Raw genomic sequence first — 57,671 nt, 5'->3', positions numbered from 1 at the left:
TACAGTGACGACGTTGTGGGGTGTTTGCACTACCTTTTCAAAGAACTCGGGCACGTCTCTGTTGGCAGCGCTGTCGGGCAGCACTCGCCCGATAAATCGATCTCCAAGCGCTTCTTCATATGCAGCGAATCTCTGGGACTTACAAAAGCGATCGCCTTCGAAGCGATACGCCATAACTGTGAGATCTTCTTTTTCAAGTCGTGCCTTGACTACTTTCAGCTCTTCTGGAGCTATCTCCAGTCCGGCGTCGTCGTCAAGTGGCAGCGCGGGTTGCGAGAGCACTGGTGCGAGCATCGCCGGTTCGAGCATCATCGACAAAGCAAAGTTTCCCGAAAAGCACATTCCGATTGCGCCGACACCTGGACCACCGCATTCTTCGTGGGCAAGCTTGGCCAAAGCCCTCAACCACTTTGTAACTGGACTAGAACCGCCAGCACCGAATGCACGGAATTCCGCGCTCACGCATAGGCGCTTGAATATCGCCTGTCCGACTTCGAGGTCGATAGGTTCGCCATCCCTGCCGTATAGAGAGGGCATGTAGACCGTGAAGCCTGCATCTCGAACCCACCGGGCAAATCGCGCAACATGTGGGCTGATACCCGGAACTTCAGGGATCACGATCACTGCGGGGCCCTTGCCAGAAATATGGACAAGTTTGGTGATGTCGTCCAGTAGCGTGATTTTTCGCGGCTGGAAGTCCTTTAAAGGATCGTATTCGTTAAGATTTCTCGGTTGCATGGCTGATTCCTCTTGAGTGTGGGAACGACAAGGTAGGCGCACGACCCTCGTCGCATACCTCTCGTTTCCCGCTAGTAAGGGTTGTATTTGACTGCCAGAAACCGCAAACTAGCAGTGTCCGTTCAGACACTTATCAGGCGGTATCAGCCATGTTTGATTTCTCGGTCATAGTTCTGCGCGGAGCGTCCGCGTCAAGCGTCGCGATGACCCTTGATATCCTTTCGACCGCGGCGGCTTGCGCAAAGAAGGTTGGGTGTGCTGTACCGCAGTGGCGGATATATTCCACCCGGAAACTCGTCAGATTGAGCAATGGTGTGAGCGTGGGCGCAACGCCGCTGCCTAAGAAGTTAAGTCACGACGGTTCGGTGTGGATTATTCCCGGTTTGGACTTGCAGACAGTCGCGGAAGTCACGACTCGATTTGATGAACCGGATGCCAAGCGAACGATTAATGCATTGCAAGAGCACGTAAGAGCAGGTGGCGAGGTCGCGGCGTCGTGTTCGGCGGTTTTTTTATTACGTGCGGCAGGCTTACTCGATCACCGGCGGGTGACCACCACATGGTGGTTCGCTGGTCTGCTTCAACAAATGGCGCCAACGTGTACGGTCGACGGTGACAGGTTGCTGGTCGTAGATAAAAATATTGTAACGGGCGGGGCTGCATTTGCGCAGATCGACGTCATGCTTTATCTTTTGCGTACCAGATTTAATCCGACGCTCGCAGAAGCGGTATCCCGAAATCTGCTGATTGATGGTCGCGGGTCTCAGGCGCAATTTATTGTTCCGGCCGCATTGGCAAATGGCAATGAATTGGTTGGAAAGCTAGTATCGCTATATGAGGCGCGACTACGAAATCCCCCAAGCATCGAAAGGCTCGCGACTGAATTGTGCATGTCGAGTCGAACTCTCTCTCGACATGTAAAGGTTGCGACCGGTCGAAGTACTTCAGCGCTGCTTCAACATGTCCGCATTAGTAGAGCACGCATGTTGCTTGAAGCGGGCAATCTTACGATCGAACAGATTGCTGAAGAGATAGGGTACGGAGACACCACTGCACTCCGTCGTCTGATGCGTAAGTTGACCGGGTCGACACCACGTCAATTCCGACCCTCCGTATTGCCAAAATGATCGTCTCAAGAATAATTTTCTCATCAGATCGTCTCGCCCATTTGGGTGACAAATCGAGCGCGGTCTCCGCAACTCGAGCAAAGTTCGGCGACAGACTGCGTCTCGCTCGTGGACTAGGAGGAACATCGCCCACGTCGCGCTCGTGACTTCGTTGTCATGCCTGGTTCGATTGGGCCGACATGAACCTTCTGGTGTCCTTCGGCAGCTTTGCTTCCTGAACTCGGTAGGCACTCGTTGTCCATACAGCAAACCTATGAGAATGGATTGCGAAGCTTCGTTGCGACGTTGACCGCATTACTCCCAGACGCAGATTTGAAAGCGGCGGGTCGTCGGGCAACCGCATCTTTGCTCTCATGGTGGGCACCCTTCAGCTGGCGTGCGCTGTGCCAGACGCTGCCCGCGCGGAGGAAATCACGGAAGGCGGCGTCGAGGCAGCGGTCGTCCTTGCACGCGAGTCACAAGAATGAACTTTGCTTGGCGGCGGCCCGGCCTCCTCAGCTGAGCCAGTGCAATGTATGAGGTCCACGGAGACCTGCAGATTGACGACCGGCCACCGACCGGCGTGAAGCGCCGTTCCAGCATCCGCCCCGTGACACGATCGAATGCCAGAAACTGGCCGACACCAGAAGCTCGAGTCTCATCGGATACGATAGTGAACTCACCATCTTGCGTGGGGACAAGAGTTGCGTAACGGTTGCACGGGCTTAATTTTCCTCGAAAAATCCCTGCGTCGATTGGACGTGGGCATTCGATCAGTCGAGAAGCAACTGCCCTATGTGGTCGTGGTCTTCCAGACAGGCGGTCGCTCACGCCACCGCCCTGCCTAGCTCCCCATCACGCGGCGACAGCCAGCATCGACCGACGGCACCTGGCAGACGCACAAGCACATGCATACTGAGCGCGAGCCTCTTCGTCTTCGGCATCGTCGATTGCCAGCAGATAGTCGATGAAGAGCTCTTCGCCTGCGTCGACTGGCCGGAGCGCGTAGATGAAAATCCGCCCTTGATCCTCGACGGTCTCGCAGTTCGGCGCGCAGGCGTGATTCAGCCACCGCGCACTGTTACCGCCGCGACTGCCGTCGATGACCCGGCCATCCGACAGACCGAACAGGAAGGTGTGTCCCGTGACGCCTTCACGCCGGTGTCGACGTAACGCGTCCCGCCACGCTGTGATTTCGCCCTTATATTCGAGCACGCGCTCGCCCGCTGCGAGCGGACGCATCGCAAATACACCTTTGCCGTGAACCAGCGATCTCCGAACGATGACGCGTCGCATTCTATTGCCCTGACGGTGGTCTTTGCGCAAGTATGAAGCGGCCAATTTCCGCGTCTACTGATGGAAGAAAAATTTGTTGCCGCAACCGCCAGCTCCTGGCGCGCGGCACTCTATCCAGGGGCGTGGGCAGGGTTCGAGTCGCGACAGCGAAGGTTGATCGTCAGATTCCCCGCGATTCAGGCAAGATTCAGAATAGTTGGGCGCCAAGTTCGCGCAGGCTGGCCCACTTCACCGTACTCACGAATGTCCGGCCCGCCGTGTCGAGCGATTCGATCATCGCGCGCTGCCCACGCGCTTCCGCGATGACGCGCACGATGCGGGTCCGGTAGCGTAGCAACGCACCGATAGTCGGGCACGAGGTCTGCCGCCGTGTCCGGGAATGTTTCTTTTCCATGCGAGTATCGATATAGATAGGCAGCAAAAGCGAGGGGCCGAGATACAACGCACTAACCCGCAGCAAATGCGACAGGGCCAGCCGCCCTGAGTCCAGACCGGCAGCCTGAGCACGGTGTTCCGACGCGACTGTCGCCGTACAGGTCGCGGCGATCCGACCAGGAGGCCGTTCGCAGCCGCGTCCGATGGCTTGGCTGTGGTTTCAGGCGCCGTTCACCGCGTCCTTGAACGCCTTGCCCGCGGTGAACTTGACTGTCTTGGCGGCAGCGATCTGGATCTCGGCACCGGTCGCCGGATTGCGTCCGACCCGTGCGGCACGCGCACCGGTCGAAAGCGAACCAAAGCCGATCAGTTGCACCGTCTTTCCTTTCGTCAGCTCACCGGTAATGGTCGCGATCACCGCGTCGATCGCCTCACCGGTCGCGGCCTTGCTGTCTCCAGTCTTCGCGGCAACTGCATCCACCAGTTCCTGCTTGTTCATGGTTTTATCCCTGTTCTGGTTGTGAAGATGTCGCCCACCCTACCCGATCGCCGGGGCATTAGGCAATATCTGCCAGTCCCGGCTTCGCATCACCCGACTGGCCGCGCGTCGCCGGCCGCTTATCTGAGTCGTGTCCCGATGCCCGACGGTTAGTATCGGCTGGGCGAAATATCGTGCGTCGAGCGTAGTGGGAACGGGCGAACGGTCAACGACCGCAATGCCTGTACCTGCTGTACCGCCCAAGGTTCAAGCCGTCGCCCGGCGCGCTCCCAGGCGGCAAGGATCCGCGGCCAATTTGTTGAACGGCTCCATCTTTCATGATCGCCTTCGTGATGAACGAGTCGATTGTCAGCCGCACCGCTACCTGCTCGTCACCTTGCCGCTGCGACGGCCTCCGCTCCCCGCTTGTCACTGCTCATGCAACGTTGGCCCTCCCCTACCCGGCTGCCACCGTGCATCGACACACTTACGCTAGATCCCGCTGAATCCGCCCTGCCGATTAAGTCACGTCGTCCGCGCTGGCCATAAACGCCGGATACATGGCACGGCGTGAACGATTCTTGGGAGACCCGCGCAGTTTTGATAACTGCCAACTATCAGAACTGCATTTAATGGCTTAAATCCGTGGTTATCCGATCAGACCTCAAGCTCCGCGGTCCGAACGGCGCAAGCCGCAGCGGAACCCAGTCAGCCGAGCTCCGTGTGTTCCGCGTCTTCTGTTAGGCATACCGGGCGTGCCGCGTGACGTCCCGCCCCATCACACCGGTTCGGTCGCCAGTACGGATTCTTCGGCGCCAGAGATCGGCCGTGACCGCTATGCGCCGTCCAGTTTGATGGAGCGGGTGGTGCCGGAGGGAAGGAGTAAAAAAGCGCGTAAAAACCGCAGTGTCCGTGTCCGCAGACGCCGTTAAAGCACCAATAATTACGCATCCGTTGCGGCCCCTGCTCACCGGTCACGAATCGAATTGTCGAACAGATCAAAGGTTGTGCCATGCTGCTGTGCGGGTAGATTCCCGCTGCGGACCTGCGCAACCACTTCCCGCGGCAGCCAGGCGTCTTCCATCGCGTGGATGCCCTTCTCGATCAACTGCTTGAGAAAAAACGACTCGCTGCGCCCTGTGGTTTCCGCCAGCAGTCTCAATCGCTGTTCGATTGTCGGCTCGACGCGTAGCGCGATGACCTGTGACCCGTTCCCTGACTTCCTTCTCAACCTCTACTCCCGAATGGACTCATGCGTAGCCGACGGCGCATTCGCGCGCTGTTTTATCACAGTCGGACGGGTGACGCGGGGTAAAAAAGATCGCGATCGGGCGGGCCATTACGTCGACGGAGATAGGGTCGCCCACCCCATTTCGATCCCGGCGTCGGGCGGAGTAAGCGAGTTACGTCGGTGTGCCGGAGCGGATTCGCCCGCCCCTCTCTAACGTGCGCGCCGGCGATTTGTAAAGATACGTCTGCCGGAAACGCACCTCAAAACAGTGCTATTGAGATAATCCTTCTTATCACAATAGGTCCGTTTATGTCCTAAACTCACACTCATGAAAACGCGTCACACCCCGAGGCGCCGCACGCCCTCCTCCAGAAACATCGCACCCACATCGTCATTGCCCGACGCCGATGCGCTCGCCGCACTGCGCGGCTGGTACGCGGGCCTGTCCTCGCGCGACACGGTCGAACGCTACCTGCCGCACGCGCTACTTGTCCCTGGAGCAAGCGCGCGCGGTATTCTCGGCCGGATCCGCCAGCGACTCGCCGCCTTTGCGCATGAGCGTCACAGGCCCGACCTCGTCGCATTATTCAGCCACCCGGCCAGCGAACGTACCGAACGAAGCACCGCCGTGCTGCACGCGATCACCCTGCTGCCCGGTCTCGCCGATGCGCAACCGCAGATCACCGACGACATTGGTCAGTGGCTGCGTCCGCGGGCCGTGCGCGTACTGCGCGCCCACGGCATCGTGACGCTCGCCGATCTCACCGTGCGTGTGCCGCGTCGCCGTCAATGGTGGCATGCCGTCGAGGGGCTCGGTGCGGCCACCGCAAGGCAGATCGAAGCATTCTTCGCCGCCTATCCCAAACTCACGGAGCGGGCCCGTGCGCTGGTCGCCAGTCAGCGGACCGCCGTGTACGCGCGATATGTCGCGCCCCACAATGTCCTCGCACCGTGGGAGTCCATTCACGTTCCGCCCAGGGTCGACGGTACCGACGGCACGTTCCGTGCGCCGAGCAACGCCTGCACACTCGACGCAAACAACGATTACGAGGCGGTGCAGGCCTGGCTCTCGCTGCACGAGGCGCCGACCACGCAACGCGCCTACCGCAAGGAGGCCGAGCGGCTGATTCTCTGGGTAATCGTCGAACGTCACCGGGCGCTCTCGTCGCTGACTACTGAAGACGCGATCGCCTACCGTGCGTTTATCCTCGCGCCCTCGCCACGCAACCGCTGGGTCGGACCACCCCGCCCGCGTCACGCGCCTGACTGGCGCCCGTTTGCCCGTAGTCTCTCGGCGCGCTCGGCGGCCTACGCGCTGTCGGTGCTCGGCGCCCTGTTCCGCTGGCTGATCGAACAACGTTACGTGCTGGCCAATCCCTTTGCCGGCGTGAAGGTTCGTGGACGCACGCGGGTGGCACCCCTCGACACGTCGCGCGGCTTCACGGATGGTGAATGGCAGATTGTGCGCTCGCTCGCCGATGGACTCGAATGGTCGTATGGCTGGGAAGCCACCGCTGCGCAGCGCTTACGCTTCGTGCTTGATTTCGCGTACGCGACCGGGTTGCGCGCGGGCGAACTGGTCAGCGCAACGCTGGGCGACGTGCTGACCGATGCGAATGGCGATCACTGGCTGCGGCTGATTGGCAAAGGCAGCCGGCCGGGCAAGGTTGCGCTGCCGCCACTCGCGCGGCACGCGCTTGAACAGTCGCTGCTGCAACGCGGCCTGCCAGTGACGCCTGCGCGCTGGCAGCCGAAGGTTCCGCTGCTGGCCCGACTGGGCGACGAAACAGACAGTGCCAGCATTACCCCTGCGCGGCTGTGGTACGTGATGCGCAGGTTTTTTATGCAGGCGGCCGGACTGATGGAAGCCGACCACCCGCCGCTTGCAGAGAAGCTGCGGCGGGCCAGTCCACACTGGATGCGGCATACGCATGCGACGCACGCGCTCGCCCGCGGTGCGGAGCTGACGACCGTGCGCGACAACCTGCGTCATGCATCGATCGCCACGACCTCGATCTATCTGCAGGGCGACGAAGTGAAGCGGGCACGACAGCTCGATGCGGCTTTTGGACGGCGTACGTGAGGGATGTACCGCACCAGTTGGATCCGAACGGTGAGGATTTTCGGGAGCACATAATCGAGGCGACCTGCCCGGGGCGCGTGGTGAACGTCATACCGTCGTCGCCAGGGTATCAGAGCGTAACGGCAATGCGCGCAGTCCATGAATGCGCGGCCGCCCTAGCATGCTCATCGAACAGCGCGTCTGGAAAATGCCCCCGTCCCCATGCAAAGCATGCAGTTGATTGGCAAGGGTGACACGCCGTGAATTGACGGTTAGTTGCGTTATTGAAATAGGTTAACAACAACGTTGATCGTTAGCGCAGGTGTTGCATCAAGCGATCGTGATTAGCGCAGCCGCAGGTCACGGCCTACATATCGCACGAGTCACCGGCTAGTCGCGGAATGGATGTTCATCCAAACGGCGACCGATTTAGCGGGGTTAGCACGCTTCGGACCTACCCGCGACATTTGTCGAAGGTCAATGGTCCCTCATCGGCCGGAGCCGCCATTGGGACAGGCTGGGTTCTTCGTCGGCAATGTGGCGGATTGCTGACGTTGGCGGCCTAGATCAATCCAGCGGCAGCTTTCCTTATCGACGGACTCACACTCTCGACCCATTTCAGCCGTTCGTCCCGGTGTTACTTGAACGGCAGCTTCCAAGATACAACGGTCGTTGAAGTCGGCATCTGAAGCAGCGGCTGTCTCATGGCGACGACGTCAGCCGATACGCGCTTCTGCTCGCTGCCGGAAGCCTATACCGTTCGTGGACGTGTCGTCACCGGAACCCGAACTGAGGGCCGAACAACGCCTCGTCGTGCGCGGAGGCACAGGGAGCCTGGGACAGGCGGCCATCGACATCGGTGGGCAACTTGTTGCCGGTTGCGTCCACCCGTCGATCGAGCAGTGAGAGCTTGCTGCATTCGCCTGGCGCGGCACACATCGTGGCTACGACCGTCGGATCCACCGGATAGCGGCCCCCTGCTGGGGCAAAAAATCGAAAAACCCGGCCAAGTTCCACGTCAACTCACCCCCTCATGCGACATCCACCACGATTTTCCCACGTGCTGTGCCGTTCGTGAGGGCATCATAGGCAAGTTCGGCAGACCCTAGATCGAACCGGCGAGGGTCGAGATTCGACGTGAGCTTGCCGGCTTCCGCCAGTCGTGTGGCTTCGCGCAGCATCTCCGCGTGGTGCGCGCGATCTTGGCCTGTCAGGAGCGGATAAAGGGTGAACACCCCTGAATACGTTGCTTCACGAAACGACAGCGGAGCCAGTGAGTGCGTACCCCAACCCAACGCGCTGACCACATTGCCAAAATGCTTGACTGCGGCGAACGAAGCATCGAGCGTCGGGCCGCCGACAGTGTCTACCACCAGGTCAAAGCCGACGCCCTGCGTGATTGATTCGACGTACTGCTCGACAGACTGAGCCCGGTAATCGATCGGCGTAGCGCCTAGACGCATAACGAGATCATGGTCGCGGGAACTAGTCGTCGCATAGACCTGTGCGCCGAGTGCGCGTGCCAATTGTACCGAGACATGTCCGACCCCGCCTGCTCCTCCTTGTACCAGCACGGTTTGCCCCGCCTGCAAATGCGCGCGATCAACGATGCCGGAATACGACGTGATAAACGCGAGCGGCAGTGCCGCAGCTTCGCGCATTGAGAGATTGGCCGGTTTGATCGCGAGCAAGTCCGCATCGACTGCTGCGTACTCGGCCAGCGAGCCCTGAATTCCGCCAACGCCGCGTGTCATCCCGTACTCCTCGTCGCCCACCTTGAAAGCGGTGACGCCGGGCTCATTGGCATCAACAACACCGGCCATATCGATGCCTAACACCAGCGGCAGCGGATGGTTCGCATGCGCTGCGCTTCCGGCGCGTATTTTGGTGTCAAGCGGGTTAAGGCCGCTCGCGGCAATGCGCACCTGCACCTGGCCGTGCGGGCTCCGGCATCGATGTTTCCGTCAATTCGAGCGGACCGTTATAACGGCTGATGACGAGCGCCCGCATGGTCATGATGATCTCCTTTCCGATGGAAGAAACAAGCTGATACGTTGCGAATTTTCGAGGCGGCAAGGACCGGGATTTCGCGTCTTTATATCGCCGCATTACTTTTCCCCACGGATCGTGTATGAAAATTCAATGGCCCGCAGGCCGACGATTCGCTAGCGGCACGTATGAGCGTATCGGTCAGTCGAGTCTCGAAGGTTGCGAGGGACCAGGCGCTAACCGTCAACGGGAATTGTATAAGTCGGCGGACACGCTCGCTCTTTCTGTTTTCGCGTAGTCTACGAACGGTGATGGTTGCCGCCGGCTAGATCAGCTTGACGGGTCCGCCATCGATCCGAACGCGAAACAGCGAATACGGTTTCTCCCGCTGGTCGACGCCGTTGCGGAACTGCGCTTGCCGGTGGAGCTGATTCGCGGTGAAGTAGAGATAGCCGTCGCTAGCGACCGAAAGCGTGTCGGGCCAGAGGATTCTCGGATCGTGCGCGATCGTTTTCCACTCGCCGTCGGCACCACGCTGGCGAATGCCATTGCGTTCGTAGTCGCCTGCGTAAATCCGCCCCTGGTCGTCCGCTTCCAGACCGTCGGACGCGCCCTTTTCGCCGAGGTCGATGACCGCGCTCGCCACGTCCGCTTCGGATGATGTTTCATCGAGCAGCAGCGACGTCGGCACCGAGAAGAGATGACGGCTCGACAGCGGACAGTAAAACAGCGTCGCGCCATCGGCGGATATCGCGATGCCATCCGAAGCCACGCTGAAAGGCGAAGGTGCGTTTCCTTCGCTGCGAATGGCGAGCCGTTCGCCCTCGACCACGGGAACGAATGCGGGATCCGCCGAGGTCGAAGGATGGCCCGAGAGCTTGCGCCAGCTGTGACCGCTCGCGAGATCGACGACGATGATTCCGCCTGGTCCCGACACCGACGAGTCGGTGACGTATGCTACGCCGCCAGTGCCGCTGCGCAGGTCGAAGCGGACATCGTTGACGTAAGTGGTCGGCAAAACAACGCTGGCAGGCAGCACGATCGTCCTGACCACCCGGTCCGCGGTCAGATCGACGGCGACGAGCTTCGCACCACCATCCACGGGGCGCGAAAACGATGGCGCGGCCGTGTCGAGGATCCACAGACGGTTGGCCGCATCGACCACCACGCTTTGCACACTACAGAGCGTTTCGCCGGGCCGGTTAGGGTCGAAACGGTTGATCGCCGCGTCGGGATACGGCACCACCTTCCCTGCGCGCAATTCGCCGACGGTGAAAGGCACATCGTCGCCCCAACGCGGGAAATTCACGAAGATGCGGCCATCGTGCGAAACCGTCACGCCCGTCGGCATCGCATCGTAGAAGGCGAAGACCGGCTCGATTTCCCCGATCGTTCTTTCAGCGGCGAGCTTTGCCGCGCCTGCCGATGCGATGGTATGTGCTGGATTCGACATATCGTGCTCCTTGCTTGACCGATGGCGCGGACAGCGGGCTTTCGCCGCGCGCACCGCTTCTGCCGGGTTGGACCGCGACACTCTCCAGGCGATCACGGTTATCGCCTTACATGATGCGCCGCACTTGCGCCGCCGCGCAACGCTGCCGTTCTAGAAGCCCGTCAGAACCGTCTTGCCGATCGACCGGCCGCCCTCGACGCGCGCGTGAACGCGCAGCAGATTCTTCGCATTGATCGGACCCGCGTCCTCGGTCAGCGTCGTTCGCAGCACGCCCGAGTCGACGAGATCGGCGACGCGGTTCAGCAGGCGATGCTGTTCGATCATGTCCACCGTGTGGAACAGTGGCCGCGTGAACATCAGTTCCCAATGCACCGACACGCATTTGAGCTTGAGACTCACGATGTCGAGCGCCGCAGGGTCGTCGATCAGCGCGATTTTTCCCTGCGGCGCGATGATTTCGGCGATGCCCGGCAGATGCCGGTCGGTGGCCGTCAGGCTGGCAACGTATTGAACCTGCTCGATGCCGATGTCCTGCAACCCAGCTTTCAGCGGCTTGTGATGATCGATCACACGATGCGCGCCCATCTTCCGGCACCACGCGATGGTCTCGGGCCTCGACGCCGTCGCGATCACGGTCAAACCCGTCAGCGTGCTGGCGATCTGCGTCAGGATCGAGCCGACCCCGCCCGCACCGTTGATGATCAGGATCGCCGCGTTGCGCTTGCCGGCATGTTGCGTGACGGACAACCGGTCGAACAGCAACTCCCACGCGGTGATCGACGTGAGCGGAAGCGCCGCCGACTCACCGAACGACAACGTCGCCGGCTTGCGCCCGACGATCCGCTCGTCGACGAGATGGAATTCGCTGTTGGTGCCTGGCCTGTCGATGGCGCCGGCGTAGAACACATCGTCCCCTGGCTTGAAGAGCGTCACGTTCGGACCCACGGCCTCCACCACGCCCGCCGCGTCGAATCCCAATACCGCCATGCCACCAGTTGGAGGCGCGCGGGTCGCGCGCAGCTTGACGTCGGCGGGATTGACCGAGACGGCCCGCACTGCCACCCGCAGATCGCGCGGGCCGGGCTCGGGCGTGGGCAGATCGAAGTCGACCAGCGCGCCGGGTGCGCTGGTCGGACCCGCAACACGGTAACCAATCGCTTTCATGTGTCAGTCCTCCTCGTCATGACATCGGTATGCCCGGCGTCGGCTAGATCAGCGACGGCACCGCTGGATCGATATGCACCTCGAGGAGGTACGGGGCACCTGCCGCGAGGCCCCGGCGAAGCGCGGCTTCGAGGTCTAATGGACGGTCGATCCGCTCGCCTGCCACGCCGTATCCTTTGGCGAGCGACACGAAATCGAGGCCGGGCAGATCGAGCCCGGGCACCCCGGGCGTATCGAGCTGATTGGCGAACGCCTTCAGAATGTTGTAGGCACCATTGCGAGGGACGACGAACAGGATCGGCAGCGCATGCTGGACCGCGGTCCACAGCGCCTGGATCACGTAGTTGGCCGCGCCGTCGCCGACGATATCGATGATCTGCCGCTGGCCGCCGTTGTCGCGCTCCGCCAGCGCGACGCCGACCGCCGCCGCGAGGCCATAGCCCAGCACGCCGCTCGACATCGAGAAAAACGAACGCGGGGCGCCGGTCGGAATGCGCTGGCGAAGCAGCTTCATCGTGGACAGCGATTCCTGCACGATGATGCTGTCCGCTGGCCGCACTTCGTTGATCGCGTGATACAGATAATCCGCCGTGATCTGCTCGCCGATCTCCGGCAGCGGCAGCCTGGCGGCGGGAACGGGCGCCTCGCGTGCGGCCTTCGGCAGATGCTCGGTCAATACCGCGCAGGCGCGGCCGGGATCGGCCAGGAAACTGTCGCCGACGGGAGCGCGCGCGGCTTCGGAGGGATCGTCGGTGATGTGGAACAGCCGTGAACCCGACGGAATGAAATCGCCGGGAACGTACGGGTAATAGCGGAACACTGGCGCGCCGATCACAACGATCACGTCGTGCCCCGCGAGCTGTTTGCCGAGCGGTCCGATCGCGCTCGTCAGCACGCCCTGATAGGACGGATGCGTTTCGGGAAAGCCGGGACGGCCTTCGGCCGGCGCCGCCCAGACCTTGCAGCGCAGACGCTCGGCGAGCGCCACCGCATCGTCCCAGCCGCCGCTCTGATCGACTGCGCCGCCGATTACCAGCACCGGCGAGCGCGCCCGCGACAGCGCGTCGATGACGGGCGCGAGACTGGCGGGATCCGCGCCCAGCCTGCGGCTCACCGAACGGATGACTGGCACGGCCGGACACGCCTTGTCGACATCATCCATGGGAATCGAGAGAAACACCGGTCCGGCAGGCGGCTGCACCGCCATCGCATAAGCGCGCATCAACGCGCCCGGAACGTCTTCCGGACGGGCCGGCTCGTAGGCCCACTTGACGAACGGCTGGGCGATCGCCAGCGGCTGCGTGTTGGTCAGGTACGGTTCGAGCAGCAGCATCTCGCGGGTCTGCTGGCCGGCCGTGATAATCAGCGGTGCGCGGTTGTACCACGCGCTTTCGATATTGCCGAGCGCGTTGCCCATGCCCGCCGCCGTGTGCAGATTGACCAGTACCGCTTCGCCCGACGCCTGCGCGTAGGCGTCGGCCATCGCGACAGCCGGTGCTTCCTGCAAGGCCAGCACATAGCGGAAATCGGATGGAAAATTCTTGAGCAGCGTTTCTTCGGTCGAGCCGGGGTTGCCGAAAATCGTGGTCAGCTTCAGTTGACGCGCAACTTCGAAAAACGCCTGTTGTACGGTCGTCGTCATAGCGGTTCCTTGAGAAAGATGAGCCGTTCAACCGGCATTCGTGACGGAGGGCGGCGGCGAACCCGCGGGCGTCACGCTGACAAGCTTGCGATTCACAAACTCTCCGAAACCCAGCTCCGACAGTTCCCGCCCGTAGCCAGAGTTCTTGATGCCGCCGAACGGCAATTCGGGTGCGGTCCACGTTGGATGATTGACGAACACCATGCCGCTTTCGATCTGTGCCGCCACGCGCCGGCCGTGTTCGAGATCGGCTGTGAATACCGAGCCGCCCAGACCGAACGGCGTGGCATTGGCCAGTTCGATGGCTTGCGCCTCGCTCTCGACGACATAGAAAGACACGACCGGGCCGAACAGCTCCTGCCGGTAGATCGGATTGTGTTCATCGATGTCGGTGAGGATCGTCGCTTCGACATAGAAGCCCGGACGATCCGGCCGGCCGCCGCCCAACGCGACGCGCGCGCCATGCTGTTTTACGACGTCGATCTGATGCAGCAGCCCGCGCATCGCGTTTTCGGACGACACCGGTCCGAGCGTGGTTGCCGGATCGGCTGGATCGCCCAGCTTCAGCGCGCTCATGCGCGCGACGAGACCATCGAGAAACTGGCGCCCGCGCGCCTTGCCGATCACGATCACCCGCTTGGCCGCGACGCAACTCTGGCCGGTGTTGTTCATGCGCCCCCACAGCGCGTTGTCGAGCGTCGCTTCCAGCGGCGCGTCCTTGAGCACGATCAGCGGATCGCTGCCGCCCAGCTCCATCACCGACTTCTTCAACGCCCGGCCCGCGCGTTCCGCGACGGCCGCTCCCGCGCGCTCGCTGCCCGTCACCGTCGCGCCCCGCACACGCGGATCGTCGATCAGCCTCGCAACCTGATCGAAGTTCGCGAATACGTTCGTGTAGATGCCTTCCGGTGCATCGACGTCCTGAAACAGGCGCTCGAACGCCAGCGCCGACTGCGGCACATTGCCCGCGTGCTTGATGATGACGACGTTACCCACCATCAGTTGCGGACCTGCCACCCGCGCCAACTGGTAGTACGGAAAATTCCACGGCTCGACGCCAAGAATGATGCCGAGCGGGTGCGTCTCGATGCTGTTGCCCGGCACCCCGTCGATCTCGACAGGGCGCAGATAGTGCGCCGCGCGGTCGGCGTAGTAATCGAGGATCGCGGCGGACAGCTGGACCTCGGCGCGCGCCTCGGCGATCAGCTTGCCCATTTCGGCCGTCAGATATCCCGCGTACTCCTGCGCATTCGCACGCAACTTCGCAGCGGCCGAGCGGACGATTCGCGCGCGTTCGTCGACCGGCCGCCGACGCCACGTTTCGAAGCACGCTTGCGCGCGATCCACCACCTTGTCGAGTTCGGAATCCGTGATGTCGGGAAACGTTTTGACGAGTTCGCCCGTGGCGGGATTGATCGTTTGATAGGCCATGAATTTTCTCCTTTCAGACATTGGCAACGCTGACTGATGCGGTTGGCGAGCGGCTCGTCCGCCACGCACACGGCTAGACCGGCACTTCGTATTTCGAAACGTTTTTTTCGTTCCAGCTCATGCCGATTCCGGGACGATCGGGCGTCCATACCAGACCGTCGCGCGGTTCCAGCGGGTCGGCAAGTATCGGATTGGCCCAATCGACCCATTCCAGCCAATGAGCGGTGGGCGTCACCCTGAGCAGGTGCGCGGCGATCTCCGGATACAGATGATTCGACAACTGCACGCCCGCCGCGCCCGCAACGTGCGCGGTCTGCAGCCAGCCCGTGACGCCGCCGATCCGCATCAGATCGGCCATCGCGTAGTGGACAGCACCGGCGGACAGGAAGGTGAAGAAATCGCGCGAGCCGTAGAAGTTCTCGCCGATCTGCAATGGCGTCCGTACTTTCTGCGCAAGTTGCACGTAGCCGCGAACGTTGTCGTACGCGATCGGCTCTTCGATCCAGTAAAGACCCTGATCGTCGAGTTCGTGGCAACGGCGGATCGCATCGCCCAGTCCGAGCGCCTGATTGAAGTCCACCATCAGGTCGATTCCGGCGCCGACGCCTTCGCGCACGGCGCGAATCGCCGCCAGATCGTCCTTCAGATGCACATTCCCGAGCCGCAGCTTCATCGCCTGAAAGCCGCCGTCGGCCTGCAGTTGACGCGCCTCGTCGGCCAGCGTCGCGACGTCGTGCCGCCACAAGCCGTTGCTGTTATATGCGCGGTTCGGCCCCGGCGTTCCGCCGAGAAACACCGCTAAAGGAAGATTCGCCGCTTTGGCGAGCGCATCCCAGACCGCCATGTCGAGACCCGAAACGGCGATCGTCGAAACGCCGGTGACGCCGTCGACATTGAGCGCTTTCATCGCCGCGTCGAACAGATCGAAGGGCGCAAGCGGTCTGTTTCTGAACGTATCGCCGAGGTCACGCAACGCGGTGACGATGGCGGGCACCGACGCGGCACGATACGGCGCAATGTAGCTGTGTCCGGTGATACCGCCTTGCGTCTCGACATCCACGAGGATCATCGGCCAATGATCGAAGCGGCCGATTCCCGCAATCACCGGGCGGCGCAGCGGCACCACGACCGCACGCACTTTCACACTCTTCAGGGTCAGTGAACTATTCATCGTAGGTCCGGACATCCAGCGTGAACGGGAACAACATGTGTCGATCATGACGATCTCGCACGACAGATTCTTTCGCGAGCGCGCAGCACTTTAGATTTCGCACTGGCAACGCATGCATGCCGAACCCGCCAGCTTCACGATCCCGCGATCTGATGCGGCGGAGTCACGCCAGCAGGTCGATACGGCAAGAACGATACGGATGCGAAAGACGACGGCGGCGGACGATGCTTTTATTCCGCGGTGGGCGCCGCCAACCCGTGCTTCCGGAACCATGCCGCTCACGCCAACCCACCCGATCAATCGAGGAGTCCAGTCATGAGCGCTATCGCCGTTGTCATTCCCGAGGACAAGTTTCGCGACGAAGAACTCTTTGTTCCAATGGCGGCCTGGAAACACGCGGGAATCAGAACGAAACTGTTTTCGACCGTGCTGGATGAAGTGACCGGCGACTTTGGCGGCAAGGCGCAGCCCGAAGCGCTCCTGGAAGACCTCAATGCCAATGACTTTGATGCAATCGCAGTCATTGGCGGTAGCGGCACGGTGAGTCATCTATGGAAGAACGCTGGGCTGCAAACGATGCTTCGCGCGTTCGATGAGAAGCACAAGCTGGTGACGGCCATCTGTGCCGGGGCAGTGACTCTCGCTTATGCCGGCTTGCTGCAGGGCATACGCGCGACGACGTACCCCGCCGATATGATGATCACCGAGCTTGAAAAGCATGGCGCCACCTATGCATCCGATCACGCGATCACGGTGGGAAATATCGTGACCGGCGACGGCCCGATGGGTGCGCGCGAATACGCGGAGGCCGTGATTCAGGCGCTTTCGGCAAGGCACGACGTGCACCCGGCGTGAGCGCGGGAGCAGGCCCCAAAGCGGCGTGCGGCATTCGTGCCTGCACGCCGCTCATCGCATCACGCGCCGAACAGCAATCTTCTGCGCCAGTCTTTAGGCGTTGCACCCATACGTCGTTTAAAAACGGTGGCGAAATGCGCGTGAGAAGCAAAGCCACTGTTTAGCGCGACGTCCAGAATGTTCATGTCCGTTTTCTGCAGCAACTCCTGTGCATGCTGCAGACGCCTTTCCTGAAGATACCTGTGTGGCGTAAAGCCCGTTGCCTCGCGAAACTGCCTGGCGAAATGCATACGTGTCAAACCGACGCTCGATGCGATATCGGACAAACGGATCGGGTCGGCAAGATTGGCCTCGATGTAGTCCATCGCACGCTGAAGTCTCCAGCGCGGCACGGTGCAGTTTTCCTTGCTTGCGTGTAGCGGAAACAGCCGGGCCAGAATGGCCAGAGACAGGCTTTCAACGTACAAGCCGTTGACCGGTTCATGTTCGTCATGCGTGCTAGCAAGCAGCCGGCCCAGCTGCTCGAGCGTGCGGTCGTAGAAAATGCTATTGCCTGGAATCTGGTCGTCGCCAAGCTCCCCACCATCGAGTAATTCCGCGCAATAACGATTCAATACATGGTGCGCGACATAGAGGTGAATAACATCGCATGCCGATCTAAGCGTGACGGAAGCGGCTTCGCCCGGTCGGGAAACATGCGAAGCGCCGGGCGCGAGACGTCCGTCCACCACCAGACGTCCGGCATTGCGAAACTCGACCGACGTACTCGCGAGCTGAATCCCGATGATGAAGCGGTTCTGATCGTTGTGGCTGATCGTGCGTTCTGTGAAAACGCCGTTCTGCGTCCAACGGGACGCTTCGATGCGATCAGCGTCGGCGATCGGCAACGAAGCCGAAGCGCGCGGAACACGCCACGCTTCCTCCTTTGCTACCCACACCGGTTGCGATCGTCCCGCATCCGGCGGACGGCCGAAACCGCGCGCGATGTCGCCCACGGGCGGATGGTCGGGATTGGAAAGTGGATCCATGACGTTGACATCCATAGAAGATAGAAGGACCGCACGAGCCAGGCGCAACACGTGACATCGCCAATCGCTTTGCGCCGGGTCTGATGTCCGGCCGATCGCTCTCGCCGGGTCCCGCGTCGGATACGCCATTTGCGTAATCAAGCCTATCGCAGAAGCGGTATTGATGCTGTTGGAAGTTGTGAAAATATGCGGATTGTCGTGAAACGAGTGCGGCCGACATGCACGAGTCGGTCCACGCCGATTCGTGCCGCACATTCGATCGTGGTTCTCGTCGCGACAGCGTCGACACACCTTCTGACACACCTTCGCGGGAATCGTGCTCAATCGAAAGTTTTAGCGCGGGAGTAAAGATCATCCGCTGTCATCGGAATATGCTTTGCCCAAATCGCGTTGCAGACGCTGAGTTGTTCTCCCGCATTCTGCAAGGACTTGTGGATCCCACGGCGGCGTCGTTGCATTGAAGAACGCGTGATTCCGATCGCGCAACACTCGTGAAAACTGGAGGTAACACACCGTGCGCTGGCATTCCTTTTTCTCGCCATTCAATGCTTCTTCCGTCATGTCGTTAGCGGTGGTAGCGAGTCTGACCGCCCCGGCCGTTGCGCTTTCGGCGGCCGCGAAGCCGCAACAGGCGCGCGAGCAGACCATCGGAAGACTCGAAACCGTCGCGACGTTTTACGACGCGATGCCCACTGGCGTCACTGTCACGGCGAGTGGCCGGATTTTCATCAATTACCCGCGCTGGGGCGACAACGTCCCCTTTACTGTCGCCGAACTGCGGAACGGCAAAGCCGTCGCCTATCCCGACGCGACGGTCAATCGTGAAACCGGCGGAGACGCGGCCGGTCACTTCATAAGCGTGCAAAGCGTCGTCGCCGACAGTCAGGACAGGCTCTGGGTTCTTGATACCGCGAAGACCAATCAGATCGTGAGGACGATCGTCTTTCCGGCGAACGTCATGCGGCCGAGCACGTACGTGAACGACGTCAGATTCGATTTTCGCGTGGGCCCCGCCGGCGTCGCGTATGTCACGGACTCGTCATTGAGCGGCATCGGCGGCATCATCATCGTCGATCTCGATACGGGTACCGCGATCCGGCGTCTGACCGGCGACCCGTCGACATCGGCTGATCCCTCGTTCGTGCCGGTCGTCGAAGGTGAAACGCTGATGGGACGCAACGCCGACGGCACCACTTCCGCGTTCGCTGTCGCGTCCGATGGAATCGCGTTGTCGCCGGACGGCAAGACGCTGTACTTCTGCCCGCTGTCGAGCCGTCATCTTTATTCGGTGCCGACGGACACGCTGCGGGATCCCGCACTCAGCGATCACGATGTCGCTTCGAGCGTCAAGGATCTGGGAGAGAAGGGCGCATCCGATGGTCTCGAGGCGGACGCCGACGGCGCCGTCTATGCGGGGGACTACGAACGCGATTCGATACGCAAACTCGTTCCCGGCGGCCAATGGCGGACGATTGCGCACGACCCCCGCACCCTGTGGCCCGACACGATGTCGATCGGTCCGGACGGCTATCTGTATTTCACCGCTAACCAGTTGCATCGCCAACCGGGTTTCCACGGCGGCAAAGATATGCGCAAGAGGCCGTATGCCCTGTTCCGCATCCGTATTGATGCAAGGCCAGCGCCGACACGCTGAGTTCGCCCGCATCGCCGATCTCTTTCGAGTCCAGCGGTTGCGCAATGCTGCCGCTTCACGCGAGCCGCCAAAAGAATCTGTCAGCGGCTCGCGACTTCCCGAATCGATTCCCACGCCAACAAATAGTACGACGAATCCTGTTCCGGGTTGCCGCCGGGGCCGTCGCGCTGACGGTCACGAACGACCGGAGCATGACTTACAATTGGCAACGTCAGCGCGAAATCGACGGTCTTCTCACACGCGCAAGCTCAACCACGCATCGCCGCGTTCGATGCGAGTCCCGTTTTGGGAGAACACAATGCCTCTGGACGACGAGAGTACGGATCGAAAACCGACTGCGGAAATCGCCCGTGGCTGGCCCGATCGCGCCTGGCGTGGACGCGTCGATGTCGACCAGTCCATCTACAGCAAAGATCTGAAGAAATCGGCGCTGCATGTCATTCGTCACGCACGACATACACCCGGCGCCGGCTGGTCGAATCCCAGTCAGGTGGCTAACGGCTTCATCGTCACCAGTTGCCTGCGTCCTACTTTTCTTGAAGAAGTTCAGGCCGACGGTAAGACCGTTGCAACATCGGTTTCGGTGCCGGAGACGGGACTGCTGATTTACTCGCAGAAGTCATCGTATGCGGTACATATCCCCGAGTCGTTCGACGCGGTGAGCTTTCGGGTATCTCAGGCGGCGCTGGACGCGAAAGCGCGCGACCTAGGCCATTCGAGTGCGCCCGAACTGTGCGAAACGTTTCTGTCTGAGCCCGACGATGTCCTGTTCCATCTCTCCAAAGCGCTATTGCCCGCACTGGAACATCCATCGGGCACAAGCATGCTTTTTGCGGATCACATTTTCGATGCCGTGGTCACCCACCTCGTCCAGCAGACCAGCGGCCTTAAACCGCGACTTCCGCGAACGGGTGGACTCGCGCCGTGGCAGGAACGACGTGCAATGGATCTGCTTAGATCGGATTTTCGCCACGACATATCGCTTGCAGAAGTGGCCGCCGTCCTGGGACTTTCGACTGGACATTTTGCGCGGGCGTTCCGCACGTCGGTGGGTTTGGCGCCGCATCAGTGGCGGCTGAAGCAGCGCATCCAGTACGCGATGACCCTGCTGGAAAAGCAGCCGGCGCTCGAAATCAGCGAGATTGCCATGGCCTGCGGCTTTGCCAACCAGAGCCATTTCACACGCCTGTTCAGTCGATTGGCCGGCGCAACTCCCGCCGTCTGGCGCCGGCAACGTCGATGACTCAAGCGGCATTTTCGTATGCATCAGTTTCGTTCCAAACGCGTTATTTTCGTGCAATATCGCGCCCGCGAAAGCAGGTAAAAATGACTCTGTGCTGAAGCGCATCAAAACGGCTCATGCCAGTCACGAGGCGCGTCATCTGTCCTCTTCGGGCGAAGATCGCTCGGCATCCGGGACGCTTCGGCTAACGAGAGTTGCGCGTTCCACGCAAAGAGAAATTGCGCTTGCCGTCCGGTAGTGTCGCTTGGGCTTCATCGGGCGATAGCGTCACGACGCTATCTGTGGGCCCTCATCCCGGCGAAAAGATCACTATGGCGATCCTTGATGCGTCATTCGCTGCAGCAACCGTGCCGACGTCGGCCTATCGCCATACACAGCGCCTGAGCGTTCGACTATGGGCCGTTCCAGTCGCTAAACGCTGAGTGCACAAATCAATGCGAGAGAATGGAACATCGAAGTACGCTGTTGCACTTGAAGGCGAGGCCCGTTTCGGTCCTTTTCGCCTCATCCCCTCGCGTCACCTGCTCCTTTGTGACGGAAAGCCCATACGCATCGGCGAGCCGGCACGCAACGTTCTTACCGCGCTGGTCGAAAGAGCCGGTGAAGTCGTCGAGCGCGACGACCTGATCGCCCGCGCGTGGCGCACGCCTCATCTCGAAGAGTCGAATCTGCGTTCGGCTATCGCTGCGATACGTCGTATGTTTAACGAAGCGGGATGCTCGCGTTCTTATGTCGACACCGTTGCACGTCGCGGCTATCGCTTTGTGGAACCCGTGAGCTTCAGCGATGCTGCCGTTGCGCGGCAAGACGTGCCTGCCCCGCTTGCGAAGGTCGTGGGTCGCGACGCGTTCGTCGAGAATCTCGTCGACGACATCCGCCGGCGGCGGCTCGTTACGGTCGTCGGACCGGGAGGGATCGGCAAGACCGTTGTCGCCTTGTGTGCGGCGCGTCTCGCATTGCCTGCCGGGTATATCAACTCGGTAACAATCGTTGGACTGGACACCGTCGTGGACGCCGGATGTCTGATGAGCGTGGTTCGGGCTGGATTCGGTTTAGCCGCCAGCAACGATGACGCCATCGGCGATATCAAGTCGTTCCTCGGCAATCGGCGGGTGCTCATCGTTCTGGACGGCTGCGAAAGACTTGTCGGCCCCTTGGCGCACCTCGTCGAGAAAATCCTGATGTCCGCACCCAACGCGGTCATTCTGGCAACCAGCCGGGAACCGCTGCGCGCCGAGAGCGAACTGATCCGCCGGCTGGAGTCGCTGCCCGTTCCTTCGCTCGCGTCGACGCCGGACGCATCCGACGCACTCGACTGCGCGGCAGTCGAATTGTTTCTCGATCGCGCCACTTTGAGTTGTCCGAACTTCGAATTGACCGATGAGATAACCGCGTTCGTTATCGATATCTGCAGACGTCTGGATGGCGTTCCGCTGGCAATCGTGATGGCCGCGGCGCACATGGACGCGTTCGATCTGCCGGTACTCGCCGACCTGATGAGTGGGCAGTTCCGGCTTCGGATGTCAGGCCAGATGACGGCCCTGCATCGGCACCGTACGCTGTCCGACGTGCTGGACTGGAGCTTCGAAACACTTTCCGCGAAGGAACAGATGGCGCTTCGGCGTCTGTCGGTTTTCGATGGCGCTTTTTGCATCGCCGCTGCCCAGCAGATTGTCGGCGACGCTGGGCTTTCACCCGACGACGTCAGCGGCCTGCTCGCGAATCTGACGGCGAAGTCGTTGGTCGTCACGCTGCGATCCGGCGCACCCAGCCGGCATCAACTGATGGAAACGACGCGAGCTTATGCAAGTGAGAAGCTCAAAGCGAGCGGCGAATCCGAACTTTTTACGAATCGACATGCGTCGTACTACCGCGCAATGTCAGAGAGCAGCCGCACCGCCCTGACCGAGATCCCCTGTGATGCAGGGGGGCGTAACGGGCATGGATCCGACCTGGCGCGACAGCTCGTTCGGTTTGCCGAGGGCTGAAACGGGCCGGTAGCACGGCGAAGCAGTCGTCCGAATGACGCTTTTCTCGCTGCAGCGAACGACTCTTGTTGGCCGAACTGAGCCCGACGACGACCAGCTCTGTTCGACCCAATAGCGACCTCCGCCGCCTGGCGTGCGTCGCCGCAAAGCGGTCGCTCCGAGGCCTTGGCAAGACATGCTGTTCGCGGCGCTTTGGTCAAAGTGGATCGGACCTGGTAGAACTACTGTCATTCGCAGTGGTACGGACGAAACGCTCCCGGAGGAAGCCGCGGCCGGCCATAATCGTTGCATCGTGCCCATCAAGCCTGAGTACGTCGACGCCTGGTTGAATCGGGGACGCCCTGGACGCGATCCTCGAGGACCGCTCGTGGCCCTTCTACGAGCATCGCATGGCGGCATATGCTGCCTGCAATGCGCAGACCAACGGAACCATGTTGAAAGCTCGCGCTTCACGTCTACGAGCCGTACTTGGCACGCTTGCCGCGTCCGCTGCGGCGTTCACCGTAATCCTCTTGAGCCTCCAAGAGAGACGGCGGGTGGGCCGTCAGATTGCAACATCGCCTTGCGGGGACGCATCGCATGCGGCAGCGAGTCGCCCTAGGAGTAGACCGCTAAAACCACGCGTGGCTGTGTCACGGCCGGTGCGGAAGTCTCTGCGCCGCCGGGCGCTACGTGTCCCAAAAGCGCTACCCCCGTCGCGGGGCAGCCTTAGAGCTGTGCGGCCGCGAATGCTATTTGCCTTGCTAACGGCTATGGCAGCCCTATTAATTGTGGCTGTGGCAACTGGCGCGCTGAAACTATCTTCGGAACAGGAGGCGCTTGAGGTAATCGTCTCTGGCCAGTGGGGAGACGAATTGGGTGACGACGAGGTCGCTCGATGCGTGGTTCGAAAAGTCTTTCTCCGCGAGCTCTACATCGATGTGCACCTTGGCACATCCATCCCCGCTGGATTGAAGAGCTGGCGCGACCTCCTGCCAATGTCTCCGCGAGAGGTCAGGCTCCAAGAACGGCCGACGGATATGAAACCCATGGCCTTGACCTTTAGGTTCTGGCGCGACGCGCAATTCACCCAGCCTGTGCAAAGTGAGGACTTCGAATCGTGCATTCCGCAGATCGATTCTTTGAATAAATTGACCCTGCCGCTGAAAGTCCGGTCGACACGTCAGCTGGCATTGTTGTCTGGAGGAGGCCGGACCCCGTTCGGCGAAACAACATGGGGGAATACTTTGTTCGCGCGCCAATCGTTTTCAACGGTCGGACGGCATATGCATCCATTTACGCGTGGCCGAAACGCATGCTCAGTGGGGTCAAGGGTATCGCGCAACTAGAGTGGCGTCAGGCGTTGTGGATTGAAGGGCCCCTGGCTGTCGGTCCGTTACCGTGGCCTCCACGGCCTGCGCCCATCCAGGCCAAAACGACGGTCGAATTCGATGCCTCGTTCGACGATATACGGGCCTCTCCCACCGGCTTGGTGAAGCCGGAAGCCACCGTTCGTCGATTCCACGATACGAACTCCGTAACTGCGGAGCCGGACCCCGGTACTATCTATCCGGGCCAAGGTATCCCCCACGCAGAGCTGGTCGTACGTGCTACTAGTTCCCAGCTCAAAGATCTCCTGGACCTTGTCGTGTTTGGGATGTCGGCGTTGTTCGGCGCGGCCGCTGCAGCGCTTTTCGAGATGCTCTCTGGCACTCTTGCGCGATGGCGGGGTTTGTGATGCTGAACTGCGTGAATGAATTCCCTCCCGCCACTAAGCGCGTAGCGCTTGTAGTGAGGGTTTCCTGGCGTGAGCGTTGAAGGCGTTGGCCTTGGACGGCTTACCGGTGTCTCAGCAGGCGTAGCTTCGGACCGTTCCGGCCCAGCAGGCTTTGAAATTTGAGTTCGGCTCCCACTGCGCGTAGAAGCCGACCGCTCAGAACGCGCGACAAGCGATTATTTCGAGTGCGACAAGGGTTCGATGACCCTTGAATCAGCGACGTTTCTCAACCCAAAATCGTTTTCAACAGCCTGCTAGGTTTTTGGAACCCGCTTTCGTAGCTCTACGGTCGCAGGCTCTCGAGAGTCTTCTTCTCCTGCTCAGCAACGAACTTCAGGGGTAGCTCACGTAGTGAGCCAGTTGGCGCGGAAACATGGTGGCATCCAGCTTCATCAGCCAAGTGCTGGGGTACGAAAGCTGCCTTTCGTCAGCGTCAGCTCCTGGCCGATTGCACCCGGCGACATGCGGCTCCACGAAGCTGCCATTCGCCTAGGCGAATTCTGCCGAAGGGAGGCTTACGATCGACCACGCCGAACGCGTACTGTCGGCCACAACCCGTCGTTCATGTGCGTCGTCGGTCGGACATTCAGGCGTCGGCTCCGCCTCCGTAACCGGCCATCCGCTTGTTAACGACGAGCACTCCTTTATCGGCCTTTGCGGACCTTCGACGAGGCTTCCTTGGACGTCGGCGATGTGTCGGGTTGCCGCCATTAACAGCGTCGCGCAGAGGGCCGTTTCCTGCATTCGCCAACTCACAGTTTCGGTAGAGTCGAGATGTGGCGCGGTAGCGGTAGGTTCGGTTTGTCTGTTGCCGCCCCTTTCGTCTCGCGGTGCCCGAGTAACCGTCGCCTTAACCCCGTTTCCACATCCCGCTCAGCGAACCGGACATGCAGATCTCCCGCATCCGGCTCTCGGACAAGACATCACGCCTTCGTACACGGCACGTTACACCCAAGGCCCCGTCAGACGCACAAGACCGAAGTGCTTGTAAAGGTGCGGGCGTGGAAAGCTCCCGCGCCTGGTCCGCCTGGCTTTGTACTTGTTGCGTAACCACCGACGAAACCGCGCAGCGGTGTAGCTGTCGAGCGCCCGATACGCGCGTCTGTCCGTGCCTACGTTGAAGTAGTTCGCCCAGCCGCACAGCGTTCGGTTCAACTTGCCCACCAACTCCGTGGTCTCATGCCATACCGTTTTGAGGGCGGTCATCGCATGAATCTTCTCGACCATGCGACGGATACTCTTCTTCGATGGACGCATGCCCATACGGGCCTGCCCAGTCGTGGCCGAGTACAACCGCCCAAACGTGTAACCCAGGAAGTCGAATTCGCCTTCCGGTACCTTGCAGATTCGCGTCTTCTCCTCGTTGACCGTCACTTCCAGCTTGCGCATGATCTCGCGTAGTCGCGATAAGGCGTCTTCCGCCATACCCGGCTTGCACAGAATCACAAGATCGTCAGCGTAGGTCACAATTCGACTGCCAAGACTGCGCCGCACCGAGGTACCTGCACTCCGTCCACGATTGCGCAAGAGGCGGCACGCATGGCGAACCGGTCTGACCGGCGCTTGTAGATCCTGATATATCCGGCGGCTGCATTACGAAGCCAACAGGCCGATGAGGGGCAAGCGCGCAAATATCCATGATGGCTCGTGCCGATGGCGGCACATTAAAAGCCGAATGTACGGACGCAGTCGAGACCATCAAAATGCACACCGATCTTGCTCATAGACGGGAGTCCAAGGATTTGATATCTACACCTCGACTCACGGCACTACCGCAAGCGGTTACTACGGTACGCTGAAAGTCGAGAGACGACTGACTCCTTTACCCGTTCGACGGAGCCGAAGTGATCGTTCCGTTCCGGACGATTGAGGAGGCACTCGAGGCTGCACAGCGGCGCGGCGAAGAAATTGTTAACGCTGATCTTGAGCGTGCGGAACTCTACTGACACGAATCATGAGCAACCGCCTGTTGGCGTGGATTGTGCCGATCGCCGCTTACGAGCCACTTCGTCGAGTTCGTTGCGATGAGAGTCTAGAACCGCTTGGACAATCCAATGGCCAAACCGTGAGGAAGTATCATGACAGATACCGGCGTCTCCCATGTCGTCGTCAGGTAGCCAACGGCTGTGCCGAGCGCCCAACCACCGAGAACGTCCGTCTGCCAATGGGCGTGCGATTTCATGCGAGCAATGCCATCGTAGAGCGGCAAAAGCTCAAGCGCCCATACAGCAGGGTAGCGCCGTCCATAGTGGACGATGAAAGGCGTCACGAAGCTGGCCTGGAGCGTCACTTCGCCGCTCGGAAAACTGTGTCCTCCCTGAAACCAGGCATTCATCGACCCCGCGGCCCTTGGTCAGGCGCATGACCTCGGCAAGTACGTCGCCCTGGCGGTAGTCGATGACCTCGTCAGCGCCCACTATTCGATCATTATGTAACCAATCCTAGATAATCTATGAGCCGCCTCGTCCTGCCATTCTTATCGCGACATAACCCGCGGATGTGCCCCCGGCGCAAGCACGACAATGAGGCGATATGCACAACATAAAGTATTTCGAGTCCAATCGCCATACCACTTGGCTCGAGGCGTTCTTCGACCTGATTTTTGCGGTGACGATCGCTGACGTAACGCATATCTTGAGCCACACGCGCGAGGGTCATCTTGACCCACTCCAGTTCTGGAAATTCGTCCTGATTTTCATACCTTTGTGGTGGATTTGGGCCAGCCACACGATGTATGCCAATCGGTTCGATGCCGATGACCGGAAGCATCGGCTGGCAACCCTGTTCATCATGTTCCTGCTGATTATCATCTCAGGCCTGATCGACCGACGATTCCTGGCCAGCGTTGAGGCCATCATCGTCTGCTACGTCGGTTCAAAATACATCGTCGCCATGATGTATTTCGTGTCCGAAGACCGGCATAAGGAAAGCGAGGCACTCACAACGGCAGTTGGCTGGGTAATCGTCGCTGGCACCACCATCAGCCTCGCTTCGATCCTGTTCCCGGCGCCACAGCGATATGTCGTGTTTTACCTTGGAATACTGTTCGATCTGATTGTGTTCATCTTTTTTTGCCGCGTCGTCTCCAGGTCATCCCAGTGCATACCGAGCACCTGATCGAGCGTGTGGGTCTGCTCACGATCATCATGCTGGGAGAGTCCGTTAGCAGCCTGTCCATGGGACTGGCCAACATCAGCTGGACTGTGGAGAGGCTGCTGACGGCCGCCACCGGCTTCGTGATGATATCGGGCATCTGGTGGGTCTACTTTGACAGTTTTCACCTGCTGACCAAACAGAAGCTCACTACCGGCCATTCGGTCCTGTACTCGCACTTTTTCGTCTTCATCGGCCTGTCGATTTTAGCGAGCCTGATCCGGCACGCGACCCTGGACGATATAGTGGTATCCGATTTCCGGGTACTGTCGGTCATCGGCGCGGTCTGCTTTTTCATTGGCAAGCAGTACGGCTATTTCATGGAGCGTCCCGAGTTGCGGCGCCAACTGGTCGTCAACACCCTGGTCGTCTTCGTGTTGACCGGGTTTGCCCTGCTATTGTCCAGAACCTCTTACATCTTGCTCGGTCTTACCGCTGCGGTGATTTGTTATGCTTTCCTCAGTCTCAGATACCTGAACGTCCCGCCCCAGCGTCACGACCGTCCGCGCGACAGCGCTATCACAGGAGACTAGCCATGAGCGACACCGCAAGTTCTCCAGCCACGATGCGCGGCTGTGCCATCAGGGCCTGTGGCGAAGAGATGGTGCTGATGGACGATCTGCCGCTTCCGACACCGGGGCCGCACGACATCCTGATGGGGATGCGTAGTGCGGAAGTCGGCGATTGGGACGAACTGGTGCGCACCGGGGCTCTGATAATCATATAGCCGGCTTCCCTCCGTTCGACTCGACCCGCTGGCGGAGAGTCGGGGGGCCCTGTCGCACCAGGCCGAGCGCGAAAAGGCTGCAGGAACCGGAGTCACGATCTGTGGAGCGGCGCATCGTCGAATTTTACCAGTGTCTAACGCTTTACCTTGTTGGCATTCAGGAAGCGATGGTCAAATATCGACTAGACTTCCGCATTGGAGGCGGTTGACTCCTAATTGGATTTTGAGTTGATGACCGCCTATTGCAAGCGACGGAGGTGACATCAACCAGTCCTCCTATCGTTCGGCCGCTCATCGTCCTGCAGCGGCCGCTGTGCCCGCGTCAGACAAACGTCGGCTAAGGCCGAAGTCCGTTCCTACACCGGGACGGCATGCAGGTACGTTCTCGTGAGTACCCTTATCGCGGCGGCGTCGGGCGCCCGCCATGCATGCCTCAGTCAGCGTGCCACCACGCGTATCAGCCCTGCCGCCGGACCCGGCTTCGCCAGCTCATCTGCCTGATCATCGGCGACGCGCCACTTCGGAAACGTCCCTGAGCCGTCGACTTTCCATGGCTTACCCATTTCGTCGACATACATCGCGTTCGAGTTTCGGCCGGCCGCCGACGCGCGCCGCAGTGCGCCCGGCGCGGCGCGTTCGAATGACCGGCTCCCCTGTTCATTGAACACTGTCGCAAGCGGCCGCCGCGCCTGGCCCGACCGGCTGAGCGGCGTGGCAAGCGGTCCCGCGGGCGCGCGCAGCACCGCGTCGGCGGGCTCTCGGCCAGCGAGGATCGCGCCGAGCAGCGCGGACGGACCGCTCGAAGCCGATGCTTCATTGGTCGTATCGCCGGTGCGCTTGGCTGTCGGCGCGCTCGGTGAATCGAGTGCGAGCGGTTCGCTCGCGACGTCGATCTGCACGACAAGGATGACATGCCAGTCGTCCGGCGTGTTGTTGTAGCGTGGCGCGAGCGAGACGAGACGCAGCCGCGCGATGTCGAAACCCGCGTCGCGCAGCAGGAGGTATTTGGCGACGGCGAAATCCTTGCACACGCCGCTTTCGGCGAAGAACCGCGCCGGCGCGTAGTAGCTGCCGTCGGTTCCGTCGCGGTAGGGAACCTGGTTGACGAGCGCGTCGGCGAGCAGCACGGCTGACGCATCGCCGGCCTTGACACGCTCTGCCCGCACTTGCGCAACGAGGCTGGTCCAGCCGGCGGGTTCGCGCGTCAGGTGGGTGCGCAGCGCTTCGCGCAGGCGCTGCACGCGGCCGATCGCGTCAGACGATGGTTCGAGCTTCGTGTCGGCAAGCGGCAGGAGGAACATCAGGTCGCCGACTTGCGCGAGCTCCGGGCGGATCTTGCGGTTGGCTTCCCACCACGTCCCGGTGCGCAGGCGCTCGATACCAGCTTTCAGTGTGTGAGGCGTGGCCGAATCGCTGGGACCCGCGTCGCGCGTGCCGGATGCATAGCGTTGCGATGCGGCCGGCAGGTTCGCGGCGCCCACGACGGCGGGCAAAAGCATCGCGGCCGCGAACGAGCACTGGAGAAAGCAGAGGAGCGGTCGAGCGAGCGGCATATGTAAACTCCCGGAAGCCACACCGGGCGCCGATGCGCCTGGTGTTTCGAAGCCGCCCGATGCCGTTTTACGCTATGCGCGCAAGGCAACGCTGGCTTGAAACCAACATTGCATGCGACGTGCCAATCCGTCGTGTCGCTCTACGCCATTGATTAAACAAGAAATTGTCTTTGCGGGCAGCGTGCTGAAAACGCCTCGTGACGCCCGCCGCCCAACAGACACGCGATACCTGTTAGCGTCATCCGCACACTTTGCCCTGAGCGAAGTGGGGTTCCACGCGCGGTCGAAGCAACAGCATCTGCGTTGGGATCGACAGCAACGGATTCGCCTGCTTTCTCGACCAAACGTTCAGCGCCGCGGTCGAACCGCGAATGTCGGGAATGCGAGCCAAAGTCGCATACTGAGCTGTGACTTGGCATGCCCGCAAAGGGCGAAACTTACCTGTAGGTCACGGGCAGGAGTCTGTTTCTGACCAGCCGTCCGGGTGAAGGGGTGAAGGCGATCGTTGGATGCTGAACGGCAACACCTGGCCGGGCCGGGTGCGAACCTCGGTCAAATCCGTCCAGAGCAGGCGTCAAGGTCAGGTACCACGATCGAACTCCCGTCATCCCTGGGGGAGATTGCCATGAAGACCGAACAATCCCGTGAGGCATGGAACAAAGGCAAGCTGGTCGGGCAGAAGCCGCCGCTAAAGCCGAAAGACGTCTGGGCCATCCGGATCTACCTTCAGAACGCTCACGCTGTCCGCGATCTCGCGCTGTTCAACCTTGCAATCGACAGCAAACTGCGTGGTTGTGATCTTGTGAGTCTGCGAGTCCGTGACGTTACGCACGGCAATCAGGTTCTGGCGAGGGCGCAAGTCATTCAGCGAAAGACACAACGCCCTGTCCAGTTTGAACTGACCGAGTCGACCCGGAAGGCGGTCGGCGCGTGGCTTGAAAAGCTGCCCTCAGGTCGGAGCAGTACCTCTTTCCGAGCCGACTATTGGCGTCCCCGCACCTTTCAACCCGGCAATATGCCAGGATGATACGTCGATGGGCGGATGCCGCAGGGTTGGATCCGACAGCGTACGGCACTCATTCGATGCGCCGTACAAAGGCAACCTTGATTTACAAGCGCACAAAGAATCTCAGGGCGGTGCAGTTGCTGCTCGGCCATAGCAAGATTGAAAGCACAATCAGGTACCTGGGCATCGAAGTCGACGACGCGCTTGAGATTTCGGAGCAGACTGAAATCTAGTGTAGCTGGGTCTGGCCGCGCGAAGCGATGCTACATCCCGGTTCGTGCGGCCAATCTCCAGCGCGGCGCTCTGGAGGCAAAACCGGCGGACTTGTGCCGGTGTGGTCGTCGCCGCAGGACGATCATCGTAGCGGCCGCTTCGGTGCGGAACCCTGCCGGACAGCCTATGCGTTCGACTCGGCCTTTGCTGACGGTCGCCGATAAAAAAACCTGCGGCAACTCGAGAATCGCTTTGCTGACATTCGTGCCTCCGCACTGTCGAATGTCAGCTTCCGTTTTTTGCGAGTGAGTCATGTCGACCCTGAGCGGTCGATTAAATCGCTACAAAGCGGTCATTCGATCATGTCTCTGGTTAAGACTAACCCGCACATACACATGGCATTTCATGATCCTTGCAGCGTTGCGATCTACACAGTCGGTCTCGATTCGGGCACCGTGCGTGATTCGAATGCATGGGGATATTCGTGACGAAACCAATCTTTCACCTGATCGTGGTTGAGCGCAAAGAATTCGCGCGATCGCGGTATCAGGACAAAACCAAAAGCGAGCAGACAAGTGGCGAGGCCGAAGCATGTATAGACCTTGCCCACCGCCCAATGCGTGAGCGCCGCGCCTGCGATCATCGGTCCAAGAATGCCCGCAATCTGTGTGGTCATCATGCTGGCAGCGAGAATGCGCACGCGGAAATTCTGCGGGATAGCCAATGAGCGGTGAGTCGCGCCAACGAGTCCCATCGATGCATTGGCGAAACCCACACATGTGAAGGCTAATACGAGAACGATGGGTGAATGGGCCCAGCCCGAAGCAGCAAGAGCCAGGCCTTCGCACATAGCGGCCCCCACCCGGACGTTGAATCGGCCGAAACGACTGACTAGTGCATCAGAACCACGAAAGCTTCCGAGTAGTAAACCTATGGATAAGGCCGCTTCGCAAACACCTAGCCAGAGACCCGACAGCCCAAGTGATTGCACTTTGAGCGGGATCAGCATGCCGACTGCGGGGCCTTGGAATATCCAGACGAGGAAGTTTACAAGTGTCCAGCCGCGCTCCAACGGGACGATCCATTTAGCGTGCAGTCCGGCGCACAGGTCTTTCCACCAACGGGCTAAACTGCGATGGTGTTCGCGATGCTGAGATTGGGACGGAAGCTGCAAAGTCACGTAAGCAGCGACGCCGAGCAGTATGCCGTTCATCCAAAATGTTGCAGCGATACCGCCCAAGGCCAGTGTCGCGCCAGCCAATGCTGGACCTAAGGCACGACCAGCCGCTTGCGTCGATTTACGATGTTGAAGCGCTGCCGCCAAACGACTCGCCGGAAGAAGTTCGGCCGAAATGGTGGAACTGGCCGGATCGATGAAAGCTTTCGCTATAACAGTGACCACGCCTATGCAGATGATGAGCATAAGTCGGTAGTCGGACAGCGAGGCGAGCGTAGCGAGGGTAAAGGCGACGACCATCAGGGTGCATAGACCCCATGCAATCTGCGGTCTCTTTGCGTAGCGATCCCCTAGTGGCGAAAGCAGTGGCATTGCAAAAACCGTGGTGATGGCAATGCTTACGCTGTAGATCGCCAAGTCATGCGCGCCACCCCGGTGAACGATCCACCAAGGGAGCGTGATATAGCCAACCATTTCTGCCAAGATCCTCATCAGATCGCTGAGAAGCAGACTGGCAAGAGGGACGCCGATTGAGTTTATGCGAGCTTTGATTTCCCGAAACACCGTCTTCCCCCTGTTGAGTTCGATGATGCTACCTCAACATTTTTCTCGCCGTTTAGATGCACGTCTCCAGAGGCCGACGTTTCATTAGTGGACGCCATACATGGCCGATTCGCGACTGGCGACGCTTCGGATAGCGATTGTCAGCAATTCACGGAGGTGTGTCGAGTGTCCCTTCCTGGCCGAGCCCAGAACTTCGGAAGCCGGCCGAGTCCGGTCAGATGCCCCCCGGCCGCGAACTTCGCTAGTCGGCCCTCACCGCACCTTCGCCTCGCGAGAAATCACCCGCTCGCGGGCCACGCCTGCCACCCCGAACTGCCAGTTGGCACGTGAACGCTGATCCACTTCGCAGACCAGCTAAAAGCGCTGCTCGGGTTGGGCTTTAACGCGTTTGCCTGTGCTGGAAACGCGAACAGCTCAACCTTTTCCGCACCTCGCCGATATACCGCTCGAACAGCGTCGAGTTGGACAGACGCGACACTTGCTGGAGCGGCGAACGGCGCCCGGCACGCATCGAAGACGACCCTTCCCGATCGAAGAATCTTCCAGCCCATAGCGCGCATGCCGGCACGACAGGGAAGGCAACCACAGGAACCATCAGTCGGTCCCCATGTGAAGCCCATCAGGTTGTCAACGCCGCGAGCATGGGCCAAATCGCAATCCCCCGATTCAGGTGCCTCAGGAGGGCACGCTTCACTATCATGAAACGAATCTATGCCACGTTCCTCACCGCCCTTCTGATCGCCACGCTTGCGCCAGAGTGCCATGGACAGTACACCACCGACTGGGTGGCGAACACATATGGGACCAACGCTACCCGCGTGGGTAGCGTCGCGCGCTCCATGTGGATAGCGCCCGAGGGCGTAATCTACACGGCTTCCATGTGGGACGAAAACGAAGGTGGCGTCGCGATATACCAGAACGGCCAAAGCCTGGGATCCATAGGAGGTCACGGCGAGTTTCAGGGCAGCGCCATTACGGGTAACGCAACTTCGATCTTCGCCGCTCTGCAATTTAATGCCAGTTACGGCAGCGGCACGGTCGGGCGGTACAACCGAACCACTCAAACTCGCGACTTTCTCATCTCGGTCAGCGCGACAACGACTGAGCAGCGGGCTGATGTAATCACGGGACTCGCGACGTCGGGCTCGCTCCTTTATGCGAGCGACTCGCCTGGAAATCGCATCCGCGTCTACACCACCGACGGCGTCTGGCGGCAGGATATCGCCGTCTCAAGCCCTGGCGCGCTCGCGGTGGACAGCGCAGGAAACATCTGGGTTGCGCAGAAGAGCGCGGGCGCGATCCTCGAATTCAATCCGGCCGGCGTGCTCGTGAACACCATCCAGATGTCCGTCGCCTCTCGACCGTCCTCGCTGTATCTCGATTCGTCGACCGGGTTTCTCATGATCGGCGACGCGGGCCCCGACATGAATATCAAGATCTATAACACTTTGGTCATTCCATTTCTGATCAGTACATTTGGCATTCAGGGGGGGTATCTCGATACGACAACGGGAATCAAAGGCCAGGTTGGCGACAGGCGTTTTACCCGCGTCACAGGCATCGGCAAAGACGCCGCCGGCAACCTGTACGTGCTCAACAACCCGTGGGGCGGAAGCTGGGACCTCGGCCGCGACGGCGGCACCGACATTCACTCCTACGACAGTTCTGGCCACCTGCAATGGAAGCTTCAGTCTCTGAACTTCGAGGGGGTCGCCGCTCCGGACCCGGCTACCGACGGCGCGTACTTCTATGGAGGGACCAACATCTACACCGGCACCGCTGGGGGAACCTTCGTAGCGAACACGGTCGATCCAATCGACTATCCATCCGATCCACGCATCAACATCAACGATCGCACACGGGGTGAGCACTTCGGCCAACTTGCCACCATCGGCGCCAACCGGATCCTCGTGGACTCCAGCCAGAATCCCGATACCTTCTACTTCTTCCACTTCAATGCTGCGAATGGCTACATCGCAATACCGGACGCGACGCTTCCGGGTACGGCGTTCAATACGACCGCACCGGTCAGGGACGGATTCTGCCTCGACAGCAAAGGGGACGTCTGGGCCGGTTTGGACAAGACGAATGCCATCTGGCACTTTCCGCTGACCGGCTTCGATGCCAATGGTAAGCCGAGTTGGGATGCAGGGATTGCAACGCCCATTCCGGGCACGATCACGCCATTGACGCGGATCATCTACCTGCCGGAAAGCGACACGATGATCCTGGCACAGGGAGTTGCCGGGGGCGCGGACTGGACGTCGATCGGAACGCGGATCGAGGTGTATCACGGCTGGCTCGCAGGCAACACGACCGTTCCCAATCCGGTAATCAACCTCACCAGCGCCAATCCCAAGTCGATCACGGCGGCCGGCAACTATCTCTTCGTCGGATACGTACACACTGTGCCCAACATCGATGCCTTCAATCTCACCACAGGCAGCCTGGACACCACGTTGATCAACAGCAACCCCAACACCGTGTACGTCGGCAATGACGTGGATTCGATGTACGGCCTTCGATCGTACCGTCGGTCGACCGGGGAGTACGTGATCACGAAGGACAACTACAACGGGGCCAGCGTCATCATCTATCGCTGGACACACTGAACGACAGTGCTCGTCGCGGCTACGCCCCGGCGAGCACCTCACGTCATGTCGACTTATTGACCTTGTTTCTTTCCACAGGCAGCGCTCGGCCGGAAAATCCGGTGCGGCCTTCCGTACCGCTAGCCGCTTGCCAACGGATGATTGTTGCTTAGACGATCTCGATTGCCAGCGCCGTGGCCTCGCCACCACCGATGCACAGACTCGCGACGCCTCGCGTCTCGCCGCGCTGGCGGAGTGCGCTCAGGAGCGTCACGACGAGGCGCGCGCCCGTTGCGCCGATCGGGTGACCCAGCGCGCAAGCACCTCCATGCACGTTCACGCGCTCGTGCGGAAGCGATAGTTCGCGCATGGCGGCCATGACGACCACGGCAAATGCCTCGTTAATTTCCCACAGGTCTACATCGGCCGCCTGCCACCCCACCTTGGCTAGCAGCTTCTGGATCGCGCCCACGGGCGCAGTGGTAAACCAGGCCGGCTCCTGAGACTGTGTGGCGTGCCCGCGGATAACGGCCAGCGATGTTAGACCGCGCTCGTGCGCGGTGGACCGGCGCATCAGCACCATGGCCGCTGCTCCATCGGCGATCGAGGCCGAACTCGCCGCCGTGACTGTGCCGTCCTTTCCAAAGGCGGGTTTGAGGCTGGGGATCTTGGCCAGTTCTGCCTTCGCTGGCGCCTCGTCCTCGTCGACGAGTTTCTCGCCGCTGCGGCCCGTCACCGCCACCGGCGTGATCTCCCACCGCAACAAGCCGTCACGCTGCGCCTGTTGCGCACGCAGCGTGGAGGTGGAAGCAAAGGCGTCCTGTGCATCGCGCGTGAAACCGAAGTCGCGCGCGCAGTCATCGGCGAAGGTGCCCATAAGGCGGCCACGGGTGGCGAGGCCGTAGTGATCCTCCAGGCCGTCGAAGAACATGTGGTCCAGTACCTGGCCGTGTCCCAGGCGCTGGCCCGAGCAGGCCTTGGGCAACAGGTAGGGCGCGTTGCTCATGGACTCCATGCCGCCGGCCACGATCACCTGTTGACTCCCAGTCAGCAGCAGATCGTGCGCAAGCATCGTTGCCTTCATACCCGAGCCGCAGACCTTGTTGATCGTGGTGCACCCCGCCGAAAGCGGCAAACCGGCTCTCAGCGCCGCTTGGCGTGCGGGTGCCTGCCCCAGGCCGGCGGGCAGCACGCAGCCCATGAGTATCTCGTCTACCGCCTCTGGCTGCAGCCCTGCGCGATCGAATGCGGCACGGATGGCGCTGGCGCCGAGTTGCGGAGCCGTGAGCGACGCAAAGTCGCCCTGGAAGCCGCCTAGCGCCGTGCGTGCGGCACCGACGATAACGACAGGATCATCTGAAGTCGAAGAGATAGGCATGCTAGTCTCCATCCGCCGCTGCGCGGCGGCGTTGCAAGAAGGTAGGGAAAGTCTGGCAGTCCGCGGGTCATCTGAGCCCTTCCGGATTCGGCGACTCGCCGAACTCAAGCAAGGCGGTAGCCGGAACAATGACGTGCACTCCAGACGCCGAGTTCACCTTGCCGCCATACGGATGCCGCCATCAAGGCGGATCACCTCACCGTTGAGGTAGGCGTTTGAGAGGATGTGCACCACAAGGCCCGCGAATTCTTCTGGCCGACCAAGGCGCGCGGGAAAGGGGGCCATCTTCCCAAGGGCGTCTTGTACCTCGGTGGGCATTCCTTTGAGCATCGGCGTCTCCATGATTCCAGGCGCGACCGCAAGCACGCGAATGCCATTGCGGGCCAATTCCCGCGCGATAGGCAGCGTCATCGCGACGACACCGCCTTTGGACGCAGCATAGCCTGCCTGCCCAATCTGGCCATCGAAGGCGGCGACTGAAGCAGTATTGATGATCACCCCACGCTCGCCATCAGTCTCGGGCATGTTCCTGGCCATGCAGGCTGCGGCCAGCCGTACCATGTTGAAAGTGCCGATCAGGTTGACGTGAACAGTGCGCGCGAAACTTTCTAGTCGGTGCGGGCCTTCGCGTCCGAGCACTTTCTCGGCGGGGGCAACGCCTGCGCAATTGATCAGGCCATGCAACGCGCCGAAGGTGTCGCAAAACGCGGCCAACGCGCGCTCTGCGCTCGCTGAGTCGGATATGTCAGCCTTGGCGAATTGGGCATTGCGGCCGAGTTCCTCCGCCATCGCAGTACCCGCGTCCTGGTCCAGGTCTACAAGCAGCACCGAGGCGCCACCCGCCACCAGACGGCGCGCCGTGGCCGCGCCGAGCCCTGAGCCGCCACCGGTGACGACGAATCCTTTACGTTGAATCTGCACTGCTGTCTCCCGAAAGTAACCACTCTGACGCGCAACGCACTTGGCCCGTGCTTCGGTGTAAGCACCGGTTTCCGGAGCCATGGATGCCCTTGCATGGTCATGTGATATGACCGGCACGCTGCATTACCTCGGTCAACAAGGGCAGATTCGCGACGATGAACCGAATGGTCATGGTAAGCGGCAGGCGAGCGTGCGCACATGCCCATAGACCTCTCCATGCATGGGCCCTTCGGACATATCGGGCGGGGATTGGGTCGCCCGGCAGCGTTCTTCGGCCGATGACTGCCCGCGTTCAGTCGGGTAGCAGGTTTCGCTTGCGCCCGGCAGCGATTAACATCAGTACACTTTCTGCGGGTGAGCCTGACCATGAATGACGCTCAAGACAAGGGCACAACCTCTATCAGCCTGGTACGTGAGGCAATTCTCGTGGCGACACAACGGAATCTCGATGTGTCGGCCGTCCTCCAGCACGCTGGAATCGCGGCAGAATTGTTGAATGCGCCGAGGGCCCGTGTGCCGGCGTTGGCCTTTTCGCTCCTGTGGGCGGCTCTGGCCGACTTGATGGACGACGAGTTCTTTGGTCTCGACAGCCACGCACTGCGCCGGGGTAGTTACGCTCTGATGTGTCACGCGGTGCTGCATGCGGACAATCTGGAACACGCGCTGCGTCGCATGCTGAAATTCCTGCGGGCCGTTCTCGACGACATTCACGGGGAGTTGCGCTGCGAAGGCGAGCATGCAGTGATCATCCTGCATGACGATGGGCGGACACGCCGGCTCTTTGCCTACGGGACGTGGTTCATCCTCGTGCACGGTCTTGCATGCTGGCTCGCACGCAGACGGATTCCACTGATCGAGATGAGGTTTCGCGCGTCCGCACCAATCGATGACAGCGACTACCGCATGCGCTTCTGCGAGGATGTGACGTTCTCCGCAGAGGAGACCCTGATCCGGTTCGATCGCAGTTTCCTCGGGCTCAAACTGTCCGGAACGGAAGCGAGCCTCCGTGTATTCCTGGAAAACGCACCAGCCAATATCCTGGTCAAGTATCGCAATGAATCGAGCACTACGGCCATGGTCAGGCGCCGACTAAGAAACCAGGCCCCCGACGACTGGCCGGACCTCGACGCGCTATCGCGGTTACTGAATCTATCCGCGGCCACGCTGCAACGCCGCCTGTTGGCCGAAGGCACGAACTACCGGCAACTGAAAGACGAATTGCGCCGTGACATCGCCATCGAGTTGTTTTCCAGCAGTTCTCTCACGGTCGCTGAAGTCGCTGCACGGACTGGATTTCAAGAAACCAGTGCTTTTCACAGGGCCTTCAGGAAGTGGACGGGGGCCAGCCCGGGAATGTACCGCCACGGCAGGGCAAACTCTTAACGTTAGAACTCGTACTGTTGTCATGGCGGAATTGGAGCGTTCCGACCTGCTTGTACGTCTGAGCGGTCGAAAGGCTCGATCGTCGTTTCCAAACGAGCGTTGCGCAAAAGCAGAGCTGCCGAGGCTAGGCAAAGCAAGGCCGTGCAACTGATGAATCGCATACAGGCGGGCAGCGCCGAAGCGGCATTCCACTCATCCTCACTTGAATTCTCGGGGTGGAGGACAGCCAACGCACGAAGCACATCGAAAGCCCAGCGTGTCCACACACCTCATGCAAACTGAGGTCGGCGGACATGGATTGACGTCCCAGCCAGGCTGACACTGCAGTCGCGTTCGGCAAATCAGAACAAGCCTCGCGCCCGGTTGCACAGAGTAACCGGAGTCGGCTCCACGAGAGCCCCGCACTTGATCACCGGCGCAAAATAAGTGAAGCGTTATCGCTTATTTGGGCAGCAATTTTCTCGCCAACGCGTCACCGAATCAGTGGAGATAAGAGATATTGTCCTCGATGAGCAGCGCATTGCGGCAGCAAAAAATATATGGAGACGAGAATGAGAACCCGGTTCAGAATCCGCCGAAGCTCGGCTATTGTGAGTGCTCTATTCGCAGCATCAGCCGTTACCGTATCTGGCTGCGGCGGCAATGAAACCACACCGGCAAACGCCGCAGTCGTGACGCCAGCCGCGAAATGCAGTGCATTGGCTGGTATGACTGTTCCTGCCAGCTCTATTGGGTTGCCGACAACCGGTGCTACTGTCGTGTCCGCGACGCTCGTTGCTGATACCGATTCTGGTAATAGCAATGGTGAGTACTGCAAAGTGCTTGGAGCGATCCATCCGGTCGATTTCAATGCGCCCGATATTCGGGCGGAAGTGGACCTCCCAACGAACTTCAACGGAAAGGCAGTTCACTTCGGTGGCGGAGGATTCGACGGCACCATCCCCGATACCGAGGGTCCGCCAATGGATGGGTTCTTGATAGGCGCGGAACCCTCCGGCGTCAGTACGCCACTGCGCAGGGGTTACGTAACGGTCGGCAGCGACAGCGGGCATGAGGGAAACGCCTTTGACGGTTCGTTTGCAACAAACGATGAGGCACTCGCCAACTACGCAGGCGACCACATCAAGAAGACACATGATTTTGCAGCCTACGTTGCAAAGGCCCGATATGGCTCGGACTTCGCGCACAGTTATTTTATTGGCGGCTCAAGCGGCGGACGACAAGCCTTGGTCGCGGCGCAACGATTCCCGCACGACTACGACGGTATTATTTCGACCTTCCCCGCGTCGGGAATAACAGGACTATGGCTCCAGATGGGCAGGATCTCGCAATCTCTGCTGGCACCTGGAGGATACGTCACGCCTGCTAAAGGCAAGGCCGTTCTCGCAGCCGTCATGAAGCAATGCGACGCTCTGGATGGCGTCGCCGACGGCATTATTGGTAACCCTGCAGCATGCGTGTTCGATCCAACAGTGATTAGCTGCCCCGGCGGGGGCGACACCGGAGACACTTGCTTGTCAGACGCGCAAATCAATACGATGACCACCGCTGGCGCACCGCTTGACTTTAGTTTCAGTCTGGCAAACGGAGTTCAGACTTTTCCAGCATATAACGCATTCACCGGGGCGGACTTTTGGTCCACTGGCCTGGCTTGGGGCGCGTCAGCCGCCGATGCGATGGTCGAGCCTGGGGTGGTCGGCAAGAGCGCATTTTATTACACGTTTTCAAATGACATGCTCCGGTTTGCGGTCGCTCGCGACCCTGGCTTGAGCATTTTGAAATTCAATCCCGCTAATCCGGGATCATTAACCTCCCGCGTCCAGGCGGTGAGCGCCCTCATGGACAGCACTAGCACTGATTTGAGTCAATTCCAGAACCGCGGCGGCAAGATCATTCTCCAGCATGGGCAATCAGACCAGTTCATTCCAGCGCAATTGTCGATTGATTACTATAACCGGCTGGTCTCCCGATTCGGGCAGGGGCCACTTAGTCAATTTCTGAAGTTCTACCTGGTTCCGGGCGCGGCCCACGGCTCCGGCGGACAGTTTAATGGTTCATATGACGGTCTGACGGCATTGGACAACTGGGTGACGAAAGGAATCGAGCCCGAAGATCTGACTATCACCGACCTGACTCCGGCAACTGCCGGACGTACCAGGCCCATGTGCGAATACCCACAGTGGCCCAAATACATCGGTGGCGACCAGAATCTGGCGGCGAGCTTCGTGTGCTCGAATTAGAGTAGTTCGGTTCCCAGTGGCGCCTATCGGCTGTGCCGGGCGGTTACCTTCCGCCCGGAATTTTCAGCGCTGACGCAACTGGGGTGCGCACGTTCCAGCCCGATGCAAATCACCACCCCGTCAACGACCTGCAACGGCATCCAGCTCGCCGCCTCACTGACCGGGCTCATTGCATTCCAGATCCCCCGTTATACGGCGCTCGACTCGACTATCGCGCCGAGCTGATCGACGCGGTCAACCCCGGTTGTAGCAGCTTCACGGCTCCCAACGGCAAACCGATGCAGGTTGGCCCGATATGGTTGTTCTCGTGACTCCCCGAGAACCGATTTCTCCAACTGGAAATCGGTGTCCTCGCCTGACAAATTTTGGACTGCCGCTAGTGGCGCGACGCCGGAAACGCGAGTGTTCGGTGGCCTCATTCAGGTTGAAGTTAACGGACATGGATTGTCAGGTGCGTCCGCCTGACACTGGTTACAGCGCGACGGCAACGGTCGATTCCGGCGAGATAAGGCCACCCCATCGAGGACCCCCTTAGCCTCGCGCGGACTTTATGCACGACATTTAACCGAAGGAGACGACATGAATCAGATAGACGTGCACTCACTCGCCGGTCAGGCCAGATTCAATAGCTTTCATACCCTCGTCCTGTTCTGGTGTGTCTTGATGTTGATACTCGACGGCTACGATCTTGCCGTCGTCGGCGCGGCGCTGCCATCGATCATGAAGGACATGCACATCGGCGCGACCAGCGCGGGCATCATGGCCGGCTCGACGCTTTTTGGCGTCATGTTCGGGGCCATTTTCCTTGGCACGCTGGCTGACCGTTTCGGACGGCCAACGATGATGTGCGTTTGCGTGGCCCTGTTCAGTGTTTTCACGGCGGCCGCCGGGTTGACGAGCGATCCCCTCAGTTTTAGCGTAACGCGCTTCATCGCCGGCCTGGGCATTGGCGGAGTCTTGCCGATTGTCACCGCGCAGATGGCGGAGTTTTCGCCCAATGTTTTGCGTACCCGATTGGTCACGCTGGTGTTCGCAGGCTATTCGATTGGCGGGATTCTGGTGGCGCTGACTGCGAAGCAGCTTATCGACAGCTACGGCTGGCAATCGGTCTTTTTTGCCGCGGGCCTGCCTGTCCTGCTGATCCCGTTCATCATCAAAACGATGCCCCATTCGATGATTTTCCTGCTCAAAAGCGGCCGGCACAACGAACTGCGCTCTGTGATGAAGCGGTTGGTGCCCGACTATCCGTTGAGCGGTCGAGAGCAGTTTCCAGGAGCTTCATCAGACAAAGCCAAGGACGCTTCGGTGCGACGACTCTTCCAGGATGGGCGGGGCTTCAGTACCACGATGATCTGGGTCGCGTTCATGACGGGCCTCTTCATGGTCTACGCGCTCAGTTCGTGGTTGACCAAGCTGATGGCCATGGCCGGATATAGCCTGGGCTCGGCTTTGAACTTCGTGATTGTCTTCAACGTCGGTGCGATCGTCGGTGCGATCTTCGGTGGTTGGCTCAGCGACAAGGTCAACATCAAGCGGGTGCTGATTGCGTTTTACGTCATCGGGGCGGTTGCGCTGTCATTGATGGGCTACACGAAGTCGACCGTATCGTTGTTTGTCGTTGTATTCGTTGTCGGCGCATCGACGCTGGGTACGCAATTGCTCGCCTACGCTTATGCGGGTGACTTCTATCCTCATGCGATTCGGTCTACCGGCGTTGGCTTTGCTTCTGGCGTGGGCCGGATCGGCGCGATTGTGGCTCCGGTGCTCATTGGTTGGCTCGTGTCCTTGAAGCTGCCGCTGGAACAGAATTTCATGGCAATCGGCCTGGCTGGCCTCATCGGCGCGGCGGCGGTGACGCTGATCAACCAGACACGTGCCGACTCGCATCGCTCAGACAGTGCGCCTGTTGTCGCGGTTCAGGGTGGCGCGGGCGCTGACGCTTCCGCCATAGAAGCTTAATCGCCGAGGTTCTTGCGAACAACACCGGCTCGTATGGACTCTACCCTCAACAAACGCCACATGGCTCAGTGCAAAGCAACTTTCAATGCCGGCATCGAAATGGACCGTCTATCTCCCCCTCCCTTGAACTCGTTTGCCGACGTAGCCCGAGCCGTCGATTGGGCGCTCGTCACGCGGCGCAGCGTCCGTGCTTTCCTGCCCACGCCGGTTCCTCGCGAGCAAATCGAGTCCATCCTCGACGTGGCTCGCTTCAGCGCAACTGGCGTCAACATCCAGCCCTGGCATGTGCATGTCGTGACAGGCGCGATGAAGTCCCGCCTGTCTGCCGCCATCAACGAAATCAATGACGATCCTGGCCGCAACTCCGGCCTGGACGAGCCCTACGATTACTACCCGCGCGAATGGATCGCACCATATGTGGATCGCCGGCGTGCGGTTGGCTGGAACCTGTATGGCCTGCTAGGCATCGAGAAGGGTGACAAGGAGCGGATGCACGTCCAGCACGGTCGCAACTACAGCTTCTTTGATGCACCCGTGGGCCTGTTCTTCACGGTTGACCGGGTCATGCGTGAAGGAAGTCTCCTCGACACGGGGATGTTCCTGCAAAGTGTCATGATCGCCGCCCGGGCGCGGGGCCTCGACACCTGCCCGCAGGCGGCTTTCAACAAATTCCACCGTGTCATCGCCAGTGAACTGTCCATTCCCGACAACCAGATGTTGGTGTGCGGAATGAGTCTGGGTTATGCGGATCACAGCTGCATCGAGAACACTCTGGTAACGGAGCGCAGTCCGGTAGGCGATTTCACTACTTTTTATAATCAATGAATGGAGACAAAGTCATGAGTGCAACGGCCTATTCTCGAGGACTTGAGAAGAACGCGGCAAACCACGTTCCATTGACGCCCTTGACCTTTCTCGATCGAACCGCCGACGTCTATCCGAATCGAACCGCGATCATTCATGGCGACTTCCGGCAGACGTGGGCGAAAACGCGCGAGCGTTGCTATCGCTTCGCGTCGGCGCTCGTTCAGTTGGGGATCGTACCGGGCGACACGGTGTCGATCATCGCGCCGAATACCCCGGCCATGCTTGAAGCCCACTTCGGCGTTCCTCTCTCAGGGGCCGTTCTCAATGCCATTAATTGCCGCCTTGATGCTGACGGCATCGCATTCATTCTGCGCCACGGAGAATGTAAGCTCCTGCTCGTGGACCGCGAATTGGCTCCTCTGGTCGAGAAAGCATTGCAGTCGGTTCCCAATCCGCCGCGCGTGATCGACATCAACGATCACGCAGCACCCGACGGCCCCGCCATCGGGGAAACTGATTATGAGTCGCTGCTGGCGAGCGGTGATCCGACATTTGCAGGCCGCCGCCCGGTCGACGAGTGGACGCCGATCGCCTTGAACTACACCTCGGGCACCACTGGGGATCCGAAAGGTGTCGTTCCGAGCCACCGTGGCACCTATCTGATGAGCCTGTTGCAAATGACGAACTGGCCGCTCCTGCGTGCGCCGATTTACCTGTGGACACTGCCCATGTTCCACGCGAACGGCTGGTGCTTCACATGGGCGATTACGGCAGCGGCAGGAACGCATGTCTGTTTGCGCAAGGTGAATGCCGCGAATATTCTCTCCGCCATCGCCGAACACGGCGTCGATCATTTTTGTGCGGCACCGATTGTCCTCGCGGGCATCGCGAGCGTGCCCCAGTCGGAACTGCAGCCGTTGCCTCATCGTGTGCGGGTCCTTACCGCCGGCTCGCCGGCGCCGGCAGCGGTTCTGGAGGCCGTTGGCGCCATGGGTTTCGACGTCAACCACGTCTTCGGAATTACCGAGGTCTCCGGCACCCCCATCAGTTGTGCATGGCACGACGAGTGGGATACCTTGCCGCCGGAGCAACAAGGGAAATTGAAAGCGCGGCAAGGTGTACGTGCGGCAGCGTTCGAAAAAATGTCGGTCGCCGATGCCGCGACGCTTGAGCCGGTGCCCGCCGATTGCAAGTCTTGCGGTGAGGTTCTGGTCCGGGGGAATACGGTAATGATGGGATACTTCAAGAACCCCGAAGCAACGGCGAAAGCTTTCGGCGGCGGCTGGTTCCATACCGGAGACCTTGCCGTCGTCCATCCTGACGGCTACATCCAGATCACGGACCGCTCCAAGGACGTCATCATCTCGGGTGGAGAAAACATATCGTCCGTGGAGGTGGAGGAGGTCATCTATCGCATGCCGGGCGTCCTGAACGCCGCCGTGGTTGCGCAGCCGGATGACAAATGGGGCGAGACTCCTTGTGCGTTTATCGAGCTGAAGCCCGATGCTCCGAGCATCACGGAGGAGGATGTAATCTCGTTCTGTCGGCAGCGACTGGCGCATTTCAAATGTCCACGTCGCGTGATTTTCGGCGAATTGCCCAAGACCGCTACCGGGAAGATCCAGAAGTTTCGTCTGCGCGAGCAAGCGGGCAGCCGGGTAGCGATTACCAGATTGGCCGGATGAAGCTGTTGGTCCGCTAAGCGCACCATGCGCTGTAAAGTGCGAATACACTCAAGTGTGGCTGTAATCGCGCGTATTCGTGGACGAGCTGGTCACGGTGCTTGAGATGGAGGTAAGGCGTGCAAAGCTTCTCAGGGACAGAGTTCGATCTTGGCTCCTACGCGTTGGTCGATGAACCGTTGCCAGAGCCCGATCACGGGGAACTGCGAGTTCGCATCGAAGCGACGGCTCTTGGTTTCGTTGACGGGCTGATGATGCAAGGCCACTATCAGATCAAACCGCGCTTGCCTTACGTCCCCGGCGGAGAAATTGCTGGCGTGGTTGACGCCGTCGGTTCGGGCGTGACGGGGCCACTTGTCGGTGAACGTGTCGTCACGTGGCAACTGGGGGGAGGCCTGGCGGAATACACGGTGGTTGACGCCGCTGACGTGGACATTGTCCCGGGCGGCCTACCGATGCCCATTGCCGCAGCCATGCTGGTCGACTACCAGACGGCACACTATGCGTTGTTCGATCAGGGACGTTTGACGGCCGCCGATACGCTGCTGGTGCTTGGAGCGGGTGGTGCGGTGTCGTCGGCCGCCATTCAGCTAGCAGTGCATGCCGGGGCTCGCGTGATTGCGGCGGCTTCGAGCGAGTTCAAGCGTAAAGTGGCATGCGAGCTAGGCGCAGTGGCTGCGATCGACTACAGCCTTCCAGATTGGCGCGAGACGCTCAAGAGAGTGGCGTCAGAAGGCGTCGACGTCGTACTCGACCCTGTCGGCGCAAACATGTTGGAGCCGGCATTCCGCTCGCTGGCCAAAGGCGGCCGCTATCTCGTGATTGGATTTGCGGGCGGCGCCATTCCGTCGCTTCCGGTCAACCTGGCGCTTCTCAAGAACGCTACCCTGCATGGGGTCGATATACGGTATTTCCTCGCCAGCCGGCCGGAACAAGCGCGGCGTGTACGCACCGCACTGTTTTCGATGGTTGCCCGCGGCTACCTTCGACCACCTGCGACCATCACTTTCGCTCTCGCGGACGCAGGGGACGCTGTGCGGGCAACATTTGACCGTGGTAGGCGCGGGAAAATAGTTGTGCTTCCCAACGCGGCCCGTCGGTGAGCCGTGCTGGCTGACGCATGCGCTCCATGCCGAGGGTTGCTCATCGGGCGCCAGTAACCGCCAGAGTCGGTCCTGAAGATTGTCTGTCGGCTTCGCGGGTTCGCACGTGCAGAGATGTCAAAGGATTTCCGACCTGCTTGTCCGCAGCCGCGCAGACCGGCCTGCTTTGCTACAGCAACTCCGCCACAGCCAACCGTTGGCACTTCACTTGATCTTGACGACGACCTGGCCCTTGGCGCGTCCCTGGGCCAGGTATTCAAGCGCTGCCTTTGCTTGCTCAAACGGAAGTACCTTGTCCAATCACAGGACGGATGCGTTCTGACTTGAGCAGTTGGCCGATTTCGGCGAGATGATCGCCATCGGGACGCGCAAAGAGAAATGAGTAGGTGAGTTCCCGCTTCTTCGCAAGGCGCTTGTTCTTGCGGCTCATCAACCTGAACACGAACGTCAGGACGAAGTTCAGCCCTCGAGCGCGAGCGAATGCCGCGTCCAGCGGCCCGACCAGAGAGACCATCGTCCCACGCGGCTTGAGGATGTCGACGGATTTCTCTAGCGCGCCCCCCCGGACAGTGCCAAGCACCGCGTCGTATCCCTCCTTCTATATGATCTTGATGACGACCTTACCCTTTGCACGTCCCGTTTCGACATAAACCAAAGCCTCCCGGGTTGACTCGAATGGGAAAACCCGATCGATCACGGGCCTTATTGCACCTGCCTCGATGAGCTTGGCGATGTGGCCTAGCAGGTCTCCATCGGCACGCATAAAAAGGAATGAATAGCTGACGTCATGACGTCTCGCCGCCTTTCGGATGCGATGGCTTAGAAAGTGCATCGCCGCTTTCAGGAACCAGGAGGCACCCATCTGTTTAGCAAATTCAGGATCGGGTGGACCTGCGATCCCGATGAGCTTTCCACCCGCCTTGAGCACTCGCAGTGATCTTTCGAGCGTATTTCCGCCCTGCGTCTCCAGCACCAGGTCGCAGTCTTTCAGCACGGCGGCAAAGTCGTCTTTCTTGTAATCGATGACGATATCCGCGCCAAGTTGCTTCATCAATCCGGCATTCGCGGCGCTCGCTGTCGTCGCGACGGTCGCGCCCAGATGCTTGGCCAGTTGAATGGCAAAGGTGCCAACGCCGCCCGAGCCGGCATGTATCAGTACCTTTTGCCCTTTCTTCAGTTGCCCTTTTTCGACCAGCGCTTGCCAAGCGGTCAAGCCCACCAGCGGGATTGAAGCCGCTTCTTCCATAGTGAGTGTTTTGGGCTTGAGGGCTACGCCGTCTTCCTTGACCGCGATGAATTCCGCGAAGGTGCCGATCCGATCTTTGTGCGGTCGCGCATAGACCTCATCGCCCGGCTTGAATCGCCGCACGCGCGATCCAACGCGGACAACAACTCCGGCCAGATCATTGCCCAAAATCAGCGGCAAACGATAGGGCAAAATGAGCTTGAACTCTCCATCCTTGATCTTTGAATCGAGAGGATTCACGCCAGCGGCGTGAATCTGGATCAATACGTCGTCCTCACGTAGCTCCGGAACCGGCATATCGCCGGCCCGTACGCCATTCTTGCGTCCATATCGATCGACGACGAATGCCTTCATCATGGTTCGTTGTTCCTTGCCAGTTTCACGTTGCGTTAAGTAATTCCGTCTACGTTGTGAGCCGCAGATCTTTGCGAATGCCGGCGTCTACCACGCCCGCGGGCGCAAATCTGCGTAGCAATCGCAGACGGCTGGCGAGTCCACCGGCTGCGTAGCGGAGTTTCGGACGAGCCGCGAGAGCCGCCTGCAGTACGGTCTCGGCCACAATCTCGGGACCGTCAGCACCCTCGACCACCTCCTTGACTCGCTTATCCACGGCCGAGCGCACCTCGCGGTACTCGTCGAGGGGGGCGTCGGGCGCCATGAAGTTCGCGTCGAAAGGCGTCTTGATGTAGGCAGGCTCAACAACCGATACCCGGATGCCCATTGTGCGCAATTCATGGTCGAGCGACTCTGAATACCCTGCAACCGCGTGCTTGGTGGCGGAATAGAGCGCCATATAGGGCATGGGTAAGAAACCCAGCACGGAGCCGATGTTGATGATGCGGCCGCTACCTTGTCGCCGCATATGGGGCAATACGGCGCGCGTCATACGGATAATCCCGAAGAAGTTCGTATCGAAGATCGCACGGGCCTGGTCAAGCGAACTCTCTTCCGCAGCGGCAGGGGCGACGCCGAAGCCAGCGTTGTTCACCAGCAGGTCGATGCGGCCGTCTAGGCGCAGTACTTCCTTGACGGCAGCTTCGACTGATTCTTCGCTAGTCACGTCAAGAGGCAGCATCTCGAACGTCCGCTGGCCGGCTTGTGCGCCGCGTCGGCTCGTGCCATAGACCTTGTATCCGGCCTTCGCAAGACGGTTTGCCGTGGCTTCGCCGATGCCTGACGAGGCGCCCGTCACGAGCGCTATTCCGTTTTTCATAATGTCTTTCCGGTAGTGAGGAATGTCTTTACATGGTTGGTCGAGCGTTTATCTTGTCGAAAATATGATAATCGTCATATTTATGGTCCAGCAAAAACGCACGCCGGATGCGCGCAGTTACTCCTCAACGGGTGCGAATTTTTTTAATGCGGCTTCAAGAAAACTGTCCGACAGCTTGGGGTCGTCGACGGCGCGTGCCAGCACCATGGTACCGACCATGATGGCAACGGTCATAAGTGCCTGTTCATGCGAGCTCGGTTGCCCCCAATCGGGCAATTGACGAGCAACGACATCGATCATCTCCTTGATGCGGCGGGTGGCCGCGCGTCGCACGACCGGCGCCTGGCGCGGCATCTCCGAGCCAAGGGCGGAGACCGGGCAGCCCGTTTCTATGGCTTCACGATGCTCCTTCGACAGATAGGCGCGCACCATCGACGGCAATGCCTGCTCCGGCGGCACAGATGCTGCGATTTGCTCCGACAGGGCCACAGCCTCCGAGCCGGCGCGATCGGCAGCTTCGGCAAGCAGCGCCTCGCGCGACGGAAAATGGGCATAAAAGCCACCATGAGTCAGGCCGGCCTCCTTCATGATGTCTGCCACGCCCGTCCCGTCATAGCCGCTGCGCCGAATCGCGCGCGCGGCAACCTCGACGATGCGCTCGTGTGTGATTTCCTTGCGGCTGGCGGGTTTCCGATTTTTAATCGATGACTTTTGCATGATGGCCATCATATCCGATTTCGGCACAATTTGCAGAACGGCGTAATCTCGATGCAGGTCAAGGCCTCCACTAGGCAGCGTCAGCGCGCGCTAGTCGCTTCAAGACACGGAGCCCGAGCTCGGTGTTTCGTGTCCGTGGTCTTGGTAGGTCTTGCAGTCGCGCTTCCCGGCTGCCACAAGCGAACTGACGATTTCTTGTTGGGCTTACACCTGGGTGACCGCCTTGCCTCGAAGCGGACGTATAGACTACGCGGCACCGAACGGCTGATAGGGGTCGCGTGTCGCCAATCGACGACCGGCAGTGACCGGCCCAGTTAGAGACGATCGGCGTTCCGATGAAGATTGTCGACAATCGGAGCTTGGCAGCGTGTGCGTGTTCACCTCGGTCCATTGCGACTGTATTTTCGCAGTTGGGCGGACCGTCTTAGAGACCCGGGCGCCACGGGACCGAATTGTTTCGGTCGGCGCATCCAGTTATCGGCTTTTGCAAGGGCTGGGTCGAATCGCCGATCGCCAACGTCGCTGTTCTTGGACCGGGCGGTTGAAATAAGGATGGTCGCCCGCTGCATGCAAGGATATGGATCGCAACGGTGAGAGGCCATCCGTGCCGGTAAGGGCGGTAACGATTGCGGCCGACAAAGAAGGGCACATCCAGGTCGCCGTCAGTGTTGCTCGCCAGCGGTGCCCTGCGTACAACCAACACGATTGGACGTTTGCATCATCGCAGCGTTATTGGCATGTCACACTCACATTGGAGATGTCGCCGTCCGGGACGGTGCCGGTGCCGTTCGTCACTACGCACGTCCGCGTTGGTGGGATCGGTTGCGCCGAGACCGTAACTGAATAAGCATCACCGTATCGCACCTTCGTGGGAAAGTTGAAACTGCCGTTAGCTGCGAGAGCGAGGGAATTCGCGCCGTTGTTTTGCAGCGTGATGGTCGTACCCGGTGCGAGGCCATTCAGGGTGCCACCCAGGGTATGACTGTTTGGGGTACAGACGATGTTAACATTTGCGTCGGCGGGGCCGTAGCCGCTTCCATCCTGGTGGTAGATAGTGCATGACTGCCCGACCGGCTGGGTTAGAACCGTGACGCTAAAGTTGCGGGAGCTGTCCACCGTGTTGTTAAACGAAAATCCTCCGTTGTTGCTCAGCGTCAGATTGTCGGTGCCGTTGTCTTGAAGGGTAACCGAACTGTTGGCGAGAAGCCCGGAAAGGCTGCCACCGACCGTATAGCAAGTGCCCTCGTACAGACAGTCGGAACCACCCCCGCACGAAGACAATGTCAGTGCTATCGCGGCAGCAGCCAGATACGGGTGACAACGAAACAGGTGATGCGCGCTTTCGGCTGAGGAGTAAGCGGAGTTCATCTAGATCAACCTTAGGTCTGCATCAAAAGGGCTACCTTGCGTCGTTGGGCAACGCGTCTGTCGGCGCTCGACGATCAAAATAAGGTTCGTGCGGGGAACCGACCGCGCCGCACCGGAATCATCACGACCTATGCTCACACCGGGCAGGTCCACCGTCGGCGGCCATGTCGGCTGTCTCAAACCGCACGCTTCGATCGAGGCTTGTCGAAGCTGCGCCGGCGAGAACAGCGCACAACACTTCAGTCGTCATTCGGAGCGTCGTTTGACACGCCAGCGTGTGGAGCGCAGTCGTGAAACCTGTGCGTATTGCGCAGAGCGCGAGAGCGGCTGGCTTACCCGGCAACCTGTGAATAAATTATTACCAAATCATTACGAAGGCTATGCTTCGCATCCGTCCACGACAACCGGGCAAACCCGAGGGTGCATTGCAGCAAACCGTTTTGTAACAAACGCTGTCGCTGAGCTGGCGCCGGTTGAACCGGCCAGGACTTGCAGAGATTTCGAATTGATAAAGTTATTTCGGTTTACGGATCCGCCAGCGACTCGCCGCCTTTGCGGATGAGCGTCACAGGCCCGACCTGGTCGCACTATTCAGCCACCCGGCCAGCGAACGTACCGAACGAAGCACCGCCGTGCTGAACGCGATCACCCTGCTGCCCGGTCTCGCCGATGCGTAACCGCAGATCACCGACGACATTGGTCAGTGGCTACGTCCGCGCGCCGTGCGGGTACTGCGCGCCCACGGCGTCCTGACGCTCGCAGACCTCACCGTGCGCGTGCCGCGGCGCCGTCAATGGTGGCGTGCCATTGAGGGGCTTGGTGCAGCCACCGCAATGCAGATAGAAGCATTCTTCGCCGCCTATCCCATTCTCACGGAGCGGGCCCGTGCGCTGGTCGTCAGTCAGCTGCCCGCCGTGCACCCGCGAGATGGCGCGGCCCACGATGTCCTCGCGTCGTGGGAGCGTATTCACGTGCCGCCCGCTGTCGATGGCACCGACGGGACCTTTCGCGCGCCGCGCAGCGCCTGCACACTCGACGCGAACAACGACTACGAGGCGGTGCACGCGTGGCTCTCGCTGCATGAGGCGCCGACGACACGGCGCGCCTACCGCAAGGAGGCGGAGCGGCTGATTCTCTGGGCCATCGTCGAGCGCGGCCGCGCGCTGTCGTCGTTGACCACCGAAGACGCAATTGCCTATCGCGCCTTTCTCCTGGCCCCGTCGCCGCGCGGGCGCTGGGTGGGGGCACCCAGGCCGCGTCACGCACCTGACTGGGGTCCTTTTGCCCGCAGCCTTTCGTCGCGGTCGGCGGCCTACGCGCTATCGGTACTCGGCGCACTGTTCCGCTGGCTGATCGAGCAGCGCTACGTGCTCGCCAATCCCTTTGCAGGCGTCAAGGTTCGCGGACGCACACGGGTGGCGCCGCTCGACACGTCCCGCGGCTTTACCGACAGCGAATGGCAGTTCGTGCGTTCGATCGCCGATGGTCTCGAATGGTCTTACGGCTGGGAGGCCGCCGCCGCGCAACGACTGCGCTTCGTACTCGATTTCGCCTACGCGACCGGGCTGCGCGCGGGCGAACTGGTCAGCGCGACACTGGGCGACGTTGTGACCGATGCGAATGGCGATCACTGGCTGCGGCTGATTGGCAAAGGCAGCCGGCCGGGCAAGGTTGCGCTGCCGCCGCTCGCGCGACACTCGCTAGAACAGTCGCTGCTGCAGCGCGGCTTGCCGTTGACGCCCGCGCGCTGGCAGCCGAAGGTTCCGTTGCTGGCCAGACTGGGCGACGAAACAGACAGTGCGGCCGGTATCACTCCTGCCCGGCTATGGCACGTGATGCACCGGTTTTTCCACCAGGCGGCTGGATTGATCCAGGCCGATCACCCACCCCTTGCAGAAAAGTTGCGCCGTGCGAGCCCGCACTGGATGCGGCACACGCATGCCACGCATGCGCTTGCGCGCGGCGCGGAGCTCACGATTGTTCGCGACAATCTGCGTCACGCGTCGGTTGCCACGACCTCGATCTATCTGCAAGGCGACGAAGTGAAACGCGCCCGCCAGCTCGATGTGGCTTTTGGCAGGCGCACTTGAGCAGGTGTCATTCGGTATGAAATGACCGTGAGGATGTTCGGGAGCAGAAAGTCGATGGACTTGCCGGACGCTCGCCTGCGGCGTTGCACGTGCTGGCCGCCCGCCGCAGGCTATAAACGATTCGCAATGGGCGTATTAATGGCCCCGCCACGGCAACAAGACCGATCAGACCCAACGCAACGCCCCAGAATTTCCCCTGCCCCCATGCAGGACGGTTGTTGGCTCGTCGTAGCGGGCGCAGTTGCCATTGACGGTTAGTTGCGTTGTTAATCGAGGGGCACCGCTCGAAGTGGGTAATGTCTGGAAGCAAAATCGTCGCGCATTTCTGACGGTGCAGCCTTTGACGTTCGGCGCCTTCTTTCTTGGGGGATGCAAATTCGTCGACGTACTAAGCTGCATATCTGACCGAGCGGCAATTCGTCGATCGGAGCAACGCAGGATATGTTCACAGCGCCGAAAGTCGGAAACTCGGCCATTGCGGACGGTGGCCGATCAAGAGCGCGCGGCCGTTCCAGGTCGCTTTGCCGACATTCGCGACTAGGTACCGGCGCGTGTCAGCCTTCCCTATTGACGAGTGAGTATTCTCGGCAAACAAAAGACATTAGCCTTCGGTCTTATTGCGACATTCGGGCGGCGAATTCGACTTTGTGTGGTATCGATCTCGATGGGTCAGGGCTTGGGGCTCGCGTCCGTCTCGGAGGCCCGCGCCAGTGCTTGCGTGTCGATATACTCCCGGATTTTCGTCAGTTTGCCATTTCGAACGGTAGTGACGAAGACCCAGTCGTCCCTGAACGTCCTATTCGTAGCTTTGATTTCCCCCGTAGCGACGCCGACGACGAGAACCCGGTCTCCCTGCGCCACGAATTCGGGGGGCTCTGGGTATGTCATTTCCACCTCGTCGGAAGCCTTCTGAAGCACTTCCGCCAATCCCGCGTGCCCGCGGTGCGTGCCGGCCAGCGGCCAATCCTCGCCCGGAATGATCCACTCGATATCTTCAGCAACCAACGCCAGCACACCTTGCTTATCGCCGCTGCCTATCGCTGCAAAGAAATCCTTCACGATCTGAATATTCTCTTCGATGCTCATTGAATCTCTCCATTTTCCTTTTATCGGATCGTGTCCGATCTAATCGGCTACCTTGTGGATCTGCCGGTGAGGACGGGGCGTCAGATGATCTGGCGCGCGGCTTACTGCCGGCGTCGCCCTCGCTTCAATCAAACTGTGGTTGGCCCTTTGTCCACGAGGCAGGATCGCATCGAAATTTGCGATCACGATTCATCAGTCGAACTTGACCAAATCCTTAAAGATCAGTTGCCCCCAGCTATTTCCACGCGCGTGCACAAGCAGTCCACCTTCCGAAAGCGCACCAAGTTTGATCGGCGAGAAACCGAGATCTTCCGCAAGCGCACCGATCTCCGTTGCGGCGCCGTCATCGTCGCTCGCCAGGAACACGACTCTCTTGCCACCATGTACGGCCGGATCCTGGTCCAGGACGGCAGCGCCCAAATGATTGAAGCCCTTAACCAGTCTTCCACCAGTGAAGGCCTGCGCGACGGCCCTGGAAGAAGGTTGTCCACCCAGATCCTCAGGGAGCACGCCGTAGGCATTGGTCACATCGACGATGGTCTTGCCCTGCCAGGTAGGCAGCGCCTTCGCGACATCCCGGTGCGCCTCGAAACGGACAGCCAAAAAGACGATGTCCGCCTTGACCGCTTCCGCCAGTTCTTTGGGAATGATCGTGGGTCCGATCGCGGCCGCAGTGGATGCAAAGCTTTCCGGGTCGCGCGTGGTTGCAACGGATACTTCGATGCCGCTTCGGGCAAACGCCCTGGCAAGCGCCTGGCCGATCTTGCCGAAGCCAACAATTGCGTAGCTCATATATTTTCCTTCGGTGTGCGACGCCCGACGGGCTCCAAATATCGAATGGAGTGACCGGCGGGCGTAGCCTGTCAGAGTTGCGCAAGGCCGCCGTCAACGGCAACCTCGCTGGCGGTCATGAAGCTGCTGTCCGGCGACGCGAGAAAGGCGGCCACCGCTGCGATCTCTGCCGGATCGGCCATGCGCTGGAGCGGAGTCATCGAGGCGAAGACCTTCTGGCCCTCCTCGCCTAGCGCTTCCTTCGCGAGTTCGGTCGCCGTCGCCCCGGGCGACAGCACGTTCACCCGGATGCCGGTGCCCTTCAGGTCCTCCGCCCAGGTCCGCGCGAGGTTGCGCACTGCCGCCTTGCTCGCGCTGTAGGCGCTCATTGCCGGGGCGCCCGTGGTGCCGGCGCTTGATCCGGTCAGGATTATCGAACCGCCCTTGCCCATCAGCGGCAGCGCCTTCTGGACCGTGAAGATCGTCCCCTTCACATTGGTGTCGAAGGTTTCGTCAATGTGCTCGGCGGTGATCTTGCCGAGCGCAAGCTGGCTTCCCGCCCCGGCATTGGCGAAGACGATGTCGAGGGTTCCGCGCTCGGCCTTCACCGCCGCGTAGAGTCGGTCGAGGTCGACCTCATCCGAGACCGAGCCCTTTACCGCGCGGGCATTGGGCCCGAGCTCGGCCACAGCGGCGTCGAGCGCTTCTTGTCGGCGGCCGTAGATGAAGACGAAGGCGCCCTCCTCGATGAAGCGCTTTGCAGCGGCGCGGCCGATGCCGGTAGCGCCACCGGTGATCACGGCGGTCTTTCCATTCAGTCTGTTCATGTCATGCATCCTTCGTTGAAGTTGTCCGGAAGCAGGGATCTGTATTCGTGGACCACATGAACACATAGAACCCGAACCCTTTGACTGTGAGTGCCAAAGCAAAAGCGACAAACACGATTCTGGACGTCTTGATTCATGAAGCCAATTGACTAAATATCTATGGGTGCCATCTACTCTTTGGATATGTATGCTCGATAACGTCACCATCAATCAACTTCGGGCCTTCGTTGCCGTGTGTGACCAGGGAAGCTTTTCCGGGGCTGCACGGGAGCTAAGGCGTGCACAGTCAGCGATCAGTCACGCGATCAACGCGCTCGAGAGTGCCTTCGATGTGTTGCTGTTCGAACGCAACGCCCGCAAAGCCACGCTTACAGCAGCGGGCCGTAGCCTCCTGCCTGATGCTCGCGGGGTGATCTCACGCACCGAGGAAATGAAGATGCGCGCGGTTGCGATTGCTGAAGCCGGGGTGCCACAGGTCTCGATTGCCGTGGATACCTATTTTCCGCGCGCGCACCTGATTGAATGCCTGCGCAGGCTGCAGTCGGACTTTCCAACCGTTGCAATCAATCTGCGCATGACGACCATGCAAGGCGGCGAGCGCCTGGTTCTCGAAGGAACGTGCGCATTGGCGGTGACGATCACCGACGTGCCGGAGCTGAGCCCGGGTACCATAGAAAGGCAGCATTTATGTGAAGCGCAAATGGTGACCGTCTGTGCGCCATCGCATCCGCTGGCCGCAATCGCGGGGCCGATCCCGCGGGAGGAATTTGGCCGGCACATCCAGCTCGTCGTAACCGACAATCAGCCCGATGCGGAAAAGACACAACATGGGGTCGCCGGTGAACGCCAGTGGCTGGTGAATGACCTCGGCGCGAAGCACGATTTGCTAAGGGGCAGCTTATGCTGGGGGCACATGCCGCATCATGTGGTTGCGGAAGACCTCGCGAACGGAACACTTGTCGAACTCCAACGGCGCGCATGGCACATGCGCGCCCTCACGTTCATGATCTCGCAGCGGCGCGGGTACTCGTTTTCCGAATGCGAGACACGGCTGGTCGAACTCCTTGGCAATCGTCATCGCTTCTCAAAGGGTACCAGCAAGCGCTCCGTCTCACGCAAAGGCAAAAAAGCATGAAGGCCCGCCACGCGTGATACGAGGTCGATCAAGATCTCCGGCCGCTTTTCGAATTGCAACGGCCGTGAATCGATACAGTTGAATCGTACTGGAGGTTCAAC

The 57,671-nt window shown here is 60.3% G+C and carries 42 protein-coding genes and 5 pseudogenes (1 of these 47 running past the window's edge); 21 read left to right on the top strand and 26 right to left on the bottom strand.

The window, feature by feature from the left end:
* On the bottom strand, positions 1–738 hold the 5' portion of the coding sequence (locus P0D80_RS27075) for a dienelactone hydrolase family protein (RefSeq protein WP_408287917.1). The gene continues 81 nt to the left of window position 1, outside the view; the window shows 738 of its 819 coding nt (coding positions 1–738); it begins with the start codon at positions 736–738; its stop codon lies off the left edge, out of view.
* A 149-nt stretch (positions 739–887) separates the two neighbouring features.
* Here P0D80_RS27075 and P0D80_RS27070 point away from each other — a divergent pair, with 149 nt between their 5' ends.
* Entirely contained in the window at positions 888–1,865 is a 978-nt protein-coding gene (locus tag P0D80_RS27070) for a GlxA family transcriptional regulator (protein ID WP_408287914.1), read from the top strand.
* A gap of 834 nt (positions 1,866–2,699) precedes the next feature.
* On the opposite strand, the gene P0D80_RS27065 is transcribed toward P0D80_RS27070, so the two are convergent.
* The 4 genes from P0D80_RS27065 to P0D80_RS27050 all read right to left on the bottom strand — a co-directional run bounded on the left by P0D80_RS27065 (position 2,700) and on the right by P0D80_RS27050 (position 5,155).
* Positions 2,700–3,140, bottom strand: coding sequence for an SET domain-containing protein (locus P0D80_RS27065; RefSeq protein WP_408181628.1), 441 nt, complete (start codon positions 3,138–3,140; stop codon positions 2,700–2,702).
* 187 nt (positions 3,141–3,327) lie between these two features.
* Complete coding sequence (locus tag P0D80_RS27060; RefSeq protein ID WP_408181629.1) at positions 3,328–3,534, bottom strand: hypothetical protein; 207 nt, start codon at positions 3,532–3,534, stop codon at positions 3,328–3,330.
* A 201-nt stretch (positions 3,535–3,735) separates the two neighbouring features.
* A complete protein-coding gene (locus P0D80_RS27055; RefSeq protein ID WP_408287909.1) occupies positions 3,736–4,014 on the bottom strand; it encodes an HU family DNA-binding protein in 279 nt (92 codons plus the stop codon).
* 946 nt (positions 4,015–4,960) lie between these two features.
* Positions 4,961–5,155: a YlcI/YnfO family protein gene (locus P0D80_RS27050; RefSeq protein WP_408181632.1), complete on the bottom strand. Its 195-nt coding sequence runs from the start codon at positions 5,153–5,155 to the stop codon at positions 4,961–4,963.
* A gap of 397 nt (positions 5,156–5,552) precedes the next feature.
* On the opposite strand from P0D80_RS27050, the gene P0D80_RS27045 reads away from it, so the two are divergent.
* A complete protein-coding gene (locus P0D80_RS27045) occupies positions 5,553–7,307 on the top strand; it encodes a site-specific integrase (RefSeq protein ID WP_408287905.1) in 1,755 nt (584 codons plus the stop codon).
* Between the two features lie 1,010 nt (positions 7,308–8,317).
* Here P0D80_RS27045 and P0D80_RS27040 read toward each other — a convergent pair.
* From P0D80_RS27040 to P0D80_RS27015, 6 genes and pseudogenes are all read right to left on the bottom strand, one after another.
* Positions 8,318–9,302, bottom strand: a pseudogene (locus P0D80_RS27040) (zinc-dependent alcohol dehydrogenase family protein).
* 298 nt (positions 9,303–9,600) lie between these two features.
* A complete protein-coding gene (locus P0D80_RS27035) occupies positions 9,601–10,728 on the bottom strand; it encodes an L-dopachrome tautomerase-related protein (protein ID WP_408287902.1) in 1,128 nt (375 codons plus the stop codon).
* Between the two features lie 150 nt (positions 10,729–10,878).
* Complete coding sequence (locus P0D80_RS27030; RefSeq protein ID WP_408287900.1) at positions 10,879–11,892, bottom strand: zinc-binding alcohol dehydrogenase family protein; 1,014 nt, start codon at positions 11,890–11,892, stop codon at positions 10,879–10,881.
* A gap of 43 nt (positions 11,893–11,935) precedes the next feature.
* The gene (gene mdlC, locus P0D80_RS27025; protein WP_408287897.1) at positions 11,936–13,534 is read right to left on the bottom strand and encodes a benzoylformate decarboxylase; all 1,599 of its coding nucleotides are present in this window, start codon (positions 13,532–13,534) and stop codon (positions 11,936–11,938) included.
* A gap of 27 nt (positions 13,535–13,561) precedes the next feature.
* The gene (locus tag P0D80_RS27020) at positions 13,562–14,965 is read right to left on the bottom strand and encodes an NAD-dependent succinate-semialdehyde dehydrogenase (protein ID WP_408287895.1); all 1,404 of its coding nucleotides are present in this window, start codon (positions 14,963–14,965) and stop codon (positions 13,562–13,564) included.
* A gap of 73 nt (positions 14,966–15,038) precedes the next feature.
* Positions 15,039–16,136, bottom strand: coding sequence for an enolase C-terminal domain-like protein (locus P0D80_RS27015; protein ID WP_408287893.1), 1,098 nt, complete (start codon positions 16,134–16,136; stop codon positions 15,039–15,041).
* Between the two features lie 315 nt (positions 16,137–16,451).
* Between P0D80_RS27015 and P0D80_RS27010 the strand changes: the two genes are divergently transcribed.
* Positions 16,452–16,991 carry a DJ-1/PfpI family protein gene (locus P0D80_RS27010; protein WP_408287891.1) on the top strand — a complete coding sequence of 180 codons (540 nt, stop codon included), beginning with the start codon at positions 16,452–16,454 and terminating at the stop codon, positions 16,989–16,991.
* 59 nt (positions 16,992–17,050) lie between these two features.
* On the opposite strand, the gene P0D80_RS27005 is transcribed toward P0D80_RS27010, so the two are convergent.
* Positions 17,051–18,019 (bottom strand): AraC family transcriptional regulator, encoded by a 969-nt coding sequence (locus tag P0D80_RS27005; protein WP_408287888.1) that lies wholly within the window; start codon positions 18,017–18,019, stop codon positions 17,051–17,053.
* Between the two features lie 559 nt (positions 18,020–18,578).
* On the opposite strand from P0D80_RS27005, the gene P0D80_RS27000 reads away from it, so the two are divergent.
* The 3 genes from P0D80_RS27000 to P0D80_RS26990 all read left to right on the top strand — a co-directional run bounded on the left by P0D80_RS27000 (position 18,579) and on the right by P0D80_RS26990 (position 22,904).
* The gene (locus P0D80_RS27000; protein WP_408288040.1) at positions 18,579–19,673 is read left to right on the top strand and encodes an L-dopachrome tautomerase-related protein; all 1,095 of its coding nucleotides are present in this window, start codon (positions 18,579–18,581) and stop codon (positions 19,671–19,673) included.
* Positions 19,674–19,971: 298 nt separating this feature from the next.
* On the top strand, positions 19,972–20,916 hold the full coding sequence (locus tag P0D80_RS26995) for an AraC family transcriptional regulator (protein WP_408287886.1): 945 nt from the start codon (positions 19,972–19,974) through the stop codon (positions 20,914–20,916).
* 434 nt (positions 20,917–21,350) lie between these two features.
* Positions 21,351–22,904 (top strand): ATP-binding protein, encoded by a 1,554-nt coding sequence (locus P0D80_RS26990; protein ID WP_408287884.1) that lies wholly within the window; start codon positions 21,351–21,353, stop codon positions 22,902–22,904.
* Between the two features lie 2,701 nt (positions 22,905–25,605).
* Here P0D80_RS26990 and P0D80_RS26985 read toward each other — a convergent pair.
* Positions 25,606–26,154: a group II intron maturase-specific domain-containing protein gene (locus P0D80_RS26985; RefSeq protein WP_408287881.1), complete on the bottom strand. Its 549-nt coding sequence runs from the start codon at positions 26,152–26,154 to the stop codon at positions 25,606–25,608.
* A 335-nt stretch (positions 26,155–26,489) separates the two neighbouring features.
* On the opposite strand from P0D80_RS26985, the pseudogene P0D80_RS26980 reads away from it, so the two are divergent.
* Positions 26,490–26,606, top strand: a pseudogene (locus P0D80_RS26980) (DUF6723 family protein); the annotation flags it as partial.
* A gap of 86 nt (positions 26,607–26,692) precedes the next feature.
* Here the strand turns inward: P0D80_RS26980 and P0D80_RS26975 are convergent.
* Complete coding sequence (locus P0D80_RS26975; RefSeq protein WP_408178765.1) at positions 26,693–26,995, bottom strand: phosphatase PAP2 family protein; 303 nt, start codon at positions 26,993–26,995, stop codon at positions 26,693–26,695.
* A 197-nt stretch (positions 26,996–27,192) separates the two neighbouring features.
* On the opposite strand from P0D80_RS26975, the gene P0D80_RS26970 reads away from it, so the two are divergent.
* The 3 genes from P0D80_RS26970 to P0D80_RS26960 are packed head-to-tail and all read left to right on the top strand — an operon-like array spanning position 27,193 to position 28,540.
* Entirely contained in the window at positions 27,193–27,777 is a 585-nt protein-coding gene (locus tag P0D80_RS26970; RefSeq protein WP_408287877.1) for a low temperature requirement protein A, read from the top strand.
* Entirely contained in the window at positions 27,759–28,346 is a 588-nt protein-coding gene (locus P0D80_RS26965) for a low temperature requirement protein A (protein WP_408178763.1), read from the top strand. Before P0D80_RS26970 ends, P0D80_RS26965 begins: the two co-directional genes overlap by 19 nt.
* A gap of 2 nt (positions 28,347–28,348) precedes the next feature.
* Entirely contained in the window at positions 28,349–28,540 is a 192-nt protein-coding gene (locus P0D80_RS26960; protein WP_408178762.1) for a hypothetical protein, read from the top strand.
* Positions 28,541–28,977: 437 nt separating this feature from the next.
* Here P0D80_RS26960 and P0D80_RS26955 read toward each other — a convergent pair whose 3' ends face one another.
* Complete coding sequence (locus P0D80_RS26955; protein WP_408287874.1) at positions 28,978–30,093, bottom strand: transglutaminase domain-containing protein; 1,116 nt, start codon at positions 30,091–30,093, stop codon at positions 28,978–28,980.
* Between the two features lie 625 nt (positions 30,094–30,718).
* Here P0D80_RS26955 and P0D80_RS26950 point away from each other — a divergent pair.
* A pseudogene (locus tag P0D80_RS26950) lies at positions 30,719–31,332 on the top strand (tyrosine-type recombinase/integrase).
* 407 nt (positions 31,333–31,739) lie between these two features.
* Here P0D80_RS26950 and P0D80_RS26945 read toward each other — a convergent pair.
* Complete coding sequence (locus P0D80_RS26945; protein WP_408287871.1) at positions 31,740–33,053, bottom strand: MFS transporter; 1,314 nt, start codon at positions 33,051–33,053, stop codon at positions 31,740–31,742.
* Positions 33,054–33,751: 698 nt separating this feature from the next.
* Here P0D80_RS26945 and P0D80_RS26940 point away from each other — a divergent pair.
* Positions 33,752–35,665 (top strand): SMP-30/gluconolactonase/LRE family protein, encoded by a 1,914-nt coding sequence (locus P0D80_RS26940; RefSeq protein WP_408178758.1) that lies wholly within the window; start codon positions 33,752–33,754, stop codon positions 35,663–35,665.
* Positions 35,666–35,813: 148 nt separating this feature from the next.
* On the opposite strand, the gene P0D80_RS26935 is transcribed toward P0D80_RS26940, so the two are convergent.
* Positions 35,814–37,022: an acetyl-CoA C-acyltransferase gene (locus P0D80_RS26935; RefSeq protein WP_408287867.1), complete on the bottom strand. Its 1,209-nt coding sequence runs from the start codon at positions 37,020–37,022 to the stop codon at positions 35,814–35,816.
* A 153-nt stretch (positions 37,023–37,175) separates the two neighbouring features.
* Positions 37,176–37,943 (bottom strand): 3-hydroxyacyl-CoA dehydrogenase, encoded by a 768-nt coding sequence (locus P0D80_RS26930; protein ID WP_408287864.1) that lies wholly within the window; start codon positions 37,941–37,943, stop codon positions 37,176–37,178.
* Positions 37,944–38,309: 366 nt separating this feature from the next.
* Here P0D80_RS26930 and P0D80_RS26925 point away from each other — a divergent pair, with 366 nt between their 5' ends.
* From P0D80_RS26925 to P0D80_RS26895, 7 genes are all read left to right on the top strand, one after another.
* Positions 38,310–39,326, top strand: coding sequence for an AraC family transcriptional regulator (locus P0D80_RS26925; protein ID WP_408287861.1), 1,017 nt, complete (start codon positions 38,310–38,312; stop codon positions 39,324–39,326).
* 551 nt (positions 39,327–39,877) lie between these two features.
* Positions 39,878–41,566 (top strand): tannase/feruloyl esterase family alpha/beta hydrolase, encoded by a 1,689-nt coding sequence (locus P0D80_RS26920; protein WP_408178754.1) that lies wholly within the window; start codon positions 39,878–39,880, stop codon positions 41,564–41,566.
* Positions 41,567–41,668: 102 nt separating this feature from the next.
* Positions 41,669–41,791, top strand: a complete 123-nt coding sequence (locus P0D80_RS26915) for a hypothetical protein (protein WP_408178753.1) — start codon at positions 41,669–41,671, stop codon at positions 41,789–41,791.
* A gap of 354 nt (positions 41,792–42,145) precedes the next feature.
* On the top strand, positions 42,146–43,525 hold the full coding sequence (locus P0D80_RS26910) for an MFS transporter (RefSeq protein WP_408178752.1): 1,380 nt from the start codon (positions 42,146–42,148) through the stop codon (positions 43,523–43,525).
* Positions 43,526–43,585: 60 nt separating this feature from the next.
* Positions 43,586–44,350, top strand: coding sequence for a nitroreductase (locus P0D80_RS26905; RefSeq protein ID WP_408178777.1), 765 nt, complete (start codon positions 43,586–43,588; stop codon positions 44,348–44,350).
* 14 nt (positions 44,351–44,364) lie between these two features.
* Positions 44,365–46,017, top strand: a complete 1,653-nt coding sequence (locus P0D80_RS26900) for an AMP-binding protein (RefSeq protein ID WP_408287855.1) — start codon at positions 44,365–44,367, stop codon at positions 46,015–46,017.
* 116 nt (positions 46,018–46,133) lie between these two features.
* A complete protein-coding gene (locus P0D80_RS26895; RefSeq protein ID WP_408287852.1) occupies positions 46,134–47,117 on the top strand; it encodes an NADPH:quinone oxidoreductase family protein in 984 nt (327 codons plus the stop codon).
* A 204-nt stretch (positions 47,118–47,321) separates the two neighbouring features.
* On the opposite strand, the pseudogene P0D80_RS26890 reads toward P0D80_RS26895, so the two are convergent.
* From P0D80_RS26890 to P0D80_RS26870, 5 genes and pseudogenes are all read right to left on the bottom strand, one after another.
* Positions 47,322–47,709: pseudogene (locus P0D80_RS26890) on the bottom strand (zinc-binding dehydrogenase); the annotation flags it as partial.
* Positions 47,710–47,715: 6 nt separating this feature from the next.
* On the bottom strand, positions 47,716–48,717 hold the full coding sequence (locus P0D80_RS26885; protein WP_408288036.1) for an NADP-dependent oxidoreductase: 1,002 nt from the start codon (positions 48,715–48,717) through the stop codon (positions 47,716–47,718).
* Positions 48,718–48,766: 49 nt separating this feature from the next.
* Positions 48,767–49,576, bottom strand: coding sequence for an oxidoreductase (locus tag P0D80_RS26880; protein ID WP_408178749.1), 810 nt, complete (start codon positions 49,574–49,576; stop codon positions 48,767–48,769).
* Between the two features lie 117 nt (positions 49,577–49,693).
* The gene (locus P0D80_RS26875) at positions 49,694–50,305 is read right to left on the bottom strand and encodes a TetR/AcrR family transcriptional regulator (RefSeq protein ID WP_408178748.1); all 612 of its coding nucleotides are present in this window, start codon (positions 50,303–50,305) and stop codon (positions 49,694–49,696) included.
* A gap of 717 nt (positions 50,306–51,022) precedes the next feature.
* Positions 51,023–51,661 (bottom strand): hypothetical protein, encoded by a 639-nt coding sequence (locus tag P0D80_RS26870; protein WP_408178747.1) that lies wholly within the window; start codon positions 51,659–51,661, stop codon positions 51,023–51,025.
* 530 nt (positions 51,662–52,191) lie between these two features.
* On the opposite strand from P0D80_RS26870, the pseudogene P0D80_RS26865 reads away from it, so the two are divergent.
* Positions 52,192–53,751, top strand: a pseudogene (locus tag P0D80_RS26865) (site-specific integrase); the annotation flags it as partial.
* Positions 53,752–54,420: 669 nt separating this feature from the next.
* On the opposite strand, the gene P0D80_RS26860 reads toward P0D80_RS26865, so the two are convergent.
* The 3 genes from P0D80_RS26860 to P0D80_RS26850 all read right to left on the bottom strand — a co-directional run bounded on the left by P0D80_RS26860 (position 54,421) and on the right by P0D80_RS26850 (position 56,435).
* Positions 54,421–54,837, bottom strand: a complete 417-nt coding sequence (locus P0D80_RS26860) for a nuclear transport factor 2 family protein (RefSeq protein WP_408178746.1) — start codon at positions 54,835–54,837, stop codon at positions 54,421–54,423.
* A 192-nt stretch (positions 54,838–55,029) separates the two neighbouring features.
* Entirely contained in the window at positions 55,030–55,629 is a 600-nt protein-coding gene (locus P0D80_RS26855; protein WP_408287846.1) for an NADPH-dependent F420 reductase, read from the bottom strand.
* 71 nt (positions 55,630–55,700) lie between these two features.
* Positions 55,701–56,435: an SDR family NAD(P)-dependent oxidoreductase gene (locus P0D80_RS26850; RefSeq protein WP_408287843.1), complete on the bottom strand. Its 735-nt coding sequence runs from the start codon at positions 56,433–56,435 to the stop codon at positions 55,701–55,703.
* 187 nt (positions 56,436–56,622) lie between these two features.
* Here P0D80_RS26850 and P0D80_RS26845 point away from each other — a divergent pair, with 187 nt between their 5' ends.
* Entirely contained in the window at positions 56,623–57,570 is a 948-nt protein-coding gene (locus P0D80_RS26845) for a LysR family transcriptional regulator (RefSeq protein ID WP_408287840.1), read from the top strand.
* The last annotated feature ends 101 nt before the right edge of the window (positions 57,571–57,671 follow it).

The organism is Paraburkholderia sp. RL17-373-BIF-A (assembly GCF_046030175.1).
Taxonomy (GTDB): domain Bacteria; phylum Pseudomonadota; class Gammaproteobacteria; order Burkholderiales; family Burkholderiaceae; genus Paraburkholderia.
This window is presented reverse-complemented; position numbering and strand designations above follow the sequence as displayed.

Bases quoted from the DNA above. Each gene is read 5' to 3' on its own strand.
- P0D80_RS26875 (WP_408178748.1), bottom strand. From the start codon at position 50,305: ATGATGGCCATCATGCAAAAGTCATCGATTAAAAATCGGAAACCCGCC.
- P0D80_RS26920 (WP_408178754.1), top strand. From the start codon at position 39,878: ATGAGAACCCGGTTCAGAATCCGCCGAAGCTCGGCTATTGTGAGTGCT.
- P0D80_RS26880 (WP_408178749.1), bottom strand. From the start codon at position 49,576: ATGAAAAACGGAATAGCGCTCGTGACGGGCGCCTCGTCAGGCATCGGC.
- P0D80_RS26860 (WP_408178746.1), bottom strand. From the start codon at position 54,837: ATGAGCATCGAAGAGAATATTCAGATCGTGAAGGATTTCTTTGCAGCG.
- P0D80_RS26940 (WP_408178758.1), top strand. From the start codon at position 33,752: ATGAAACGAATCTATGCCACGTTCCTCACCGCCCTTCTGATCGCCACG.
- P0D80_RS26855 (WP_408287846.1), bottom strand. From the start codon at position 55,629: ATGAGCTACGCAATTGTTGGCTTCGGCAAGATCGGCCAGGCGCTTGCC.
- P0D80_RS27000 (WP_408288040.1), top strand. From the start codon at position 18,579: ATGTCGTTAGCGGTGGTAGCGAGTCTGACCGCCCCGGCCGTTGCGCTT.
- mdlC (WP_408287897.1), bottom strand. From the start codon at position 13,534: ATGACGACGACCGTACAACAGGCGTTTTTCGAAGTTGCGCGTCAACTG.
- P0D80_RS26990 (WP_408287884.1), top strand. From the start codon at position 21,351: ATGCGAGAGAATGGAACATCGAAGTACGCTGTTGCACTTGAAGGCGAG.
- P0D80_RS26870 (WP_408178747.1), bottom strand. From the start codon at position 51,661: ATGAACTCCGCTTACTCCTCAGCCGAAAGCGCGCATCACCTGTTTCGT.
- P0D80_RS26960 (WP_408178762.1), top strand. From the start codon at position 28,349: ATGAGCGACACCGCAAGTTCTCCAGCCACGATGCGCGGCTGTGCCATC.
- P0D80_RS26900 (WP_408287855.1), top strand. From the start codon at position 44,365: ATGAGTGCAACGGCCTATTCTCGAGGACTTGAGAAGAACGCGGCAAAC.
- P0D80_RS27065 (WP_408181628.1), bottom strand. From the start codon at position 3,140: ATGCGACGCGTCATCGTTCGGAGATCGCTGGTTCACGGCAAAGGTGTA.
- P0D80_RS26845 (WP_408287840.1), top strand. From the start codon at position 56,623: ATGCTCGATAACGTCACCATCAATCAACTTCGGGCCTTCGTTGCCGTG.
- P0D80_RS26925 (WP_408287861.1), top strand. From the start codon at position 38,310: ATGAATGACGCTCAAGACAAGGGCACAACCTCTATCAGCCTGGTACGT.
- P0D80_RS27060 (WP_408181629.1), bottom strand. From the start codon at position 3,534: ATGGAAAAGAAACATTCCCGGACACGGCGGCAGACCTCGTGCCCGACT.
- P0D80_RS26970 (WP_408287877.1), top strand. From the start codon at position 27,193: ATGCACAACATAAAGTATTTCGAGTCCAATCGCCATACCACTTGGCTC.
- P0D80_RS26905 (WP_408178777.1), top strand. From the start codon at position 43,586: ATGGCTCAGTGCAAAGCAACTTTCAATGCCGGCATCGAAATGGACCGT.
- P0D80_RS27030 (WP_408287900.1), bottom strand. From the start codon at position 11,892: ATGAAAGCGATTGGTTACCGTGTTGCGGGTCCGACCAGCGCACCCGGC.
- P0D80_RS27005 (WP_408287888.1), bottom strand. From the start codon at position 18,019: ATGGATCCACTTTCCAATCCCGACCATCCGCCCGTGGGCGACATCGCG.
- P0D80_RS26995 (WP_408287886.1), top strand. From the start codon at position 19,972: ATGCCTCTGGACGACGAGAGTACGGATCGAAAACCGACTGCGGAAATC.
- P0D80_RS27015 (WP_408287893.1), bottom strand. From the start codon at position 16,136: ATGAATAGTTCACTGACCCTGAAGAGTGTGAAAGTGCGTGCGGTCGTG.
- P0D80_RS26885 (WP_408288036.1), bottom strand. From the start codon at position 48,717: ATGAAGGCATTCGTCGTCGATCGATATGGACGCAAGAATGGCGTACGG.
- P0D80_RS27035 (WP_408287902.1), bottom strand. From the start codon at position 10,728: ATGTCGAATCCAGCACATACCATCGCATCGGCAGGCGCGGCAAAGCTC.
- P0D80_RS27045 (WP_408287905.1), top strand. From the start codon at position 5,553: ATGAAAACGCGTCACACCCCGAGGCGCCGCACGCCCTCCTCCAGAAAC.
- P0D80_RS26915 (WP_408178753.1), top strand. From the start codon at position 41,669: ATGCAAATCACCACCCCGTCAACGACCTGCAACGGCATCCAGCTCGCC.
- P0D80_RS26975 (WP_408178765.1), bottom strand. From the start codon at position 26,995: ATGAATGCCTGGTTTCAGGGAGGACACAGTTTTCCGAGCGGCGAAGTG.
- P0D80_RS27010 (WP_408287891.1), top strand. From the start codon at position 16,452: ATGAGCGCTATCGCCGTTGTCATTCCCGAGGACAAGTTTCGCGACGAA.
- P0D80_RS26935 (WP_408287867.1), bottom strand. From the start codon at position 37,022: ATGCCTATCTCTTCGACTTCAGATGATCCTGTCGTTATCGTCGGTGCC.
- P0D80_RS26850 (WP_408287843.1), bottom strand. From the start codon at position 56,435: ATGAACAGACTGAATGGAAAGACCGCCGTGATCACCGGTGGCGCTACC.
- P0D80_RS26955 (WP_408287874.1), bottom strand. From the start codon at position 30,093: ATGCCGCTCGCTCGACCGCTCCTCTGCTTTCTCCAGTGCTCGTTCGCG.
- P0D80_RS27055 (WP_408287909.1), bottom strand. From the start codon at position 4,014: ATGAACAAGCAGGAACTGGTGGATGCAGTTGCCGCGAAGACTGGAGAC.
- P0D80_RS26910 (WP_408178752.1), top strand. From the start codon at position 42,146: ATGAATCAGATAGACGTGCACTCACTCGCCGGTCAGGCCAGATTCAAT.
- P0D80_RS27020 (WP_408287895.1), bottom strand. From the start codon at position 14,965: ATGGCCTATCAAACGATCAATCCCGCCACGGGCGAACTCGTCAAAACG.
- P0D80_RS27070 (WP_408287914.1), top strand. From the start codon at position 888: ATGTTTGATTTCTCGGTCATAGTTCTGCGCGGAGCGTCCGCGTCAAGC.